The 57,671-nt window shown below is 40.2% G+C and carries 46 protein-coding genes, 8 tRNA genes and 3 rRNA genes (2 of these 57 running past the window's edge); 18 read left to right on the top strand and 39 right to left on the bottom strand.

Features of this window, described 5'->3' with window-relative positions:
- The 3 genes from D172_RS06470 to D172_RS06460 form a co-directional block, all read right to left on the bottom strand.
- Positions 1 to 1,380, bottom strand: the 5' portion of a protein-coding gene (locus D172_RS06470) for an alanine/glycine:cation symporter family protein (protein ID WP_007378331.1). 123 nt of this gene lie to the left of the window's left edge; only the first 1,380 of its 1,503 coding nucleotides appear in the window; its start codon is at positions 1,378 to 1,380; its stop codon lies beyond the left edge, outside the window.
- Between the two features lie 376 nt (positions 1,381 to 1,756).
- Entirely contained in the window at positions 1,757 to 2,884 is a 1,128-nt protein-coding gene (locus tag D172_RS06465; RefSeq protein WP_007378330.1) for a M14 family metallopeptidase, read from the bottom strand.
- A 217-nt stretch (positions 2,885 to 3,101) separates the two neighbouring features.
- Positions 3,102 to 4,544: a glyceraldehyde-3-phosphate dehydrogenase gene (locus D172_RS06460; RefSeq protein WP_007378329.1), complete on the bottom strand. Its 1,443-nt coding sequence runs from the start codon at positions 4,542 to 4,544 to the stop codon at positions 3,102 to 3,104.
- A gap of 142 nt (positions 4,545 to 4,686) precedes the next feature.
- Here D172_RS06460 and D172_RS06455 point away from each other — a divergent pair, with 142 nt between their 5' ends.
- Positions 4,687 to 5,487, top strand: coding sequence for a DUF2989 domain-containing protein (locus D172_RS06455; protein ID WP_007378328.1), 801 nt, complete (start codon positions 4,687 to 4,689; stop codon positions 5,485 to 5,487).
- 78 nt (positions 5,488 to 5,565) lie between these two features.
- Here D172_RS06455 and ihfA read toward each other — a convergent pair whose 3' ends face one another.
- From ihfA to D172_RS06415, 8 genes are all read right to left on the bottom strand, one after another.
- Positions 5,566 to 5,865, bottom strand: coding sequence for an integration host factor subunit alpha (ihfA, locus tag D172_RS06450; RefSeq protein WP_002960690.1), 300 nt, complete (start codon positions 5,863 to 5,865; stop codon positions 5,566 to 5,568).
- A gap of 2 nt (positions 5,866 to 5,867) precedes the next feature.
- Positions 5,868 to 8,255, bottom strand: coding sequence for a phenylalanine--tRNA ligase subunit beta (pheT, locus tag D172_RS06445; RefSeq protein WP_007378327.1), 2,388 nt, complete (start codon positions 8,253 to 8,255; stop codon positions 5,868 to 5,870).
- A gap of 15 nt (positions 8,256 to 8,270) precedes the next feature.
- Entirely contained in the window at positions 8,271 to 9,251 is a 981-nt protein-coding gene (pheS, locus tag D172_RS06440) for a phenylalanine--tRNA ligase subunit alpha (protein WP_007378326.1), read from the bottom strand.
- An 84-nt stretch (positions 9,252 to 9,335) separates the two neighbouring features.
- A complete protein-coding gene (hda, locus tag D172_RS06435) occupies positions 9,336 to 10,046 on the bottom strand; it encodes a DnaA regulatory inactivator Hda (RefSeq protein WP_007378325.1) in 711 nt (236 codons plus the stop codon).
- Positions 10,046 to 11,101, bottom strand: coding sequence for a DUF2066 domain-containing protein (locus tag D172_RS06430; protein WP_007378324.1), 1,056 nt, complete (start codon positions 11,099 to 11,101; stop codon positions 10,046 to 10,048). Before D172_RS06430 ends, hda begins: the two co-directional genes overlap by 1 nt.
- A gap of 657 nt (positions 11,102 to 11,758) precedes the next feature.
- Positions 11,759 to 11,873: ribosomal RNA gene (gene rrf / locus D172_RS06425) — 5S ribosomal RNA — on the bottom strand.
- Positions 11,874 to 12,023: 150 nt separating this feature from the next.
- Positions 12,024 to 14,914 (bottom strand): 23S ribosomal RNA (locus tag D172_RS06420).
- Between the two features lie 299 nt (positions 14,915 to 15,213).
- Positions 15,214 to 16,749 (bottom strand): 16S ribosomal RNA (locus tag D172_RS06415).
- Together the 16S, 23S and 5S rRNA genes form the textbook arrangement of a ribosomal RNA operon.
- Before the next feature lie 600 nt (positions 16,750 to 17,349).
- On the opposite strand from D172_RS06415, the gene D172_RS06410 reads away from it, so the two are divergent.
- Entirely contained in the window at positions 17,350 to 18,765 is a 1,416-nt protein-coding gene (locus tag D172_RS06410) for an alanine/glycine:cation symporter family protein (RefSeq protein ID WP_058230544.1), read from the top strand.
- Between the two features lie 920 nt (positions 18,766 to 19,685).
- Here D172_RS06410 and D172_RS06405 read toward each other — a convergent pair.
- The 12 genes from D172_RS06405 to D172_RS06350 form a co-directional block, all read right to left on the bottom strand.
- Positions 19,686 to 19,772: transfer RNA gene (locus D172_RS06405), tRNA-Leu, on the bottom strand.
- A gap of 38 nt (positions 19,773 to 19,810) precedes the next feature.
- Positions 19,811 to 19,884 (bottom strand) — tRNA-Cys (locus D172_RS06400).
- 19 nt (positions 19,885 to 19,903) lie between these two features.
- Positions 19,904 to 19,979, bottom strand: a tRNA-Gly gene (locus D172_RS06395).
- A gap of 49 nt (positions 19,980 to 20,028) precedes the next feature.
- A tRNA-Leu gene (locus D172_RS06390) sits at positions 20,029 to 20,115 on the bottom strand.
- A 39-nt stretch (positions 20,116 to 20,154) separates the two neighbouring features.
- Positions 20,155 to 20,230 (bottom strand) — tRNA-Gly (locus tag D172_RS06385).
- Between the two features lie 64 nt (positions 20,231 to 20,294).
- Positions 20,295 to 20,381 (bottom strand) — tRNA-Leu (locus D172_RS06380).
- Positions 20,382 to 20,418: 37 nt separating this feature from the next.
- Positions 20,419 to 20,492, bottom strand: a tRNA-Cys gene (locus D172_RS06375).
- 31 nt (positions 20,493 to 20,523) lie between these two features.
- Positions 20,524 to 20,599 (bottom strand) — tRNA-Gly (locus D172_RS06370).
- Positions 20,600 to 20,812: 213 nt separating this feature from the next.
- A complete protein-coding gene (gene pgsA / locus D172_RS06365; protein WP_033016396.1) occupies positions 20,813 to 21,358 on the bottom strand; it encodes a CDP-diacylglycerol--glycerol-3-phosphate 3-phosphatidyltransferase in 546 nt (181 codons plus the stop codon).
- A 42-nt stretch (positions 21,359 to 21,400) separates the two neighbouring features.
- Complete coding sequence (uvrC, locus tag D172_RS06360) at positions 21,401 to 23,224, bottom strand: excinuclease ABC subunit UvrC (protein ID WP_007377971.1); 1,824 nt, start codon at positions 23,222 to 23,224, stop codon at positions 21,401 to 21,403.
- Between the two features lie 10 nt (positions 23,225 to 23,234).
- Positions 23,235 to 23,885, bottom strand: a complete 651-nt coding sequence (gene uvrY, locus D172_RS06355) for a UvrY/SirA/GacA family response regulator transcription factor (RefSeq protein WP_007377972.1) — start codon at positions 23,883 to 23,885, stop codon at positions 23,235 to 23,237.
- 107 nt (positions 23,886 to 23,992) lie between these two features.
- A complete protein-coding gene (locus tag D172_RS06350; protein WP_007377973.1) occupies positions 23,993 to 25,144 on the bottom strand; it encodes a dicarboxylate/amino acid:cation symporter in 1,152 nt (383 codons plus the stop codon).
- A gap of 361 nt (positions 25,145 to 25,505) precedes the next feature.
- Between D172_RS06350 and cysK the strand changes: the two genes are divergently transcribed.
- Positions 25,506 to 26,474, top strand: coding sequence for a cysteine synthase A (gene cysK, locus D172_RS06345; RefSeq protein WP_007377974.1), 969 nt, complete (start codon positions 25,506 to 25,508; stop codon positions 26,472 to 26,474).
- Positions 26,475 to 26,620: 146 nt separating this feature from the next.
- Complete coding sequence (locus D172_RS06340) at positions 26,621 to 27,055, top strand: hypothetical protein (RefSeq protein ID WP_033023777.1); 435 nt, start codon at positions 26,621 to 26,623, stop codon at positions 27,053 to 27,055.
- Positions 27,056 to 27,398: 343 nt separating this feature from the next.
- Here the strand turns inward: D172_RS06340 and D172_RS06335 are convergent, their stop codons facing one another.
- The 8 genes from D172_RS06335 to D172_RS06300 form a co-directional block, all read right to left on the bottom strand.
- Positions 27,399 to 29,675: an acyl-CoA dehydrogenase gene (locus tag D172_RS06335; protein ID WP_007377976.1), complete on the bottom strand. Its 2,277-nt coding sequence runs from the start codon at positions 29,673 to 29,675 to the stop codon at positions 27,399 to 27,401.
- 769 nt (positions 29,676 to 30,444) lie between these two features.
- Positions 30,445 to 31,248 carry a putative porin gene (locus D172_RS06330; protein WP_007377978.1) on the bottom strand — a complete coding sequence of 268 codons (804 nt, stop codon included), beginning with the start codon at positions 31,246 to 31,248 and terminating at the stop codon, positions 30,445 to 30,447.
- 241 nt (positions 31,249 to 31,489) lie between these two features.
- Entirely contained in the window at positions 31,490 to 31,864 is a 375-nt protein-coding gene (locus D172_RS06325; RefSeq protein ID WP_007377979.1) for a PH domain-containing protein, read from the bottom strand.
- The gene (locus tag D172_RS06320; RefSeq protein WP_007377980.1) at positions 31,864 to 32,772 is read right to left on the bottom strand and encodes an ABC transporter ATP-binding protein; all 909 of its coding nucleotides are present in this window, start codon (positions 32,770 to 32,772) and stop codon (positions 31,864 to 31,866) included. Before D172_RS06320 ends, D172_RS06325 begins: the two co-directional genes overlap by 1 nt.
- The gene (locus D172_RS06315; protein WP_007377981.1) at positions 32,769 to 33,596 is read right to left on the bottom strand and encodes an ABC transporter permease; all 828 of its coding nucleotides are present in this window, start codon (positions 33,594 to 33,596) and stop codon (positions 32,769 to 32,771) included. The genes D172_RS06320 and D172_RS06315 overlap by 4 nt, the downstream gene beginning before the upstream one ends.
- 143 nt (positions 33,597 to 33,739) lie before the next feature.
- Complete coding sequence (locus D172_RS06310; RefSeq protein WP_007377982.1) at positions 33,740 to 34,921, bottom strand: cystathionine beta-lyase; 1,182 nt, start codon at positions 34,919 to 34,921, stop codon at positions 33,740 to 33,742.
- A gap of 9 nt (positions 34,922 to 34,930) precedes the next feature.
- On the bottom strand, positions 34,931 to 35,851 hold the full coding sequence (nudC, locus tag D172_RS06305; protein WP_007377983.1) for an NAD(+) diphosphatase: 921 nt from the start codon (positions 35,849 to 35,851) through the stop codon (positions 34,931 to 34,933).
- A 173-nt stretch (positions 35,852 to 36,024) separates the two neighbouring features.
- Positions 36,025 to 36,513, bottom strand: coding sequence for an NYN domain-containing protein (locus D172_RS06300; RefSeq protein WP_007377984.1), 489 nt, complete (start codon positions 36,511 to 36,513; stop codon positions 36,025 to 36,027).
- Positions 36,514 to 36,598: 85 nt separating this feature from the next.
- Here D172_RS06300 and D172_RS06295 point away from each other — a divergent pair, with 85 nt between their 5' ends.
- Together D172_RS06295 and D172_RS06290 are read left to right on the top strand one after the other, a co-directional pair.
- Complete coding sequence (locus D172_RS06295; protein ID WP_007377985.1) at positions 36,599 to 37,216, top strand: hypothetical protein; 618 nt, start codon at positions 36,599 to 36,601, stop codon at positions 37,214 to 37,216.
- The gene (locus D172_RS06290; protein WP_007377986.1) at positions 37,213 to 37,968 is read left to right on the top strand and encodes a DUF3307 domain-containing protein; all 756 of its coding nucleotides are present in this window, start codon (positions 37,213 to 37,215) and stop codon (positions 37,966 to 37,968) included. The genes D172_RS06295 and D172_RS06290 overlap by 4 nt, the downstream gene beginning before the upstream one ends.
- A 71-nt stretch (positions 37,969 to 38,039) precedes the next feature.
- On the opposite strand, the gene D172_RS06285 is transcribed toward D172_RS06290, so the two are convergent.
- Together D172_RS06285 and D172_RS06280 are read right to left on the bottom strand one after the other, a co-directional pair.
- Positions 38,040 to 39,434 (bottom strand): DEAD/DEAH box helicase, encoded by a 1,395-nt coding sequence (locus tag D172_RS06285; protein WP_007377987.1) that lies wholly within the window; start codon positions 39,432 to 39,434, stop codon positions 38,040 to 38,042.
- A 200-nt stretch (positions 39,435 to 39,634) separates the two neighbouring features.
- Positions 39,635 to 40,474 (bottom strand): isopenicillin N synthase family dioxygenase, encoded by an 840-nt coding sequence (locus D172_RS06280; protein WP_007377988.1) that lies wholly within the window; start codon positions 40,472 to 40,474, stop codon positions 39,635 to 39,637.
- A 267-nt stretch (positions 40,475 to 40,741) separates the two neighbouring features.
- Here D172_RS06280 and D172_RS06275 point away from each other — a divergent pair, with 267 nt between their 5' ends.
- Complete coding sequence (locus tag D172_RS06275) at positions 40,742 to 41,944, top strand: bifunctional alpha/beta hydrolase/OsmC family protein (protein ID WP_007377989.1); 1,203 nt, start codon at positions 40,742 to 40,744, stop codon at positions 41,942 to 41,944.
- A gap of 58 nt (positions 41,945 to 42,002) precedes the next feature.
- On the opposite strand, the gene D172_RS06270 is transcribed toward D172_RS06275, so the two are convergent.
- A complete protein-coding gene (locus tag D172_RS06270; RefSeq protein ID WP_007377990.1) occupies positions 42,003 to 42,755 on the bottom strand; it encodes an alpha/beta hydrolase in 753 nt (250 codons plus the stop codon).
- 129 nt (positions 42,756 to 42,884) lie between these two features.
- On the opposite strand from D172_RS06270, the gene D172_RS06265 reads away from it, so the two are divergent.
- On the top strand, positions 42,885 to 43,208 hold the full coding sequence (locus D172_RS06265) for a hypothetical protein (protein ID WP_007377991.1): 324 nt from the start codon (positions 42,885 to 42,887) through the stop codon (positions 43,206 to 43,208).
- Between the two features lie 72 nt (positions 43,209 to 43,280).
- On the opposite strand, the gene D172_RS06260 is transcribed toward D172_RS06265, so the two are convergent.
- From D172_RS06260 to aspS, 3 genes are all read right to left on the bottom strand, one after another.
- Complete coding sequence (locus D172_RS06260) at positions 43,281 to 43,877, bottom strand: pentapeptide repeat-containing protein (RefSeq protein WP_007377992.1); 597 nt, start codon at positions 43,875 to 43,877, stop codon at positions 43,281 to 43,283.
- 16 nt (positions 43,878 to 43,893) lie between these two features.
- Positions 43,894 to 44,124 carry a hypothetical protein gene (locus tag D172_RS06255; RefSeq protein WP_007377993.1) on the bottom strand — a complete coding sequence of 77 codons (231 nt, stop codon included), beginning with the start codon at positions 44,122 to 44,124 and terminating at the stop codon, positions 43,894 to 43,896.
- Between the two features lie 119 nt (positions 44,125 to 44,243).
- Positions 44,244 to 46,022 (bottom strand): aspartate--tRNA ligase, encoded by a 1,779-nt coding sequence (gene aspS, locus D172_RS06250; RefSeq protein ID WP_007377994.1) that lies wholly within the window; start codon positions 46,020 to 46,022, stop codon positions 44,244 to 44,246.
- A gap of 247 nt (positions 46,023 to 46,269) precedes the next feature.
- On the opposite strand from aspS, the gene D172_RS06245 reads away from it, so the two are divergent.
- The 4 genes from D172_RS06245 (at position 46,270) to D172_RS21685 (ending at position 50,023) form a co-directional block, all read left to right on the top strand.
- Positions 46,270 to 47,118: a DUF72 domain-containing protein gene (locus D172_RS06245; RefSeq protein ID WP_007377995.1), complete on the top strand. Its 849-nt coding sequence runs from the start codon at positions 46,270 to 46,272 to the stop codon at positions 47,116 to 47,118.
- Between the two features lie 24 nt (positions 47,119 to 47,142).
- Positions 47,143 to 47,643 (top strand): M48 family metallopeptidase, encoded by a 501-nt coding sequence (locus D172_RS06240; RefSeq protein ID WP_007377996.1) that lies wholly within the window; start codon positions 47,143 to 47,145, stop codon positions 47,641 to 47,643.
- Positions 47,644 to 47,715: 72 nt separating this feature from the next.
- A complete protein-coding gene (locus D172_RS06235; protein WP_007377997.1) occupies positions 47,716 to 49,752 on the top strand; it encodes a PHP domain-containing protein in 2,037 nt (678 codons plus the stop codon).
- Complete coding sequence (locus D172_RS21685) at positions 49,733 to 50,023, top strand: hypothetical protein (protein WP_033023778.1); 291 nt, start codon at positions 49,733 to 49,735, stop codon at positions 50,021 to 50,023. The genes D172_RS06235 and D172_RS21685 overlap by 20 nt, the downstream gene beginning before the upstream one ends.
- Before the next feature lie 155 nt (positions 50,024 to 50,178).
- Here D172_RS21685 and D172_RS06225 read toward each other — a convergent pair whose 3' ends face one another.
- Positions 50,179 to 50,865 carry a DUF3334 family protein gene (locus tag D172_RS06225; protein ID WP_007377999.1) on the bottom strand — a complete coding sequence of 229 codons (687 nt, stop codon included), beginning with the start codon at positions 50,863 to 50,865 and terminating at the stop codon, positions 50,179 to 50,181.
- 117 nt (positions 50,866 to 50,982) lie between these two features.
- On the opposite strand from D172_RS06225, the gene cmoA reads away from it, so the two are divergent.
- The 5 genes from cmoA to D172_RS06200 all read left to right on the top strand — a co-directional run bounded on the left by cmoA (position 50,983) and on the right by D172_RS06200 (position 55,330).
- Entirely contained in the window at positions 50,983 to 51,708 is a 726-nt protein-coding gene (gene cmoA, locus D172_RS06220; protein WP_007378000.1) for a carboxy-S-adenosyl-L-methionine synthase CmoA, read from the top strand.
- Between the two features lie 12 nt (positions 51,709 to 51,720).
- On the top strand, positions 51,721 to 52,689 hold the full coding sequence (cmoB, locus tag D172_RS06215) for a tRNA 5-methoxyuridine(34)/uridine 5-oxyacetic acid(34) synthase CmoB (RefSeq protein WP_007378001.1): 969 nt from the start codon (positions 51,721 to 51,723) through the stop codon (positions 52,687 to 52,689).
- A gap of 190 nt (positions 52,690 to 52,879) precedes the next feature.
- Entirely contained in the window at positions 52,880 to 53,932 is a 1,053-nt protein-coding gene (gene purM, locus D172_RS06210) for a phosphoribosylformylglycinamidine cyclo-ligase (protein WP_007378002.1), read from the top strand.
- Complete coding sequence (purN, locus tag D172_RS06205) at positions 53,932 to 54,579, top strand: phosphoribosylglycinamide formyltransferase (RefSeq protein WP_007378003.1); 648 nt, start codon at positions 53,932 to 53,934, stop codon at positions 54,577 to 54,579. The genes purM and purN overlap by 1 nt, the downstream gene beginning before the upstream one ends.
- On the top strand, positions 54,533 to 55,330 hold the full coding sequence (locus D172_RS06200; protein WP_420713807.1) for a DUF3108 domain-containing protein: 798 nt from the start codon (positions 54,533 to 54,535) through the stop codon (positions 55,328 to 55,330). The genes purN and D172_RS06200 overlap by 47 nt, the downstream gene beginning before the upstream one ends.
- Positions 55,331 to 55,373: 43 nt before the next feature.
- Here D172_RS06200 and D172_RS06195 read toward each other — a convergent pair whose 3' ends face one another.
- Positions 55,374 to 56,138: a class II glutamine amidotransferase gene (locus D172_RS06195; protein WP_002959998.1), complete on the bottom strand. Its 765-nt coding sequence runs from the start codon at positions 56,136 to 56,138 to the stop codon at positions 55,374 to 55,376.
- Between the two features lie 324 nt (positions 56,139 to 56,462).
- On the opposite strand from D172_RS06195, the gene fadE reads away from it, so the two are divergent.
- Positions 56,463 to 57,671: the start of an acyl-CoA dehydrogenase FadE gene (gene fadE, locus D172_RS06190; RefSeq protein WP_007378005.1), read on the top strand. Its footprint extends 1,248 nt past the window's final position; the window shows 1,209 of its 2,457 coding nt (coding positions 1–1,209); it begins with the start codon at positions 56,463 to 56,465; the stop codon falls past the right edge of the window.

The following is a 57,671-nucleotide window of genomic DNA, read 5'->3' as shown; positions in this document are numbered from 1 at the left end:
CAAACATAGCAAAGCAGGCTTAGCGACAAAGAAAATGGCTAAAATACCGAGTATGTTAATCCAAGCCATTAAGCCAACGCCAATATCACCAATAGTCCAAATATAACCTGAATTATTTACCATGCCGTATGCAACCATAAACATAATTACAAACTTCACAAGAACAAGCGGAATACTGCCCTTAAAATAACGATTTAAGTAAGCAATATTAGTCTCTGCAATAAAGTAATAAGCAAGTATTGTGGTAAAGGCAAAGAAGAATAATGCAATACCGACAAATGCTTGTCCAAAGCTACCAAATACACTAAATAGAGCCATTTGAGTAAAGGCTGCTGATCCCACTTCAGTGGCTGCATCAACATTTTGTACAATAAATTGCCCTGCTGGTAGCTCACCCACAATGTTGTATTGCTGCGTTATTAAAATCATTAATGCAGTTGCAGTACACACAAAGAGGGTATCAACATAAACAGAAAAAGCTTGTACTAAGCCCTGTTGAGCAGGGTGATCAACTTCTGCTGCAGCTGCTGCATGAGGCCCAGTACCTTGGCCAGCTTCATTAGAATATATACCACGTTTAACACCCCAACCAATAGCAGCACCAAAACCTGCCTGCGCAGTAAATGCATCACTAATAATTAAATAAAATATATCGCCCACTTTATCTAAATTTAAAAATACCACGATTAGTGCCAGTACTATATAACCAAGCGCCATAAATGGCACTACAATTTGCGTAAAGTTCGCAATACGTTTTATACCGCCGAAAATAATAAATGCCAAAACAATAAGGATAATTGCTAAAGCGACTAATTTAAAGCTGCCTACATCACCAAAGCTAGTAGAAACCATGTTGCCATTGCCAAACACTTGGGTAAACGCATTACCTACCGCATTTGCTTGTACGCCAGGCAGAAAGACACCACATGCTATAATTGCCGAAACAGCGAATAAAATAGCCAACCATTTTTGTCCTAAACAACGGTCAAAATAATACGCTGGGCCACCACGGTATTGCCCGTCTTCTTCTGTTTTATAAATTTGACCTAAAGTAGATTCTGCATATGCGGTACTTGCGCCTAGAAAAGCAACAACCCACATCCAGAAAATAGCGCCTGGTCCGCCAAAACCAATAGCCGCTGCAACGCCAGCGATATTACCGACGCCTACTCGTCCAGACAACGAGACTGCAAGGGCTTGAAAAGATGAGATACCTTTATCTGACGTGTTAGGACTAAATAATAACTTACACATTTCTTTAAAATGTCTAACTTGAGCAAATCGAGTTAATACTGAATAAAACAAGCCTGCGCCTAGGCATAAATAAATGAGTGCATTACTCCAAACAACATCATTAACAGCGCTTACAATAGCTTCCATGGATATCCTCTATAGTTATATTTATTATTTTTAGTTACGAGACTCTGCTTTAGCTACTACGCAACATAAGCTTTACGAAATAAGGTTTTGCCTCTCCCGTCCCGACTCATGATTTAATTAATCTTAACTTAAGTAACCTAACTTTGTTAACACTTAATTTTCAAAATATCTAATTACGTAGCTATTGCAAGGCACTACATCAGCAGTATTTAAAGGAAAGTAGATTGATTTGTACCGATACGGTGATGATACGCAGCGAAGAAACGTTAAAAACGTTTTGGAATGAAGTTGCTATATGATTATTATTTTTTGTAAAAGGGGTTTTACTAAAAACAAAAAGGGCATCAAAACTATTGATACCCTTCAAATAAATGTTTTATCTTAAATTATCAACAACATTAACAATTGCCGCTAACGTATCTTGACCAAATTGATACGAACGACGGTCTGACCAGCCATAGTCTGGATCAGGTAAATCGTTATTATCTTTAAATGGCATTTCAATTGTGTACGTTAATGCTTTAAATTCTTCAGCGGTTGCTGCTGAACCTACCGTTAGGTTAGCTTGGCCTGGCTCATCTTTTGGATAGCCATGCTCATCTTGAAACTCTGGAGTAATCGTTAAAAGCGCGGCTTTAAAGCTATCTTCAAGGCCTTTTAGGCGTGCATCGTAACTTGGAATACCTTCACTGCCTGCCACAAAGTTATACGGAATCGCTTCATCGCCGTGTATGTCTAGGTGCATATCTAAGCCAGCTTCGCGCATTTTATTTAGCACTAGGTAAACCTCAGGGCTATTTTCCATGCTTGGTGTTTGCCATTCACGGTTTAAGTTAACGCCTTTAGCATTAGTACGAAGATGTCCGCGTGCGCTACCGTCTGGATTCATATTTGGGACAACGTAAAATACTGCTTTTGATAGAAGCGCAGCTGCATGTGGGTCTTCGTCATCAAGAAGTTTGTGCAATAGACCTTCTACATACCACTGCGCCATTGTTTCACCTGGATGTTGGCGTGCTGTGATCCAGATGTTTTTCTTGTCTTCACTTGGTTCACCAATTTTAAGCACACTCATATCACGGCCATCGAGTGTTTCACCAAGCGTTATTAATTGGCAAGCGCCTTGGGTTTGTGCCCAAGATAATAAATCTAAATGGCGGTCGTAACTATATGGTGCAAAGTAAGCAAAATACACACTGCCGCACTCTGGTTCAATTTCAAAGCTTAATGTGCCATTTTCATAGCTTGATGGTACACGAAACCATGTTTGGCGGTCATATGATGCAACGGCTTGATACCCTTCCCAACCATCGGGGTAAGCTGATTTATCAAGCTCATTAATATTTAACTTATGCAATTGGTAAGGTGTTGTTTCAAGACGAAAGTGAAACCACTGATAAAATTCAGACTGATGATCTTTATTAATTTCTAATTGAATATTTAAAGGATCGGTGGCTTCAATAACTTTAATATTACCACTGTCGAAATTGCTGCTGATTTTCATGGAAAAACCTTTAGGTTGAATAAGTTTATCTGCTTTTTACTCTGCAGAACTAACACTACTGGTATTAAATACACGTAGTAAAATATTGCAATACTAATAAAAACTGAGCATTGCTAACATTTGAATAATTAAAGCCTATCACAAGGCATACGCTTTAAAAATAATACACGACCAAAAAAGCCAGCAACATGCTGGCTTTTACGTCACTGCAAACAAATTAACGAGGTAAGCTTGGGAATGACACTTCGGCCATATCGCGCATACAACGTACTACTTGGCAGCTGTAACCAAACTCATTGTCATACCATACATATAAAACAATACGGTTATCTTCAACAATTGTTGCTTGTGAATCAACAACACCTGCGTAACGGCTACCGACTAAATCGGTAGATACAATTTCCGTTGATGCAGTGTAATCAATTTGATCACGTAAGTCTGAATGAAGTGCTGTATCGCGTAAAAATGCGTTTAGCTCTTCAACAGAAGTACTTGTTGCTAAATTAAGGTTTAAAATAGCTAACGATACGTTAGGCGTAGGTACGCGGATAGCATTACCTGTTAACTTACCTTCAAGCTCTGGTAATGCTTTTGAAACCGCTTTTGCAGCTCCCGTTTCAGTAATTACCATGTTAAGTGCTGCGGCGCGGCCTCGGCGCTCTGCTTTGTGGTAGTTATCAATAAGGTTTTGATCGTTCGTGTACGAGTGTACAGTTTCAACATGGCCATTATTAATACCAAACTTATCGTTTAGTGCTTTAAGCGTTGGTGTAATTGCGTTAGTTGTACAGCTTGCTGCACAAACAATTTTATCTTCAGGTAAAATATCTTTGTTATTCACACCATATACGATGTTTTTGATATTACCTTTTGCTGGTGCTGTTAATAATACTTTTGCAGCGCCCTGACACTCTAGGTGTTGGCCAAGGCCCGCTTCGTCTTTCCAAATACCGGTGTTATCAACGATTAATGCATTGTCGATACCGTATTGGGTGTAATCAATTTCGCTAGGAGAGTTAGCGTAAATAACTTGAATGTAGCTACCGTTAGCTTTAATTGCATTACGTTCTTTATCAATCGTGATTGAGCCATTGAATGGACCGTGAATTGAATCGCGACGCAATAAGCTTGCACGTTTTTCGAGATCACCATCTTTACCACCACGCACAACAATAGCGCGCAAACGTAAATCTGAATATGGACCTGATTTTTCAATTAATAAACGCGCGAGTAAACGACCAATACGACCAAAACCATACAACACAACATCGCGTGGTTCTTTCGCTGGTAAATCAGCTATTTCTGCAAGTTCGTCTTTAACAAACTCTTCGACTGAACGACCATTAGCGGCTTCAGTGAATAAATAACTATATGCAAGCTTACCAATATCAATACGTGCAGAGTTTAATTCCATTTTGCTGATAGCTTCTAAAAATGGGAAGCTTTCGCGCAAACGTAATTTAGTGCCTTCAAACTGAGCAACGGTTTTGTGAGATTTGATAATATCGATAGTACTGGCATTTACGAGAGGACGGCCATATACCGCAATTTCAATACCACGATTACGATAAAGCTTACCAATGATTGGTTGCATACTTTCTGCGTAATCTTGGCGCTCTTGCCAACTATTTGTGTATTCTAACTCGTGAGATGAGGTCATTTTATTTACCTAAGTTAAACATTTTGAACGGATAGCCCAAATGGGCACTGCCATTCTAATTTAATCTGACGTTATTCTCTACTGTTAGGAGTTAAATGATTGAGCTAGAATAGGAGGGTATATATTCATTTGGGGTTAAGGGATGTTTCTAAAAGCAAGTGTTTTACTAGGGTTGGTAGCCCTAACTGGGTGTGGAGATCAGTTGACACTCTCAAAGGTATGCAAAGAAACACCAGGGTTTTGTGCCGATCTAAATAAAGATAGCCACTGTAAGGAGCCTCGCGCAGAGGTTATTATAAAACGCTACACAGAATATAAAGACCCGACAGATGAAAATAAATACCAATTACTTAAAGGATTTGAAGATTACAATCAATGCATAACATTGGCTGCAAAAATCGAGCACGTAAAACTCAAAGAAAAAACAACCTCTCGTATTGATGGGCAACTAACTAGTATTAAAGAAATAACACGCTTATATCAAGATACTAAAAATACTAACCACCCAGGTTTACTTTATTACCATTGGTCGCGCAATAATAATCAAAGTGCACTAACTAAACTTCTTTCGCTAGAAAACGAAACGAGTGTGACACAAAGTGCTGAAATGCAATTTTTCTTAGCGTCGTATTACATTAAATTCGATGATGAAAAAACCATTGATTTACTCTACAAAACATTAGAGTTAAATAAAAAAGACACCGTACCTAACCCCGAAGTCCTTACCTCATTAATTAGCCTGTTTTATAAACATGATAAATTTAAGCATGCATATATATTTTCTAAAGTGGGCCAAATGTTCGGTATTGAAAATATTGAACTGCTGCCAATAGAACATCAACTAATTAGTAGCGGTAAAAGCTTAGACAGCTTAGATATACTTGCAGAGCAAACATATTTGCAAATACAAAACGGTGAGTTTGTATCACCTAGAGAGTTTTAATTTATTAGGATAAAAATAAGCTAACTTTTTAGTTAGCTTATTCATGTAAAATAAAAAGGCAGCTTACGCTGCCTTTTTTTATTTTGCTTTACTTGTGCCCACTTCTACGCGGGTTTTAAGCTTTTGACCTGGTCGAAAGGTCACCACACGACGCGCCGAAATAGGAATATCTTCGCCTGTTTTCGGGTTGCGGCCTGGTCTTTCTTTTTTGTCTCGAAGATCAAAGTTACCAAATCCAGAGAGCTTAACCTGCTCGCCTTTTTCTAGCGCTGAGCGGATTTCTTCAAAAAACGCTTCAACTAAATCTTTGGCATCTTTTTTATTGATCCCGAGCTTTTCAAATAGGTGTTCAGCTATGTCGGCTTTAGTAAGCGCCATATCTAGTCCCTCAACGATGCATTAAACTGTTCGGCCAATTCGGCCACCACGTTATCAACTACTAGATTGATATCTTTCTCTTCGAGTGTTCTATCAACCGCTTGCAGTGTTAGAGCAATCGCCAAACTCTTATAATTTGGCTCAATACCTTTGCCCTTATACACATCGAATAAGTTTAGGTCAACCAATTGATTTCCGCCAACTTTTTCGATCACGCTTAAAATGTCACCCGATTTAACGCTGTCTGCCACTAAAATCGCGATGTCGCGGCGATTTGAAGGGAATTTAGACACCCCTTCTGCTTGCGGTAAATTTCTTTTTTCTATTGCTGACATTTCAATTTCAAAAACAAAAGTTGCGTTGTTGATATCTAACAACTTTTGAGCTTGTGGATGTAAAGCACCAAAAAAACCAACCTTTTTACCATCAACATATATTACTGCTGATTGACCAGGGTGAAGTCCATCTGACTGCTCTGCTTTAATTTCAAAACGAGTAACGTCATTGGTAATTGCAAGTAAGGCTTCAACATCACCTTTTAGGTCATAAAAATCAACATTACGTTTCTCTTCAACCCAATGTTCACCATTTACAAGACCAGTAATAACACCACCAATAACCGGTACTTGGTAAACACCGTTTTCTGCACTTTCGTCGCTTATAAATTTAAGACCATGTTCGAATAAACGAATACGAGGTTGTTGGCGATTTTGGTTATACGCTACAGACGCTAATAAACCCGGCATTAAACTTACGCGCATTGCCGACATTTCAATTGAAATAGGGTGCGGTAATACCATTGCTTTACATTCTGGATGCAAAATAGCTTGTGCCTTAGGGTCTACAAAACTGTATGTAATTGCTTCTTGGTAACCACGAGTCACTAACGTATTGCGGAACTTGCTAAGCGCAATCGTTGCTTCGTTATGTGTCGTCATTTTAAGTTTTGCTGTTGGCGCAACATTAGGAATGCTGTTGTAACCGTAAACACGTGCTACTTCTTCAATTAAGTCTTCTTCAATGCGAATATCAAAACGGTAACTTGGTACATCAGCACTCCAGCTATCATTTTCTACTTTTACATCAAGTCCTAAACGCGTAAGAATATCGGTTACTTTAGCATCTTCAATATGATGGCCAATAACACGATCTAAACGTGCACGACGAAGACGTACTTCAGTCACTTTTGGTAGTTTGTCAGCTGCGACAGCTTCGACAACAGGACCTGCTTGACCGCCTACTATTTCAAGAAGAAGTGCTGTTGCACGTTCCATTGCATCGTGTTGCAGAGCAAAATCAACACCGCGTTCATAACGGTGTGAAGCATCAGTGTGCAAACCGTAGCTACGTGCTTGGCCTGCAATTGCAACAGGATTAAAAAATGCACTTTCGAGTAAAATATCAGATGTTTTATCTGTAACGCCTGATTGCTCACCACCAAAAACACCCGCAATTGCAAGTGCTTTGTTATGATCGGCTATCACAAGTGTTGTGTCGTTTAATTTAGCGATATTACCGTCTAATAAAACAAGTTCTTCACCTGCGTTTGCACTACGAACTTTAATACCACCTTCAATCGCATTTAAATCAAACGCGTGCATTGGATGACCAAGCTCAAGTAATACATAGTTAGTCACATCAACTACTGGATCAATTGAACGTACACCACTACGACGTAGCTTTTCAACCATCCAAAGTGGTGTTTCTGCATCAAGGTTAATGCCTTTGATCACACGGCCAAGGTAACGAGGACATGCATCTTCGTTAACTAGGTCAATTGATACTTTGTCATCAATTGTTGGCGTAACCGCAGGAATATCTAATACACTTACGTCAATGCTGTTTAAAACACCTACTTCACGTGCTAGACCTTTTATACCTAAGCAGTCACCACGGTTTGGCGTTAAATCAACATCTATAATGTTGTCATCAAGACCTAGGTAGTCACGTAAATCAGTCCCTACTGGTGCATCGCTTGGCAATTCCATAATGCCGTCGCCTTCTTCGCTAATACCTAGCTCAACAAAAGCACATAGCATTCCGTTTGAAGGTTGACCGCGTAGTTTGGCTTTTTTAATTTTAAAGTCACCAGGAAGTACAGCGCCCACAGTTGCAACAGCAACTTTAATACCTAAACGACAATTTGCTGCACCACATACGATATCAAGTAGCTCATCGCCACCTACGTTAATTTTGGTAACACGTAGTTTATCTGCATCAGGGTGTTGCCCACATTCAACAACTTCACCCACAACTACGCCATTAAATTTGGCCGCAGCAGGCTCAACGCCATCAACTTCTAGACCAGCCATTGAAAGCTGTTCCGAAAGAGCTTGCGTATCAATAGCAGGATTTACCCACTCTCTTAACCACTTTTCACTAAATTTCATTTTATTATTTCACTCTTAACGGAACTGGTTCAGGAATTTTAAGTCATTTTCGAAAAATGCACGTAAATCGTTTACGCCATAGCGCAACATAGTTAAACGCTCTACACCCATACCAAAAGCAAAGCCGGTGTATTTTTCTGGGTCAATGCCCACAGACTTAAGTACATTTGGATGTACCATGCCACAGCCTAGTACTTCTAACCACTTACCGTCTTTACCCATAACATCTACTTCAGCTGAAGGTTCTGTAAATGGGAAGAATGAAGGACGGAAACGAATTTCCATATCTTCTTCAAAAAAGTTACGTAAAAAATCATGCAAAATACCTTTTAGCTCAGTAAAGCTAACATCGGTATCAACCATTAAACCTTCAACCTGATGAAACATAGGTGTATGTGTTTGATCGTAATCGTTACGGTATACACGTCCAGGTGAAATGATACGCAGTGGTGGCTGCTCAGTTTCCATAGTACGAATTTGCACGCCACTTGTCTGTGTACGTAGTACTAATTTAGGATTGAAATAAAAGGTATCATGATCAGCACGTGCTGGATGGTGCTCTGGAATATTTAGCGCATCAAAGTTATGAAAATCGTCTTCGATTTCTGGACCAGATTTAACTTCAAAACCTAACTCACCGAAAAAGCTTTCTATGCGCTCAATAGTGCGCGTAACTGGGTGTAAACCGCCAGTAGGCATAGCACGCCCAGGTAGAGTTACATCTATAGTTTCAGCAGCTAGCTTTTCTTCAAGTGCTTTACTTGCTAGCAATTCACGCTTTTCGTTGATAGCAGCTTGTACATCTTGTTTAGCTTGGTTTATAACTTGGCCTGCTTCTTTACGTTCTTCAGGTGCTATTTTGCCTAGCGTTTTAAGCAAGCTTGTGATTTCGCCTTTTTTGCCAAGGTAATTAACCCTGATTTCTTCTAACTGCGCGATTTCACTGGCACTGGCTACCGCCTCAAGTGCTTGCGCTAATATGTTTTCTAAGTTCATTCGATACCTGATCTTTCACAGAAGGTGATTGCTGTTAAGTAATAGCTTATGATAACTGAAAGCAGGGTCTAGATTCTAGACCTACTACAGCTTTAACGTTGATTTTATAAAAGGAATTGTTAATTTTCTCTGTGCAGCCATTGACGCATGATCTAATTTGTCGAGTACATCGAGCAAAGCACGCATATCACGGCTTAAACGCGTTAATAAAAAACGTGCACATTCATCACTTAATTCAAGGCCGCGCATATGGGCGCGCTTAACAAGTGCTTGTGCTTTATCGTCATCACTCATAGAGCGAATTTGAAAGGTTGTTCCCCACGTTAAGCGAGACTCTAAATCTGGCAACGTAATATTAAGCATGCTAGGAAGTAAATCGGCAGTTACTACTAACATCTTACCGGGTTCGTTAAACCGGTTAAAAAAGTTAAATAGTGCTTTTTCCCATGCATCATTCCCTGCGACTAAATGCACGTCATCAATACATAAAACATCAAGCGCTTCTAAACCGTCTAGTACCATAGGTCCAAAATCAATCACTTCGCGCATAGACAGTAGCATATTAGACAGGCCACGCTCTTGTGCTTTAATGCAGGTCGCATACAAAAGGTGAGACTTACCCGAGTCACCTAATCCACATAAATAGGTATACTGAAACGTTTTTGCTAACTTCGAAAAACTATCTTTCAAATGGTTAACTTCTAACGAATCTTCTCCACCAAAGTACGATGCAAATGTTTCGTCATCCGGTAAAGTAACCGGTAATGCCATTTGCATCGGCTCAGAAGTTAGCATTATGGCGTTATCCATTGATACTCTAAGCTATTTTTATCAACAACATGATAAAAAGCGCGTGGATCCTCATAATCTTTAAATGAGGAGTCTAACCCTAATCCTTTTTTAAGATCGCTTAGGTTACCAGTATGGTTTAGCTTAAACTCTACAAACTCCGGTGTTTTACGCACAATTTTAACTTGAGTAACAACGCTTAAACTCAATAACCTTCGTTTTGCTAATTCAACATCAATAAAACTTTGCGTGCCCTTTAGCGTAAGCATAGCAGTAGCTTGTTCATAATAAGCATTTGGATCAATAGCGTACTCGCTTGCAAGACCTCGTGCTAGGGTATCGATCATTTGGCTTACTATTTGCTGCTTATCACCCGTTAATCTATTTGAATCAAATAAATCATCATTTGTAAAACGCCAATCTAAAATCCAATTTTCGCTGTCCACTTCTTTATACATTCTTGCCGTAATACTTCGCTCAGCACTGTAGCGTTTAGAAGCCTCTTCTACTGGTTCTGAAAAGTTACCCCATACTTCAGGGATACCTACTAAACGTCTATCTTGTAAATCAAGTAATGGCACTACAACGGGTAAACCACGGCGTCCTGCCTTGTCATAAATTAACTGCTCTAGCTGCGGGTAGCTTTCTTGTGTTACTAATTCTCTGCGCCAGTTGTCTTCAATACCTAACCATATTGCAACTAATGGGCGCTGCACTCCCCATAAAGGTAAGTTTAATTCTTTGATTAGCGCGTTGATCTTTCGAGCTTCAAATTTAACAACGAGTTTCAATTGTCCATTTGCTCTCTCGTCATATTCAAACTTAAGTATATAATCAGAAATATCTTTAGTGCGTTGCTGTGCTAATTTATTTTGATCCGCAGTTTCATCACCGCTTACTTTCACTAAGACATTGAGTAAAGCTTTGCGACTCGCCGCTAATCGAGTATCTCGTGTTTTATCATCCACTTTTAAAATATCTTGATATAGATCAGTTACTTCAACTGCCGTTACAGAAAAACAAAATAAAATGGATATGGCACTAATTAATAATCTATACACAGGCTATTAGTTCTTGGTTTTAAACTGATTTGATCCTAAATCAAAGACAGTAACAAAGCAAAATTAAATTTGTTATCTAAGGAAATGAAAGTAATTGGCTTTTGTAGAAAGTAAAAAAGATTAAATATAAATAAGTGCGTAGTACACTATTCACCTACCCTTAACTTTATTGCAGACGTAAAAAAGCCCGAATCGTTAGATTCGGGCTTTCTACAATTTGAGGTCGGTGCGCTACGCAGTAGGATGTCGTAGTGCCCACAGCGGTGGAGAGCCGCATAGCAAATGCTACACTATCTTTGCGTCGAGAGTCGCTGCGCTCACCCGACCTACCGTGATAGGTGTTGAATAAGTGCGCATTAATTATCCGCATTTCACTTTTCTGCAGACGTAAAAAAGCCCAACTATTTTTAGTCGGGCTCTCTACAATTTGAGGTCGGTGCGCTACGCAGTAGGATGTCGTAGTGCCCACAGCGGTAGAAAGTCACAGTGAAATGCTACACCATCTTTGTGTCGGGGCGGCCTTCCGTAGGGCTCGCCTTCGAGCTGTTTGGTTTCACTACTGAGTTCGGTATGGGCTCTGGCTACCGCTTTTATTTTCACTTTTCTGCAGACGTAAAAAAGCCCGACTATTTCTAGTCGGGCTCTCTACAATTTGAAGCCTGGTAATGTCCTACTTTCACATAGCAAATGCTACACTATCATCGGCGCTGTTTCGTTTCACTACTGAGTTCGGCATGGAGTCAGGTGGGTCCAAAACGCTATTGTCACCAAGCAAATTTGGGCGTTAATACGTATTTCTGCGCATTAACTGAATTTGGAAAATATCTGATAATATTTTTTAAGTCTTTCTAAGTAATATCTACTTTAGTCATATTAACTTCTTCGCGTGTTTCACTATCACATAAAACGCGTTTGGCGTTGTATGGTTAAGCCTCACGGGTAATTAGTACAAGTTAGCTTAATGGCTCACACCACTTCCACATCTTGCCTATCAACGTTGTAGTCTTCAACGGCCCTTCAGAGACTTTAAAAGTCTAGTGAGAACTCATCTCGAGGCCTGCTTCGCGCTTAGATGCTTTCAGCGCTTATCAGTTCCGAACGTAGCTACCGGGCAATGCCATTGGCATGACAACCCGAACACCAGCGGTTCGTTCACTCCGGTCCTCTCGTACTAGGAGCAACCCCTCTCAATTCTCAAACGCCCACGGCAGATAGGGACCGAACTGTCTCACGACGTTCTAAACCCAGCTCGCGTACCACTTTAAATGGCGAACAGCCATACCCTTGGGACCGACTTCAGCCCCAGGATGTGATGAGCCGACATCGAGGTGCCAAACACCGCCGTCGATATGAACTCTTGGGCGGTATCAGCCTGTTATCCCCGGAGTACCTTTTATCCGTTGAGCGATGGCCCTTCCATTCAGAACCACCGGATCACTATGACCTACTTTCGTACCTGCTCGACGTGTCTGTCTCGCAGTTAAGCTGGCTTCTACCATTACACTAACCGTACGATGTCCGACCGTACTTAGCCAACCTTCGTGCTCCTCCGTTACTCTTTAGGAGGAGACCGCCCCAGTCAAACTACCCACCAGGCACTGTCCGTAACCCCGATTCAGGGGCCAACGTTAGAACATCAAAACTACAAGGGTGGTATTTCAAGGTTGACTCCAACAAAACTAGCGTCTCATCTTCAAAGTCTCCCACCTATCCTACACATGTAGGTTCAATGTTCAGTGCCAAGCTGTAGTAAAGGTTCACGGGGTCTTTCCGTCTAGCCGCGGGTACACAGCATCTTCACTGCGATTTCAATTTCACTGAGTCTCGGGTGGAGACAGCGTGGCCATGGTTACACCATTCGTGCAGGTCGGAACTTACCCGACAAGGAATTTCGCTACCTTAGGACCGTTATAGTTACGGCCGCCGTTTACCGGGGCTTCGATCAAGAGCTTCTCCCTAAGGATAACCCCATCAATTAACCTTCCGGCACCGGGCAGGTGTCACACCGTATACGTCATCTTGCGATTTTGCACAGTGCTGTGTTTTTAATAAACAGTCCCAGCCACCTGGTCACTGCGGCTCCCGTCCGCTTAGAGAGCAAGTCTCATCACAGATAGGAGCGTACCTTCTCCCGAAGTTACGGTACGATTTTGCCTAGTTCCTTCACCCGAGTTCTCTCAAGCGCCTTAGTATTCTCTACCTGACCACCTGTGTCGGTTTGGGGTACGATTCCATATAATCTGAAGCTTAGAGGCTTTTCCTGGAAGTATGGCATCAGCAACTTCATCACCGTAGTGACTCGTCTCGTGTCTCAGGTTTAATGTTCGTCCGGATTTACCTAAACAAACGCCCTACTCACTTTCACATAGACTACCAACGCTATGCTTGCTTAGCCTGCTCCGTCCCCCCATCGCAATTATATCGAGTACAGAAATATTAATCTGTTTCCCATCGACTACGCCTTTCGGCCTCGCCTTAGGGGTCGACTTACCCTACCCTGATTAACATGGGATAGGAACCCTTGGTCTTCCGGCGTGGGAGTTTTTCACTCCCATTATCGTTACTCATGTCAGCATTCGCACTTCTGATACGTCCAGCATACCTCCCGGTACACCTTCAACCGCTTACAGAACGCTCCCCTACCACTCAGAATAAATTCTGAATCCGCAGCTTCGGTGCATAGTTTAGCCCCGTTACATCTTCCGCGCAGACCGACTCGACCAGTGAGCTATTACGCTTTCTTTAAAGGATGGCTGCTTCTAAGCCAACCTCCTGGCTGTCTGGGCCTTTCCACATCGTTTCCCACTTAACTATGACTTTGGGACCTTAGCTGGCGGTCTGGGTTGTTTCCCTCTTCACGACGGACGTTAGCACCCGCCGTGTGTCTCCCGGATATTACTTTACGGTATTCGGAGTTTGCAAAGGGTTGGTAAGTCGGGATGACCCCCTAGCCTTAACAGTGCTCTACCCCCGTAAGTATTCGTCCGAGGCTCTACCTAAATAGATTTCGGGGAGAACCAGCTATCTCCCGGTTTGATTAGCCTTTCACTCCTAGCCACAGGTCATCCCCTAACTTTTCAACGTTAGTGGGTTCGGTCCTCCAGTTGATGTTACTCAACCTTCAACCTGCCCATGGCTAGATCACCGGGTTTCGGGTCTATACCTTGCAACTATTCGCCCAGTTAAGACTCGGTTTCCCTACGGCTACCCTATTCGGTTAACCTCGCTACAAAATATAAGTCGCTGACCCATTATACAAAAGGTACGCAGTCACCCAACAAGTGGGCTCCTACTGCTTGTACGTACACGGTTTCAGGTTCTATTTCACTCCCCTCACAGGGGTTCTTTTCGCCTTTCCCTCACGGTACTGGTTCACTATCGGTCAGTTGGGAGTATTTAGCCTTAGATGATGGTCCACCTATATTCAGTCAAAGTTTCACGTGCTCCGACCTACTCGATTTCACTTAAAATGTCTTTTCATGTACGGGACTATCACCCTGTATCGTGGCGCTTTCCAGCAGCCTTCCATTAACACATAATAAGCTTAAGGGCTGTTCCGATTTCGCTCGCCGCTACTTTCGGAATCTCGGTTGATTTCTTTTCCTACGGGTACTTAGATGTTTCAGTTCTCCGCGTTCGCCTCGTTAACCTATGTATTCAGTTAACGATACCTGCAAGCAGGTGGGTTTCCCCATTCGGAAATCCTAGTCTCAAGCGCTTTTTACTAGCTTGACTAGGCTTATCGCAAGTTAATACGTCCTTCATCGCCTCCAACTGCCAAGGCATCCACCGTGTACGCTTAGTCACTTAACCATACAACCCAAACGGGTCTTTGTTTTGTGACAGTTTAACTTCGCCAGAAGTCAATATTGAATACTAAAGTAGATACCAATCAATTAACTCATAAGAGTTAACTAAATGGCACTCAATGGTACTGCTACCATTGTTTTTTTACTTTTGAAAACTCTTGATAAATACAATGTATTCATCAGAATTTTATTATCAGCTTTTCCAAATTTTTAAAGAGCATATTAATTAGTTATCCCAAAGGGACAAGCACTAATTAACAATCATCTGTGTGGACACTACGAACAAATAAGTTCTAAATCGTATAAGGAGGTGATCCAGCCCCAGGTTCCCCTAGGGCTACCTTGTTACGACTTCACCCCAGTCATGAATCACTCCGTGGTAAACGTCCTCCCGAGGGTTAGACTATCTACTTCTGGAGCAACCCACTCCCATGGTGTGACGGGCGGTGTGTACAAGGCCCGGGAACGTATTCACCGCGTCATTCTGATACGCGATTACTAGCGATTCCGACTTCATGGAGTCGAGTTGCAGACTCCAATCCGGACTACGACGCACTTTAAGTGATTCGCTTACCTTCGCAGGTTCGCAGCACTCTGTATGCGCCATTGTAGCACGTGTGTAGCCCTACACGTAAGGGCCATGATGACTTGACGTCGTCCCCACCTTCCTCCGGTTTATCACCGGCAGTCTCCTTAGAGTTCTCAGCATTACCTGCTAGCAACTAAGGATAGGGGTTGCGCTCGTTGCGGGACTTAACCCAACATCTCACAACACGAGCTGACGACAGCCATGCAGCACCTGTATCAGAGTTCCCGAAGGCACCAAACCATCTCTGGTAAGTTCTCTGTATGTCAAGTGTAGGTAAGGTTCTTCGCGTTGCATCGAATTAAACCACATGCTCCACCGCTTGTGCGGGCCCCCGTCAATTCATTTGAGTTTTAACCTTGCGGCCGTACTCCCCAGGCGGTCTACTTAATGCGTTAGCTTTGAAAAACAGAACCGAGGCTCCGAGCTTCTAGTAGACATCGTTTACGGCGTGGACTACCGGGGTATCTAATCCCGTTTGCTCCCCACGCTTTCGTACATGAGCGTCAGTGTTGACCCAGGTGGCTGCCTTCGCCATCGGTATTCCTTCAGATCTCTACGCATTTCACCGCTACACCTGAAATTCTACCACCCTCTATCACACTCTAGTTTGCCAGTTCGAAATGCAGTTCCCAGGTTGAGCCCGGGGCTTTCACATCTCGCTTAACAAACCGCCTGCGTACGCTTTACGCCCAGTAATTCCGATTAACGCTCGCACCCTCCGTATTACCGCGGCTGCTGGCACGGAGTTAGCCGGTGCTTCTTCTGTCAGTAACGTCACAGCTAGCAGGTATTAACTACTAACCTTTCCTCCTGACTGAAAGTGCTTTACAACCCGAAGGCCTTCTTCACACACGCGGCATGGCTGCATCAGGCTTGCGCCCATTGTGCAATATTCCCCACTGCTGCCTCCCGTAGGAGTCTGGGCCGTGTCTCAGTCCCAGTGTGGCTGATCATCCTCTCAAACCAGCTAGGGATCGTCGCCTTGGTGAGCCATTACCTCACCAACTAGCTAATCCCACTTGGGCCAATCTAAAGGCGAGAGCCGAAGCCCCCTTTGGTCCGTAGACATTATGCGGTATTAGCAGTCGTTTCCAACTGTTGTCCCCCACCTCAAGGCATGTTCCCAAGCATTACTCACCCGTCCGCCGCTCGTCAGCAAAGTAGCAAGCTACTCTCTGTTACCGCTCGACTTGCATGTGTTAGGCCTGCCGCCAGCGTTCAATCTGAGCCATGATCAAACTCTTCAATTAAAAAGTTTTATGTCTTTCGACAGCTCAATGAATTCTGAATTTTTTAATATCTTTCGATATTGAATTGACTGTGCCGAATAATTACCGAAATAACTATTCTGTTGGTCACTCAGTTTTCAATTGAGACTCTAATTTTTTTGCCTCGCTACCTAAGTAGGTTGGCTGTTAGAACTCAATCTGTACGAGTGCCCACACAGATGATTGCTTTATATTGTTAAAGAACGTTTTGAGTCGCTTTAGCGCCTCAAGGGATGCGAATAATACACCCTTTATTTTTCGAGTCAATACTTAGTTTTAAAATTTCTTTCGATAATTTAAAACCGAAGTTTTATTTAACTCTATGAGTAGTTCGTGCCTCGCTATGCGTCGGCGTTTCCCGTCTCAGTGGGGTCGCATTATAGGGAGCGGCGCATTTTACGCAAGCGTTATTTACATAAAATAGTAATTAAAATTAAGCCCCAAGCAAGCGCACATGATAAGCACAAGTTACCCACAAAACCCTGTTGATAACTCTGTTTTTGAACTTTAAAACTAAACACTTTTATCTTGATGTGATAAGTTGCGGTCACTTTTTTTAACTCATGTATTTAGGCAGTATCCATGACAGACATAATAAATAGTATAAGTGCCCTTCTATGGGGGCAAGTTCTCGTCTACTTATTAATAGCAGCGGGCCTCTTCTTTACTTTTCGACTAGGCTTTATTCAATTTGTGCAATTTCCACATATGTTCAAAGTTATGTTTGGCTCTCGTAAATGTGCCGACAACGAAATTTCATCTTTTCAGGCTTTTTGTACTTCATTAGCTGCACGTGTTGGCACGGGTAACATGGCTGGCGTTGCTGTTGCTTTATATTTGGGTGGCCCAGGTGCTATTTTTTGGATGTGGACTATAGCCTTAATTGGTATGGCTACAAGCTTTGCCGAGAGTACCTTAGCACAAGCTTATAAAACAAAAGACGCCGAAGGCAATTTTAGAGGTGGCCCTGCTTATTATATGCAAAATGGTTTAGGTAAACGCTGGATGGGCGTTTTATTCTCGTTATGTTTAATTTTAGCCTTTGGTTTAGTATTTAACGCCGTACAATCAAACTCTATTGCTGCAGCATTTGAAGTCGCGTTTGATGTACCTAAGTATATAGTAGGCATTTTGTTGGTTATTGGTTCTGGCATCATTATTTTTGGTGGCCTAAAAACCATTTCACGTTTTGCTGAAATGGTTGTGCCATTTATGGCATTAGCTTACCTGCTGGTTGCTCTTTATGTATGCGCCACTAACTTTACTGCACTACCAGATGTGCTAGTGCTTATTATAAAAAGTGCTTTTGGTATTGAACAAGCTGGTGCTGGTGCTATTGGATACGGTGTCACACAAGCGATGATCCAAGGTATAAAGCGTGGCTTATTCTCAAACGAAGCCGGTATGGGTAGTGCAGCTAACGCCGCAGCTACTGCGACGCCTTACCCTCCTCATCCTGCATCACAAGGTTATGTGCAAATGTTAGGTGTATTTATCGATACTATTGTTATTTGTACAGCGACTGCTTCTCTTATTTTACTATCGCAGCAATTAGTACCTGAATCTGGTGTTATGGGGATTGAACTTACACAAGCAGCATTACAAGAACACGTCGGCGACTGGGGTACTTACTTTATTGCTATTGCTATATTGTTTTTTGCTTTTACTTCTATTGTGGCTAATTACTCTTACGCTGAAACAAATTTAATGTTTTTAGAGCACAACTCTAATAAAGGTATGTTTATCTTTAGACTGGTGGTTTTAGGTATGGTGATGTTTGGTGCTGTTGGTGAGCTTGGTTTAATTTGGACGCTGGCAGATATATCAATGGGCTTAATGGCCATTGTCAACGTTATAGCGCTATTTATGCTTTCAGGTGTTGTTGTATGGCTTTCAAAAGACTATAACGAACAACACAAAAAGGGCTTAATACCCACCTTTGACAAAAGTAAGCATCCTAAACTTGCTAAAGAGGTCGATCCTGAGGCCTGGAAATAAACAACAACCAGCGAGCTACGGCTCGCTTTTTTAGTTCTAAAATAAAAAGCACTTACATTAAGTCACTCTACCCTTTATAAATGAAAAGCAGTTACGGACGATATGTACTATATAGATATTATCTAATTATTAGCTTAGATAAGACAACCTACAAAAAATAGGTATTCAATGCCAATAATTCTGCATAAGTGCTTTATTGATTGCCTATTTGGAGTTCTCACCATAACTCTAGACTTACTATTACCCGTGATTTTTAACTTCCAATGAACATGTATTACTAACCAATTCGATAATTATACCAACCTGCATAAATCTTTAAGCAATTTAACAAATTAAATTGCACTATAACGTCGTTAAAAATTTTTTGTTTAGAACAACCAGATACAAAAAATTTTGTCTAGTTCTAACGTAATTTTCTTAACCTTAAATAGACCCCATATATAAGCAGATTGGTATTACTTTATGCTACCAGTACATGAGTGTTTGAACTTTGCTTTCAAGGTTGTTTGCTCTCGAGGTGTAGATTGCTTTACTGTTTTGAATTTTTTAAAGCTAATGGCCTACTTTACTGGTTGGTATCATAAGTCTATGACGCTTAGTTCAGTTCAAAGTGTATTCATTAGCATTAGTACTGTGTGTCGCTAAGGATTGCATGGCTGGTTTATTTGAGGCGCTATAGGATTGGGTTTGGAAATATTACATTATGCTTACTCATATATATCTTTAATACAATAGATATACAAACTCTTAATGCACTATCACACAACGCTATTATTGGGTAGACTATGCATAAAATAGTGCATATCAAGATAATATAAATCATAGAAAACATAAAAATAGTAAATCAGGTTCTTGCTGGGTATTTTTATATATTAGAAGGTGTATTAAATGGTTTTTAAGCGGAGTACTTAATATCAAGATGGTGCCCGAGGCCGGACTTGAACCGGCACGACTTGTTAGTCGAGGGATTTTAAATCCCTTGTGTCTACCAATTCCACCACTCGGGCATCGAGTTTGCTAATTAAAGCGTGTGGAGTAAATTATATGGAGGCGGAACCCGGAGTCGAACCGAGGTAAACGGATTTGCAATCCGGTGCATGGCCACTCTGCCATTCCGCCTAAATGTGTCCAAATAATTTGGAGCGGTACACGAGGCTCGAACTCGTGACCTCGACCTTGGCAAGGTCGCGCTCTACCAACTGAGCTAGTACCGCAAAATACTGTTTTATCAACTTTAAATTATCTTGGTAAAATAATTTAATGTGGTGCCCGAGGCCGGACTTGAACCGGCACGACTTGTTAGTCGAGGGATTTTAAATCCCTTGTGTCTACCAATTCCACCACTCGGGCATCGAGTTTGCTATTAAAAGCAAGTGGATAAAACTAATATGGAGCGGTACACGAGGCTCGAACTCGTGACCTCGACCTTGGCAAGGTCGCGCTCTACCAACTGAGCTAGTACCGCATCATATTAATTCTAAATTAACCATTTTATAAATTACACTTGGTAATGCAATTAAACCACAAAGTGGTGCCCGAGGCCGGACTTGAACCGGCACGACTTGTTAGTCGAGGGATTTTAAATCCCTTGTGTCTACCAATTCCACCACTCGGGCATCGAGTTTGCTAATTAAAGCGTGTGGAGTGTTGAAATGGAGGCGGAACCCGGAGTCGAACCGAGGTAGACGGATTTGCAATCCGGTGCATGGCCACTCTGCCATTCCGCCCCTGTACGGGGTATTAACCTTAAGATAAACTTGGAGCGGTACACGAGGCTCGAACTCGTGACCTCGACCTTGGCAAGGTCGCGCTCTACCAACTGAGCTAGTACCGCATTTTATTTGTCAGTTATTTTAATTATCACATGATTACTTATGTGAGTCATTTAGGTAACTGATTAATTACCGTTTTGTTTATCTCGGGGGCTATGCCCTCTCAACACGGACGCATTCTACAGAGATTATTAAACGCGTCAATACAAAAAATGCTAGTTTTGAACTGTTTGCTTGTTTTTTATCTAAAACGGTGCGTTATTATACATTTAGAGTTAATTTTTAGTCAATTCGCCCCACGCTGCACGTAAATATTGCAGCATTGAACTCAAGGTTAAAAAGGTCGCAATGTACAGTAGTCCAAAACTTAAATAGTTCATCCACGTATCATATTGCCAAATCAAACCGATAATGGCTAACATTTGTGCAGCCGTCTTTATTTTACCCATATTTGATACGGCGACGTTACCACGCTTACCTTGCTCTGCCATCCATTCACGAAGTGCAGATATGATAATTTCACGACTTATTATAATAAGAGCGGGTATTGTCATATACATTGATTGGTACTGATCAGATAATGCGACTAGCGCAGCACATACCATTACTTTATCAGCAACGGGATCTAGAAAAGCACCAAAAGGAGTTGATTGCTCAAGCTTTCTTGCTAAATAACCGTCGAGTATATCGGTTATTGATGCAAGCCAAAAAATAAAAGCGGCAGCAAAAAAAGCCCAGCTATAAGGCAAATAAAATATCACCAAAAAAACGGGGATAAGAAAAAGTCTAAATGTTGTGAGTGTGTTTGGAATATTCCACATAACTACTTGGATATGTCTTTTTTTCTATATTCGCATGTAGGGCTAGCCCTTGTCATGCAAATGGTTAAATATCTTCTCAGCCATGTCAGGGCTGATCCCAGGAACTTTCTTTAACTGTTCTATATTAGCAGCTTTTACTCCCTGCATGCCCCCTAAATATTTTAATAATGTTTGGCGACGTTTAGAACCTACTCCATTTATTTCTTCTAATAGTGATTGTGTTCGTTGTTTTTGACGTTTATTACGATGCCCTGCAATAGCAAAGCGATGAGATTCGTCGCGTATATGCTGAATCAAATGCAGTGCAGGTGCATCAGAATCCATTGGGATAGTTTTTCGACCACCGTCAATCAATAGTGTTTCAAGACCTGGTTTACGGCTAGTACCTTTTGCAACACCGACCAATAATGGCATTTTAGTGTGCGGCCAATTAGAAAAGTACTGCTCCGCACGCCCCAGTTGCCCTTTACCACCGTCTATAAAGATAACGTCTGGAATTTTGTCTTCATCTACTAATTTGTTGTAACGCTTATTAAGCGCAAACTCCATTGCAGCGTAATCATCACCACCGGTAATACCCGTTACGTTATAGCGCCTGTACTCTTTAGTATTTGGTCCTTGAGAATCAAACACAACACAACTTGCAACAGTGTTCTCTCCCATGGTGTGGCTTATATCAAAACACTCCATTCGAGTAATATCGTCAAGTCGCAGTGTTGCTTTTAATTGTGCATAACGTTTATTAATAGAGTCTTGGGTACTTTGCTTAACTGCAATACTGTTTAATGCATTTTTGTTGGCCAGTTGTAAGTATTGAGCACGCTCACCACGGGTAACTACTTTAAGTATTACTTTGCGCTCACTTACTTGTGTGAGTGCTTCGCCGAGTGCATCGCTCTCTTCTATTTCAAACGGTAATATGATTTCTTTTGCAATACGCCCTGTTGCTCCAGGCGCTAAGTAGTATTGGCCTAAAAATGAGGTTAGGATTTCTTGCTCACTTGAATCTTTAGGTACTTTAGGAAAATACGTTTTACTGCCCAGTACTTTATGATCGCGGATCATTAATAAATGAATGCCATTTAATCCGTTTAAATGGGCAAAACCAACTACGTCCATTTCAGCAAAATTACCAGATATAGACTGTTGCTCCTGCATTTTACGAAGTAGCATTATTTGGTCGCGAACTTTTGCCGCCAGTTCAAAATTTAATTGTAGGCTGGCTGCTTCCATTTTTTTTATTAAATCAGCAATAACTTCGTGAGATTTACCCGTTAAAAACTTACGGACATAGTCAACTTGCTCGCTGTAATCATCATCCGTGACTTTATTTACACACGGAGCTGAGCAACGCTTAAGCTGATATTGCAGACATGGTCGGCTTCTTGCGCGGTAATAAGCATCTTCACATTGACGAACAGGAAATATTTTTTGCATTAAGCGCAAGCTTTCAGATACAGCTCCTGCACTAGGGAATGGCCCAAAGTATTCGCCTTTAATTTTACGACTACCACGATGAAACGCTAAACGAGGGTGTTTATGGCTCGTTAGTAAAATATAGGGATACGACTTATCGTCGCGTAATAATATGTTATAGCGAGGCTGATATTTTTTTATTAGATTATTTTCAAGCAGCAGCGCTTCGGTTTCAGTATTAGTAAGTGTGACGTCAATATCACAAATATTACTCACTAAAACGCGTGTTTTACTGTCGGTAATGTTACTTCTAAAGTAACTGCTGACACGCTTTTTTAAATGCTTGGCTTTACCAACATAAATAACTTGGCTATCACTATCAAGCATACGGTAAACACCAGGCTCGCTTGATAGCGTTTTGAGGAAATGTACGTGATCAAATTCAGACATAAATTATAGGTTAGTACGACACGTCTATATCAATCATTTTATGACGAATAGCTAAGTGGGTAAGCTCAACATCACCACCTACATTAAGCTTTTCAAACATACGGTAACGATAGCTATTTACTGTTTTTGAACTTAGGTTTAAACGCTCAGCTATATCTTGTGCTTTTTCACCTTTGGTGATCATAAGCATAATTTGCAGCTCACGTTCAGATAAGCTCTGAAAAGGGTTTTCATCTGTACGGCCGGTCACTTGCGCTAGCGCTATTTGCTGCGCAATTTCAGGAGCTATGTATCGCTGACCTGCATGAACACAGCGAATAGCACGCACCATTTCGTCAGAACCTGCACCTTTAGTTAAAAAGCCATGCGCGCCAATTTGCATTACTTTACTAGGAAATGGGTCTTCGCAATTAACAGTGAGCACAATAATTTTTACATCGGGACAGTAACGACAAATCTTTTTAGTCGCTTCTAATCCGCCCATACCTGGCATGTTCATATCCATTAATACGATGTTTGGCGCATGCTGACGGCAAAACTGTACAGCCTCTTCGCCGGTTTTAGCTTCGCCAATTACTTTAAACCCTCGTACGTCATCAAGAATGCGCTTGATGCCTGTTCGTACAAGTTCATGGTCATCAACTAAAAGTACATTAATCAATGGAACATCCTCATTTACCTAACAACATGCAATTTAATAAATTAATTTGCCACAGTAACATATATAAAGCGAGACAATAACTAATATTATTGTCTCAATCTAATAGTTTAAGATGATTTTTTATCGCTAAAACGATCAACCCATAATGCAATGATACCATCACCGGTTACATTACATGCAGTACCAAAGCTATCTTGTGCTAAATAAAGAGCAATCATTAATGCAACAGCTCCTTCATTAAACCCAAGCATGCTTGTTAATAAACCAAGCGCCGACATAACTGCACCACCTGGAGCACCCGGTGCTGCTATCATAACGACACCGAGCATCATAATAAATGGCAATATCCCCATTAATGAAGGTACTTCCATGTTTGGCGATAAAAACATAACAGCCATTGCACACGTTACAATAGTAATAGTTGAGCCAGATAAATGAATGGTTGCACACAGCGGTACGGTAAAGTTTGCTACATCTTCTTTTACGTTGTTTGCTTTACTTGATTGTAGCGAAACTGGAATTGTTGCCGCACTCGACATTGTCCCCAGTGCAGTAAAGTAGGCAGGTAGCATATTTTTAACTAATTCGATTGGATTACGTTTTAATAGTATACCTGTCGCTATATATAAAACGCTTAACCATAACCAGTGCATAACAAGCGCTGCAATTAGTACTACACCAAATGTTTGCAATGTATCTACCACTGTGCCTGCCACCGTCATTTCGGCAAATACACCTGCAATGTAAAATGGTAAAGCAGGAATAATTACCTTTGATAGAAGCCCATCAATAACATCACGCCCCTGATCAGACACTTTTTTCAGTGTACCTAGCTCTAATTGGCTCATGCCAATACCAAATACAAAAGCAGTTACCAACGCGGTCATTACCCCCATCAATGGTGGAATTTCTAAATCAATAAAGCTACCTATTTCAGTAGCAACTTCTGCTTCAAACGTAATGCTTCCACTTAAAAAAGGAATAACGGCACTCACTAATAAAAATGCAAGTGTACCGGCAATAATTGTAGAGCTATAAGCAAAGCCGACGGTTTTGCCAAGTAAGTGCCCTGACCCTTTTGGTAGGCCTGCAATACCCGATGCAATAAAAAATAAAATAATAAGTGGAATGGTAAAGGAGATAATTTGACCAATCAGCTCTTTTACTGTGAATAAAAGTTCAACACCCGTTATAGGTACGTAAAGTCCGACTAAAATACCGGCCACAATACCGGCAATTAATTTTAAGATTAACTTCATTGTGATTGCTTAATTGAATTTAGATACGTGTTTTTATCATGTTTTACCTAGCTTGTGTCATAAAACTGTTCAAGTGAAGTTCATTTGCACAAATAAACATCAATTGCACTTATTTTAAGTTAATTTTTAACTTAAATTGCTCAACTAATCATCTCTCACTTACTTTAAAAATTTAGTACACACCTTTAATAACTAAAGTATCAGCTATTGTGGATTTTAATTTCACTTAGTTATAAGCTCAATAGATATATGTTATAGCCAAACTTTACTTTAGTTTTTTTAAACTCTCAGTAAAGTGTGTCTATATAGTTAGTGGCAAAGGCTATTAACACGTTGATCAGATTGTATCCAAAGGAACATTATGTCTACTATTTTTGAAGATAACTCACTAAGTATTGGTAATACGCCGCTAGTAAAACTTAACCGTGTTACAGGTGGGAATGTATACGCTAAAGTTGAATCTCGTAATCCTAGCTTTAGCATCAAATGCCGTATTGGTGCATCAATGATTTGGGAAGCTGAAAAATCAGGTCAGCTTGTTGAAGGTAAGGAACTTATTGAACCAACATCGGGTAACACCGGTATTGCACTTGCATTTGTTGCAGCAGCACGCGGTTATAAGTTAACGCTTACTATGCCTAATACTATGAGCTTAGAACGTCGCAAGCTATTAAAAGCATTAGGTGCAAATCTAGTACTTACCGACGGTGCTAAAGGTATGAATGGCGCAATTGAAAAAGCAAAAGAAATTCAAGCAACGGCACCTGATAAATATATTTTATTACAGCAATTCGAAAACCCTGCAAACCCTAAAATTCACTTTGAAACAACAGGTCCTGAGATTTATGATGCGCTTGACGGCAAAGTAGACTTTTTTGTAGCGGGTGTAGGCACTGGAGGCACTATTACAGGTGTTAGTCGCTTCCTTAAAACAGAAAAAGGTGTAAACGTTAAGTCTATTGCGGTTGAGCCAACTAACTCTCCTGTTATTAGCCAAACGCTTGCCGGTGAAGAAATCAAACCAGGCCCTCATAAAATCCAAGGTATTGGTGCAGGCTTTATTCCTGGTAACTTAGATATGGACTTAATTGATGGCGCAGAGCTTGTATCTAACGAAGACGCAATTGCAATGGCGCATCAGTTAATGAAAAAAGAAGGTATTTTGGTGGGTATTTCCTCAGGTGCAGCGGTTGTTGCAGCTAAGCGAATTGCTGAAAAGCCTGAAAACGCAGATAAAAATATTGTTGTTATCCTACCTAGTGCAACTGAGCGTTACTTATCAAGCCCAATGTTTGATGAAGAATTTAGTGAACAAGAGCTAGTACAGTAATCTACACATGTGTAAAAAAGGATGCTTATGGCATCCTTTTTTATTATTTATCGAAAGATCAGCCCTTAAATATTACCTCCCTCTTTACATATTCATAATTTAGCCACACACTTTAAAAAGCTTAATCAACAACAATAATGATAACAATGAAAAAACTACTAACTATTCTAAGTGTCATAACTTGCCTATTTATTGTAGGTTGCGGCGACGATGCCAAAATATCTAGCGATAGTCCAGGTGATACAGCAACCGCTTATTTTGATGCACTTTATAACCAAAAAGACCTTCAAAAAGCCAGCAAAATGGCAACACCTAACCTAACTCGCATAATGAAATCTTACGGAACAGCTAAACAATTCTCTCGTAACTTGATAAACATGCAATATGATGAGGTAGTTATTGAAGTCGACATGTCAAATATGAGTTTACGAGAACAATATGGTGATAAAGCTAAAATAAATTTGATTTTTACTGGCACCCTAAATGGCGGAAAAATTGATGAAATGCGCAGTGTTAAAATGCTTCGTAAAAAAGGAAAATGGTACGTAGATAAAATAGTTGCCGACCCTTACGCTCGTTAAAATAAATGTATTACACATAAAAAAGGCCTTACATTTGTAAGGCCTTTTTCGCTTTAGCTAGGGCGTGTTGATCTTTGTGGATTGAAGTTTGTTCAATCTAGGGGCGATTTAATCGCGGCGCGAGGTTTGTAACCTAGTGGGCTAAGTAAAAACCGAGCAACAAAGAGTTAATCGTCCCTAGAAAGAACCCAAAGGGCAGCGCATGTTTGGCATTTATGCTGCGTTATCGCCTATTTATGGGGAATAATCACACTACATAGGCTCTGCCTTGCCTAAAAACCAAACAGCCTGCTGCAAATTCAACCACGAAGGGTCAACACGCCCTAGTATTTAAAGTACTGCGCTACAGCTCACCTGGTTGAAAGTTATCAACTGCAATGGCTTTCATTCGTAACTTATTAGCATGATGCATAGCATCAGCATCCGTTTGCTCTAACAACTTATTTTCAAGTGCATAATTTATAGCACCTTCAATATCAAGCGTTGCAGGTACACTGCCCTTACGCTGCCATTGTTTTAGGTCTTTAAACTGCGCTTGCATATCATGCATAGCTAAAAATGCACTTTCCATTACCCCTGTACCTGCATTTTCATCTACATAACATAAATGCGTTAAGCGGTTTCTAAATACTCCAGGTTGAGTCATACGCTCGCAAATACTTTGCGCTATTTCATCACTTGGTCTGTGGTAATGATTTCCAAGCGGGAACACGATACGTTTAAGGGTAAAATTAACAACCGGATTTGAAAAGTTTTTAAAGAAGCCATTAAACGCTTGGCCAATTTCAAATAATGAGTTCTCAATTGCATATTTTACAAATGGTAAATCAGCTTGTTGGCGCCCTTCGTCTTCATAACGTTTTAAAACAGTTGATGCTAAGTACAAATGACTTAATACATCACCCAAACGTGCCGATATCATTTCTTTTCGTTTAAGCTCACCGCCAAGCATTAACATAGCCACGTCTGTGCAAATAGCTAAGCCTCGGCTCATTCTGCTCAGTTGCTTATAATAAACAGCCGTTTCACCACCTACAGGCGCTTTAGCAAAATAACTACGTGTTAAGCCATGCACAAATGCCATACCTGCATTACTTGCTGCAAATATTATATGGTTCATTAATAAACCATCAAATTGTTCAAGTGCTGCGTCGTCATCTTCCATTGCAGCGGCTTCCATTTCTTTTAAAACAAATGGATGACAGCGTGTTGCACCTTGGCCAAATATCATTAAATTACGCGTTAAAATATTCGCGCCTTCTACCGTAATTGATACCGGAATCCCCATATAACCATGCGCCAAATAGTTATTAGGCCCTACTTGAATTCCTTTACCTGAATGAATATCCATTGCATCGTTCATTACCGTACGACCCATTTCAGTCATATGGTATTTAGCAATCGCTGTTACAACCGACGGACTTAATTTTAAATCAATCGCACCTGCGGTCATTAATCTGCACGACTCCAGTGTGTAAGTTAAACCACCAATACGCGCAAGTGCCTCTTGCACACCTTCAAATTGCCCTATAGATACACCAAACTGCTGGCGTACCATGGCGTATGCCGATGTCATTTTTGAAGCTAAGTGCCCGGTTGCTGCACTTAATGCTGGTAGCGATATACCACGCCCTGCACTTAAACACTCAACAAGCATTCTCCAACCACGTCCTGCGCACTCTTGTCCACCAATAATCCAATCGAGTGGTATAAATACATCTTTACCGTACGTTGTGCCATTCATAAAGGCGATATTAAGCGGATAATGACGCTCACCCGTTTCAACACCCGGATGATCGGTTGGTATAAGCGCACACGTAATACCCAGCTCTTTTTTATCACCTAATAAAGCATCTGGATCATACATTTTAAACGCTAAGCCTAGTACAGTAGCCACTGGTGCAAGTGTAATGTAGCGCTTTGACCAATTTAAACGCAGGCCTATTACTTGCTCGCCATTGTGCTCCCCCATACACACCACGCCTGAATCAGGAATGCTGCCAGCATCAGAACCCGCCTCTGGGCCCGTTAATGCAAAACAAGGCACATCTGTGCCATTAGCTAAACTTGGCAGCCAACGATCTTGCTGCTCTTTAGTACCATAATGAAGAAGCAATTCGCCTGGACCTAAGCTATTAGGCACCATAACAGTGACGGCGGCAGTTAGACTTTTAGTCGAAATTTTTGACACTATCGTTGAATTAGCAATTGCGGAGAACTCACGCCCCCCAAATTTTTCAGGAATGATCAGTGCAAAAAAACCTTCTGTTTTTAGGTAATCCCACACTTCTTTTGGTAAGTCTTTGTCTTTTTGTACAATTTGATAATCATCAAGCATCGCCAATAAGGTTTCTACTTGGTTAGCCATAAATGCGTTTTCTTTATCGCTAAGCTCTGGTTTAGGAAAGCGGTGCAGTTTTTGCCAGTCTGGGTTACCACTAAATAACTCACCATCCCACCAAACATCACCTGCTTCCATCGCCTCTCGCTCTGTTTGCGATAGCGGCGGAAGTACCTTTTTGAACATTTTAAACGTGGGTCTACTGATCAGATTAAGGCGTATATCTTTAACTGCAAAAATAACCACCACCACAACCAGTAAAATAATAAATACTGACATGCGCACATTCCTTACACATTGAATTAAATAGTAGCTCAATTATGACCCATCTTAGTTTAAATACAATCCTTGCGCAGTGACTCTATTGCCTCAACGCATTCATTCTATTATTTAAAAATTCACTACTATTATCTTTGATCTAAATAAGCTGGGTTATGGATAATAAATCTATCTCAAGCAGCTATTTTCAGCGCTAACTGTGTTGAATTTACTTGCAATAGGCCCGCTGTTGACGCGTAAATTCGCCTTGTTTTCACTGAAAACCTCTGGCTAGAGAAAATAAATTTAAATATCACCATGATTCAATACGTTACTAAATCTCTTAACCAGAGTTCAGGTTAAATAATAAATTAAGGAATATCATAGATACGAGAGATTCAACACAAATTAAAAAGCCGTAACTGCTTAAGATGCAAATGCATTTATAATAAAAAACAGAAAAAGAACTGAACCGTGCAGTGCGATACCAATTCCATTAAGTATGTGATCTAAATTTTACGCCGAAAAATAATTCAGTTCTAGGCGTAAATTGATGTAAATGGTTGTTCCCTTTGCGAAATTTACAACAAAGAAATGGGTTGTTTTTAGCAAGTAAAATAGATCAGCTATTTATTGGAATTGGTATGAATATACGCAAACTTGAAAAACTCAAAAGAAGTACACGCGAAGCAAAATGAAGGCCGTAACTGCCGCTGATAAATAGTGCTAAACGCAAAAGCCCGCTCAATTGAGCGGGCTTTTAGTATTATATTACTAATTTACAGCTGAATTAGAACTGTAAGCTTACATTTGCAAAGTAAGCATCATAATCAGAATCATCCCAGTTATTGCCATAACCTACTTCTAAACCAACATTGTTGTTGAAAAAGTGTTGAGCACCAAGAGTGTAATCATCATTTTTATTAACTGTAACAAAAACCGATGTTGCTTTGCTGAAATAGTAGTTAGATGCTAATTCCCAGTTACTTGAACCGCCATCAACATCTTCAAATTTACCTTCAACAGTTAAGTAGTTACCTTGTTGTAAATCAACAAAGTACTTTGCTGCTACTGCACGGTAATCAAACTCATCATCTGATGTTACTGTAAAGCCGATGTAATCAGTGCTGTTTAATTCGTGGTTATATGCTAAGTCAAACATAAAATGATTGTCAGCATCTTCGAAATCTACAAACGTTGCTTTTAGTACAAGGTTTGGATTAAAGAAGTAACCAGCAGAAAGTTCAATTACATCCGTGCTTGAGCCAAAATCACTATCGATATTATTGTACTGTGCACCTAATACAAAATCTTCTACAAAATACTCACCGCCAACGCGAGTAACATCTCCAAAGTCATTATCACTGTATGCACCATAAACATTTGTTTGCTTATTGATGTACTCAAATTGATCGTAAGGACCTAAAGTCGCTTTTGGAGAAAAATAATAAGTTGAGTCAACGCTCACCGTGTCATTACCATCAGTGTCCATGTATCCTACATGGCTGATTGATTGGTAAGTATCTGCGGCCATTGCAGTGGTTGCAGCGCTTGATAATAAAATGCTCGAAATAATAACGGCTAACTTTTTCATTTTTAATTTCCCTATGTATATTACTTTTTACGCTCTAGCTGTGTTGCTAAAGTCGGGGCACATCCTAGCGCCTAAAAACTGAATCAAAACTGAACGGCAGCTCAACTAACCACCTGTATTTATTAGATAAATTATAAATTATTGTTACTAAATGTTAACTTAGAGTAGTTGCTACATTTAGTCAACAACTACTTAAAATATGCATCAATGAAAAAGCCAATAAATACAATGCAATTTGTACCTAAAGTGCATGTTGACTAATAATTCGATAAACATCATTAATGTTATCGCCAGACTTAAATTCTTTACTAATTGGTGTAGGATCAGAGCCAACCCATATTTTTAGCTCGGCATCTAAGTCAAAATGGCCTGCACTTTCTTTACTAAACTTCGTTATTTTAGAGTAAGCAATGCTCACCATTTCCATTTTAGAGCCGGTCATACCTTGCTTATCAATTAAAATTAAGCGCTTATTAGTAAAAATAAACATATCACGTACTACTTTATATGCTTTTTCTACTTGCTCGCCGTCAATTAATGTATTGGCGAGGATTTTTTCTAAATCAGAATCGTCAACTTCACTTGCATTACCCATAAGTCCGCTAAGTAAACCCATTATACTTTCTCCTGTTTAAATATTTGATTCTCTAATGTATGACCATTAACTAACTGCCTGTACTGCCAGTGTTGTTGATGACAAAAATTCAGTAGTGCAATATCAAGTGGATCGCTCGTTGGCTGATACTCAACTACATATTCTTTATGTTGGCTCATATACACACGACTCACACCTGCAATTGCTTGAAGCTGTTGCTCAACATTTTGATAAGCCTCGCTTAGCATTAATGTATAAAAGTGTTTATCTGTATTATTAGTTTTTGTTTGATGTTCGCTTAGTACGCCTTTATCTAAATGAAGTACCTGTGAGCATAGTCGCTCAAGCTCTGTTAAATCGTGAGAGCTTAAAATAAATGTAGCCTGCTCACTTAATTCAGATACAAGCTCACGTACTTCTCTGGCATGAATCGGATCAAGCCCTGCGGTTGCTTCATCAAGCATTACAATTTGTGGCGCGCCAATAAGTGCTTGCGCTATCGTAACGCGCTTGCGCATACCGTGCGATAAGTCCCCTGCACGCTGCTTTGCAATTTCTTTTAAGCCAACCAAATCAAGTACACGTAGCGCCTCAGTTTGGCTTTGCTTTGCCCCCATACCTTGTAGCTTTGCATAAAAGGCGAGTTGCTTGTCTATGTTAAAGCGGGGGTCAAGTTGTGCGTCTTGCGGTAATGCACTTACTTTATTAAATAAAGCAGCACTACCAGGTTTATGCCCTAATATTTCAAGGCTGCCTTTACTTGGTGCTATATAGCCGCACAACAAACTAAATAAGGTAGTTTTACCCGCACCATTTGGCCCAACAAGCGCCACTGGCGCGCCTTTGTTAATTTCAAAGTCCACATTATTAAGCGCAAGTTTTGCACCATACGATTTACTCAAACCGCTAGCTGTAATTAATGGTCTCATAGTGAGCTCCTTGCAAAAATACGTTGAGCAACGCTTAGTAGCACTGCAGTTTGCACAAGGGGAATAGCCACAGCGCTCAATAATGGTAAATTTTGCCCCGCTAATAGCTCTAATTGCACACCCGGAAATAAATAATCAAGCAAGCCTAATGCGGGTATTTGCCATTGTAGTATTCCCACAACAATACCGCCTGCTGCAAAATATAAAATTGCCAATACAATAGATAAACGCGATGAGCGAGCAAAGGTATTTATTAACGTCATAAGTGCTACAAATGGGCACAGAGTAATCACTAATATTAAAAATATAGAAAGCGCACGAGCAAAACCACCAGCCAGTAAACTTGGATCTCTAAACCCTAGTACCGCGAGCGTAGCCACAAGCGTTATACCCACCAAGCAGGCTAATACTCCTAGCTGCCCTAAAAAACGGCCAAACAGTATTTCAAAGCGAGTGGAGCGCAGTGATAAAAACCTTAGTGTGCCGCGCTCTCTGTCGCCTACCGTTTGGTCGCTACAAATAAATAAACCAAAAACAGGAAAGCTATACAGGGCTATTAACCAGTACATAGCAAATTCGGCCTCAGGCCAATCCAATAATTTACTTAAACCAATAGAACCTGATATATCACGGGCTATTTGCTCAAAATCGGGCGCACTTACAATGCCTACTGCCTGCCCTATTGGGTAGCGCAGTATTATTAGCCACACCAATGCAAAGGCAGCTAATGCAATAAGTCCACGTTTAGTTAAAAACATACGTACAAGCTCAAATCCCGCTATTTGCGTTAATCGCCCTACGTTTATCGGTAATGGTGTTGCCATTGACTATCCTTAATGACTTTTTATTTTCTGTGTATTTATCCACACTAAGTGTAAACACCTTGAATTACCAGCAAAAAAAAGCTCACCTGTGGTGAGCTTTGTAACAATACATTTAAATGTAACAACATAAATTGCGATATAAATTATAAATACTGCTTATAAACCTCAAGTGCTTGGCTTAAATCGCTAATTAAATCTTCTACATCTTCAAGGCCTATGTGCAGGCGAATAACCGGCCCTAAATCCCAGCCTGTATTTGAGCGCAACCCTTTCATGGTTAAATTAGCCGTAACCAAACTTTCAAAACCGCCCCACGAAAAGCCCATTTTAATATGCTCAAGGCTATCTAAAAATGCATCAATCGCTTTTTGATTGCCGGTTTTCATAACAAATGAAAACAACCCATTACTGCCATCAAAGTCACGTTTAAAGAACTCATACCCTGGGCAGCTTTCAAATGCAGGGTGTCGAATATGATCAACAAGCTCATGTTGCTCAAGCCATTTAGCTACTTCTATTGCTGCTTTTTCATGTTGATTTAAACGCACACCCATTGTACGCAGCCCTCTAAGTGCTAAATACGCATCATCGGCACTGGTACATTGCCCTAATAAGTATGAGTTTTCGCGCAAGGTTGGCCAATACTTTTTATTAGCAACAGCCACCCCCATCATCACGTCTGAATGGCCAACAATATACTTTGTTGCAGCTTGAATACTAATATCAACACCGTGCTCTAACGGGCGATAATGCAAGCCGTTACCGTAGGTATTATCAAGCATGGTCATTACGTTGTGCTCATTGGCTACTTTTACCATAGCGGGCACATCTTGCACTTCCATCGTAATAGAACCTGGAGATTCTAAAAACAACACTTTAGTATTTGGCTGAATGTAATCTTTAATACCTGCGCCAATGGTTGGCGGGTAGTAGGTTGTTGTAATGCCCAGCCCCACTAAAATTTTATCGCAAAAATCGCGAGTTGGTTCGTACACGTTATCAACCATTAAAATATGATCACCGGTTTTTAAAAACGATAAAAATACTTGGCTAATCGCCGCTGCGCCACAAGGGTATAGTGCACAGCCTTCGCCGCCTTCAAGTTCTGTAATCGCTTCTTGTAGTGCAAAGTGTGTTGTTGTTCCTCGGCGCCCATAAAATAACGTTTTATCGCCACGGGTTTTAGCTGCTTCTTTTAAATCGGCTACAGTATCAAATACAATGGTAGATGCACGCTGTACAACGGGATTTACTACGCCATGTGTATAGGCTTTTTTTCGCCCTGATGATACCAGCTGAGTGTTTTTATTACTTTTACTCGACATTGTTAATCCTTAAGGGTTTGTGCGCCAATGCTCAATTAAATAACGAGAGATAGAATCGGTTCTAGGCAGCTTTAAATGCTCCCCTTCTTCGTGCCAATTACCAAATTGCGCTAAGTCTTCACGGCTAAACCATTTTGCATCGTCTAGCTCTTCTTTATCTACGTTAATTTGCTCAGATGTCGCCTGTGCAAAAAAGCCAAGCATAATTGACGATGGGAACGGCCATGGCTGAGATGCAACATAACGTACGTTATCAACCTCTATGCCTGCCTCTTCTTTAACTTCACGCGCAACAGCTTGTTCCAGTGTCTCCCCTGGGTCTACAAATCCAGCAAGCGACGAATACATACCAGTGGGCCACGCAGCTTGGCGACCTAATAAACAGCGTTCTACTCCGTCAGCAAAGACTTTAGTAACGACCATAATTACCGCAGGATCGGTACGCGGGAATGTAGGATGCTTACAGTTTTCGTTTTCACATATACGAGAATGCCCTGCTTCCACTGAACGGTTTTTACTACCGCAGCGCCCACAAAAACGGTGCGTGGCGTGCCAATAACATAACCCTCTCGCAAGGGCGGCTATTGAGGCATATTTAATGGTTACTTGAGGCCCATATTGGCGAATATCAAAAAACTGAGCGCCCTCTATTAAAGGCGAAAGTACGCTTTCATCCAGATCAGAAACATCCAATGCAAACACACCATGTTTAGCATTGTTTAAACCAACAAAAATAGCACTCGTTAAATCTAAATGTGCCACTTGCTGATACGTTAAATAGCTTACTTTAGGGGTACCTTTAATAAATAGGGTTTGATTATTTTTAACTAAAACCCATTTACTTTGCGCCGACATTTGCGCTTTAAGCCACGATGGGTCTTTACGAAAATTTGAGCCTCTATCTAGTGGCATGTTGCTGTAATGAAGCATGTAAGTCCTTGGTAACTCGTTATGCTTTAAAATTACCATAATCATTTAGCAAACCCAATTGATTACAGTAATAAAAAAGCCTATATAAGGCTTAATTCATCTATTACGGCTTTGTATTAAAATCTCTCATGTTGCAGGCACTTAGCTTGCACTTTTTTAACTATTTTTTACTGTTAAAGTAGCAAGGTATTATCAATTAAATGAAATTGCTCAGCGCTTTGTTTTAATACCTCTGCAGTTAATCGGTCAGCACCGTATACATCGCACGGTACATTATATTGATTTTTTAAATGCCCAAGTAACAAAGCAAAGTCACCATCGCCAGAGAGCAAAATAACTTTATCAAGATTTTTACCCTGCTCTAACATGTCTATTGTTATGCCTACATCCCAATCGCCTTTAGCACTTCCATCACGGCGTTGAATAAATGGCTTTAGCTTTACCTCAAAACCAATCGCACGCAAAATATTTTGAAACTGATTTTGCTTTTCATCTCCTCGATAAATTGCATACGCAAAAGCACACTCAATATTGTATTGCGCCCGCATTACCCGCCAAAACGCATTGTAATCAAAATTTTTTCCGTAGCTTTCGCGGCACGTGTAATAAATATTTTGTACATCGACAAAAATACCTACTTTTGGCTTATCTAATGCTGCCATAATTTACTTTATATTCGTTTTGCTATAATTTAGCATAAAAAAGAATACAAAGTTTAATAGTTCAAAAATATAAAGGATTTAAGTTGTGAGAATTGCGGTCATCACTGGAGACTTAATTAAATCACAAAATATTCCACAACAAGAATACGATGCAATGCTTTATCAGCTTGATCAAAGCTTGCGCTTTATCGCCAAACGTTTTAATGCAAGCTTTAGCATTTACCGTGGTGATGCGTTACAACTACAGCTACAAGAGCCTGAGCAAGTGTGTCAAGCCGCAATCTTATTGTATTTACAATTGAAAGCAGCAAATTACGAACTGCGGCAAAGCCTTGCTATAGGCTCACTCGACAATCCTCGCGCTGATATAAAAACAGCCACAGGCAGTGCTTATACATTATCTGGCCGTGGTTTAGATGCCATGGGCCAGCAACGCTTAGTCCTAAACCTTGAAAACAAAGCCATCGAGGAAGGCTTTACACTTAATATCGCTTTGATCGACATATTGCTTCAAAAAATGAGCCAAAAGCAAGCTAATGCACTGTTTTATTATCTAACCGCAGAAAATAACAACCATGCAGAGCTTGCCATAGAGCTCATCACTAGCAGAGAGAATGTCACTAAGTTACTAAACCTAGCCCATTATCGTCTCATTGATCGCTTTGTAAACTACAGCCAAACAACACTCAAAGGATTGCTATGAGCAGTTTTACTTTATTACTCACCGCTTTAATACTAGGCCATTTGCTTGCTGACTTTTATTGGCAACCAATGAGCTGGGTACACGACAGAAACAAACACCATTTTCGTGCGAAAAAACTCTACGTCCACGCAGTAATACACGGCCTGACATCATTAACGGTGCTTACAATGTGGGAATATACTTACGGCTGGCAAGAATTTGCAAGAGTGTTTTTGGCAACCCTCACTATTATGTTGACCCATTATTTTATTGATCTAGCCAAGTCATATTCAAATAAAGGCGTGGTACCTTTTTTAGTCGACCAGATAACACACCTTATTGTAATATTAGTACTTGTCGTGTGGCTTGCAGATAAAAATGAGTTTTATGTCTTAATGTGGCAAGAACTCGTTGCTATCGATACATTAATTTTTATCTGCTCATACCTATTAGTTTTAAAACCAAGTTCTTTATTAATTGGTCTCATCCTAGATAAAATAACAGGAAACTTTAAAGCCTCAAGAAAAAGTATTGCAAAGTCTGGTCATTACTTAGGACTACTTGAAAGAGTGCTAATTCTTAGTTTTATCCTCATTGGAGAATACTCTGGCATTGGCTTTCTGATAGCTGCAAAGTCTATTTTTAGATTCGGGGACTTAAAACATAATGAAGGTAAAGGGCAAAGCGAATACGTCATGCTAGGTACTTTATTAAGCGTCATCGTCACACTCTTTATTGGTGTTACCACCTTATACTTTATTAAGCTAATTTAATCGCTAAAAACGCGCTACCTGTAAAAGTAAGCGCGTTTTTTGCAATTGCGTTTTACTAAACGCAATTGCAATTAATCATTATTTGTGCGACGACGGCGTTGGCCACTACCGCCAACAGATTCACGCTTTGCCCATGGGTTTTGCGCGCTGTCATCTGTTTTAGCAGCTGGCTTTTTAGAACCACCACGGCGTGGGCCGGTACCATTACCACCATTATTTGGCTTTTTACTGTTAGGCTTGCTGCTATCAGATTTAGGCTTATTAAAAGGCTGCTTTTTCTTAGGCTTTTTAGACGGCAGTGGGCGAGCATCTAATGCGCGCTCTGCTACTGGGTTAATAGGCTCAAAACCGTCTTCTTCAGCACGTGGAATAAGCTCACCAATAAAGCGTTCAATACCGTATAAATCAACAGCATCCTCTGTTGTTACAAACGAAATCGCATGACCCGATGCACCAGCACGGCCTGTACGGCCAATACGGTGAACGTAATCTTCATATACGTTTGGTAAGTCGTAGTTAACAACATGCGGTAATTCAACAATGTCTAAACCACGTGCAACAATGTCTGTTGCTACTAGTACGCGTACTTCACCACTTTTAAAACCATCAAGTGCTTTAACACGTGCGCCTTGTGACTTATTACCATGGATAGCCGCGCCTACAATGTCATCGCGCTCTAGTTGTTTAACTAAGCGGTTAGCACCGTGCTTTGTGCGGCTAAACACTAATACTTGTTGCCAATCGTTAGTGCGAATCAAGTGGCTTAGCAATGCTGTTTTACGTGTTTTATCTACCGCGTAAACGCACTGAGTAACACTTTTCGCTGTGGTATTTTTTGCTGCAACTGAAATTTCAACTGGGTCATTAATTAACCCTTTTGCTAATGCACGAATTTCGTCAGAAAATGTAGCCGAAAACATCAAGTTTTGACGTTTAGCAGGCATTTTAGCAATTAAGCGTTTAATGTCGTGAATAAAGCCCATGTCTAACATGCGGTCAGCTTCATCGAGTACAAGCACTTCAACGCTATCAAATTTAACTGCATTTTGATTATGTAAGTCGATTAAACGACCCGGCGTAGCTACTAAAATATCAACACCTTTACGAAGACGCTGCATTTGTGGGTTAATTTTAACGCCACCGTAAACTACAAACGAGCTCACATCAGAATGCTTAGCGTACTCTTCAACGTTTTCGCTTACTTGCAAAGCAAGTTCACGTGTAGGCGTTAAAATAAGCGCACGTACGTGATTACTTTTAGCTTTAGGGCCCGACGACAAGCGCTCAATAAGTGGTAATGTAAAACCTGCTGTTTTACCTGTACCTGTTTGCGCTGCTGCCATAACATCACGGCGTTCAATAATTGCAGGAATTGCTTGAGCCTGAATCGGCGTTGGCGTTTCATAGCCCTTTTCTAAAACCGCATTAACCAAAGACTGTGATAAACCTAAACCTTCAAAACTCATATAAACTCTCTTTTAAATAAGGCTACATTAGCCAGTTGCGCGCATTATACCTGTAGTAGCTAAGAATGCATGCCATTATTTACGTTGCAGGCAATTAAGCATAGTTTATTGAAATTAAACCTGTGATCAAGTTGCTCAAAAATGCAAAAAACGGCCATAGGCCGTTTTTTGTTTATACTTAATTACTCTAAGCATTAGAGTTACTTAACACCTAACTCACGCAAACGTTCTTGCAAGTAGCTATCGGCCGTGTAGCGCTCTGAAAGCACAACATCTGGATGCGGGTGTAAAAATAACGGTAATGAAATACGCGATTTAGTAGATGCTTTACCCGTTGGGTTAATTACACGGTGAATCGTCGATGGAAAATATCCGCCCGACGCTTCTTGTAGCATGTCGCCGATATTAATAATTAAGCTGCCAAAATCACATGGCACGTCTAACCAACCGCCATCTGTTTTTTGAACTTGTAAACCAGGCTCATTAGAAGCAGGTAATACAGTTAATAAGTTAATATCGCCATGGGCTGCTGCGCGAATAGCACCAGGCTCTTCATCACCCGTCATTGGAGGGTAATGTAGGATACGTAACAATGTTTGCTCAGAGCCTGCAATCATGTCTTTTAAATCAATTGAAAACTTAGCACGCACATCAGCTGGTGCTTCAGCCTGAACCCAGCTTAATAATGTGCCAGCAAATTCACTTGCTAAACGGTAGTATTCACGTACATCAGCTTCAAGCTCTGCAGGAACGCGACCTTTAGGGTACACATGGAAGTACTCTTTAATGTCTTTTATTGTAAAGCCTTTCGCTACTTCTGATACTGAAGGCGGAAAGTAACCGTCTTGAGTTTCTTTAGAGAATAAAAAGTCGTGCTTTTGCTCTGAGTTAAAAAAGTCTTGCCAATTTTTGTAAATAGACTCAACTAAAGACTGTGGGATTGGGTGGTTTTTTAAAACGCCAAATCCAGTATTTCTTAACGATTCAACAAATTGTGCAGCCGCATCGGGAGCTTTATAATCAACAGTAGGTAATTGCATTGTACGTTCCAGTGAATAGGTTGTGTGAAGTGAGTTGCTTTTAATAGTGCTAAATTACTTATATAAAGTAGCAAAGCCTTCATTATAGCGCTATGCGAGGATAGACAAATGACCTCAAAAACATAAGGACATATGTCCTCAAGACATGGTCACCGACACTTTGCTTGATCAAGATCAACTTATAAAAAAACGTTGAATTTGCAAGGTTTAGTAACTATCTCTGGTCTACTATTAGAATATATTTTATTTGTGTAAATAAGGCTCCCCATGCGACAAAAAGTATCTTTTAAAAGCGGCGATTTAGAACTTGCCGGCCAACTTGAACTTCCCTCTGGTGACGTTAAGTTTTACGCGCTATTTGCACACTGCTTTACATGCGGTAAAGACATTGCAGCAGCTACACGGATTAGCCGTGCACTCACACAACAAGGTATCGCCGTACTGCGTTTCGACTTTACCGGTTTAGGTAATAGTGATGGTGATTTTGCTAACAGTAACTTTTCATCAAACATTCAAGATTTAGTATCTGCGGCAAATCATTTACGTGAACATTTTGCTCCGCCGCAACTACTCATTGGCCACAGTTTAGGCGGGGCAGCCGTTCTTGCTGCTGCTGAGCATATTCCTGAAGTATCGGCTATTACAACCATTGGCGCACCGTCAGATGCGCAGCACGTAGCGCATAACTTTGAAGCACACCTTGATGAAATTAACGCAGCAGGGGAAGCTAAAGTTAACTTAGCTGGTCGTGAATTTACCATTAAAAAGCAATTTATTGACGATATAGCCAAGTACGATAAAAGCCACATAAGTAAACTTAAGCGCGCATTATTAGTAATGCACTCCCCTATTGATGCAACAGTAAATATTAGTGAAGCTGAAAAAATTTATGCATCAGCTAAGCATCCTAAAAGCTTTATTAGCCTAGATAACGCCGATCACCTTTTAACAAATAAAAACGATGCCGACTACGCAGCACAAATAATTGCAACGTGGGCAAACCGTTATGTTAAGTACGACAAAACTAAATACACGGCAAGTATAACGGGTGGCAATGTACTTGTTGAAGAAAAAGACCATGTATTTACTCAGCACGTAAGTACAAAAGATCATACTTGGCTTGCAGATGAGCCAATAAAAGTAGGCGGTAAAAACTTAGGTCCCGATCCGTATCATCACTTATTAGCGGGGCTTGGTGCCTGTACGGCCATGACACTGCGTATGTACGCTACACGTAAAAACTTACCACTGGAGCATGTAAAAGTAGAGCTTGATCACACTCGCGATTACAACAAAGATTGCGACGATTGTGAGCAAACAGGTAACCTTGAAGCCATTACCCGTAAAATCACCTTACGTGGCGACTTAACAGAGCCAGAGCGTCAGCGTTTACTCGAAATAGCCGACAAATGCCCAGTGCATAAAACACTACATAACAACCCTGTAATTGTAAGTGAACTGGTAGAGTAACTGCCGTAAAATTAATATAGCGCAGGTAACACTGCGCTATGATTTAACTTTTATAAAGCTAACTTTTACTATCTAAAAATCTCTCTACTTCTTTACTCATTCTATCCACCAGCCATTTTGGCCCGCCATCGTACATATCGTTATGACGCGATTTTTCTATTATTATTTGCGTAACAGGAAACTTATTCAGCTCTGAATCGTTTAACAGCACATCCGCATCAGCTGGGTAATCACTACCGCGTAGAGTAAGTACGCGAATGTTTTTATTGCGCGGGATCAACATGCGGCGATGATCGAGCGTAATAATAGTGCTAACTTCGTTTGGATAAATAGAGCCATATAATGCGGAAATATCCCCGCCGTTTGAGTGCCCAAATAAGGTGAGTTTTGTAAAGTCGTACGCTGGGTATTTACTCGATAGCTCATCAACTAAAAACTTAAGCGTTACTACGCCACGATGCCAGTTTTCCATGCGAGTTGTTAAGTAAGGCTGCTCACGGTTTAAGTAAGGGTCGCTTTTTAGTTTATGTGCAACGGCTATTGTTAAATATCCACGCTGATTAAACACATTACTGGCAAACGTATACTCGTTATGGCTAATCCCATAACCTGCGTTAATGAACGCTACAGGGCATTTTACTTGTTCAGTGCACTCAGCATTGTTACTTGGTAGTGTGATATTGGTAGGAATAGTGCGCTTGCGGCTTTCATCAGTTATAACGCCATCGTTTGCATAGCTTGTTGCGCCTATTACTGATGTACTTAGAGCTAGTGCGCTTAATATAAAAAGCTTTTTAAGTGTTTTTTGCATATTTAAATTTATATAAATTATTGTTTTTAATTAAAAATAACTTTTACTTTATAGGTTTGCATTCTCTATTGTCAAACTATGCGATAATAGCCGCCATTGTTTAAATATATTTAGTAAAAGATCCAATAAATGAAATCATACAATAGCATTCAAGAACGTATAGAAATTTTAGAAGACAAACTAACGGCAATACATGACGAAATCGAAACACTAAAAACCCCTGCTAAAAACAACAATGAACGTATTATTTTTAAGTTTATTGAAACAGGCAGCACAGGTAAAACGAAGGATTTTGTTCGTGAGTTAGGTATTAAATCACCACGTGACGGTTTGTTTTCATCAGGTGACGTTACAAAACTAATTAAAGATGGCGCTGAAGATATTTCACCAGCGTTATTAGCAATCGCAAGACAGCTTGCCAGTGCACGTAATAAAAATGGCCCTAGCCGTTAATTACGAAGTCACGCAGTATCTAGAAGCCCAGCCAAGCTGTCGCTTCTAGATATGTAATCATATTAAACTAAATTAATCACATAGCTCTATATTAAGGCTGGTAAGTAAATTAAGTGCTTCGAAGCGATCAAACTTAGCATTCGCTAAAAAATTATTATTCAAATCTATATTAAACGCTGTCGCACCTACAAAATCACATTTTGTTAAGTTAGTTTGGAAAAACTCACTATCGCGAAAATCTGTTCCTGTAAATTCACTATCGCTTAAGTCAGCATGTCTAAAATCAACATTTTTGGCAAAGCAGTGTGTTAGTTTGAGGGCTTTGAGGGTTAATTCAAAAAAAGAACTATTACTGAGTTCGCAATAATTAAAACTCACCGGTGCGTTAATACTAAGCGCTGGCCAATCTACATCAGCCCATTGCAAACTATTTAATTTGCAGTGGCTAAAACTTACATTTTCAAGTGAACTGTAGTTCCATTTAAGTGACGATAAATTACAGTTTTTAAAACTGCACTGTATAAATCGGCAATGTTTAAACTGCCCGCCTGAAAAATCGCAATCGGTAAATGTGCACTCTTCAAACTCAGAATTTTCAGTTAGTTGTTCTGCGTACTGCAAAGCATTAAATTGCTCATCAAAATACTGGTTATTGTTACTTAGCAACACAATTCACCTATTAAATTTAACCGGTGTAGCCATTAGTTTTAGGTAAATCTTTTTTAAGCGCAAGCACTGCAATAAAAATCAAAGCAAATAGTGGAAATAGCGCTAAACAGCCACCCACAAAAGCTAAAACACCCGGCATAGTACTTTTACGCTTACCTATTTTGTAGCTAATTACAGCAAAAATAGGAATACACAGCACAATAAGAAAAACTAAGAACTCACCAAATAAGGTTGCATTGATCGACATAATAATTCCTTTTTCTTCTGTTCGTTTAAAATACACTCTGCTGTAAATTTAACCACAAAAAAACCCTTAAGCATATAACTTAAGGGTTTTTAAATTTAGCTCAATAAGCTAAACAAAAATTAATCTTCGCTAGGTATCGCTTTTTCTACAACACTAATTGCAAGCTCAGCTAACGAATCCATATTAGGTTTACTTGGCGCATCAGTTAATAAACATGACGCTTGTGTTGTTTTAGGGAATGCAATAACGTCACGAATGTTATCGGTACCACATAAAAGCATTGCTAAACGGTCAAGACCAAATGCTAAACCAGCATGTGGTGGCGTGCCGTATTTAAGTGCATCAAGTAAAAAGCCAAACTTGTCTTGTTGCTCTTGCTCGTTAATACCTAAAATTCTAAAGGCAGTTTCTTGCATATCTGCATTATGAATACGTACCGAACCGCCACCCACTTCGTAGCCGTTCAATACCATGTCGTAGGCATCTGAAATAGCCGCAGCAGGGTTTGCTTCAAGCTCACTTGCAGTAATATCTTTTGGTGCAGTGAATGGATGATGCACAGCATGTAATGTGCCTTCGTCATCTTCTTCAAACATTGGGAAGTCTACAACCCAAAGTGGTGCCCAGCTATTAAGGTTAGTGATTTCTAAGTCAACACCAATCTTAACGCGCAGTGCGCCCATTGCTTCATTTACTGTGTTGCGCTTATCGGCACCAAATAAAATGATATCACCAGACTGTGCATTAGTACGCTCAAGTAATTTAGTAATTACGTCTTCGCTTAAAAACTTAGCCACTGGTGATTGAACACCTTCAGCGCCTGCAGTGTGGTCATTTACTTTCATCCACGCCATGCCTTTAGCGCCGTAAATACCAATAAACTTAGTGTAATCGTCAAGCTGTTTACGAGAAAGCTTAGCGCCACCCGGTACAGTTAATACAGCAACGCGACCTTTTTCGTCGTTAGCCGGACCTGAGAAAACATTAAACTCTACGTCTTTAACTAAATCTGCAACATCAACTAACTTCATTGGGTTACGTAAATCTGGCTTATCAGAACCGTAAAGGCTCATTGCCTCGCTGTAAGGCATGATTGGGAAATCGCCTAAATCAACGTTTAGTAATGACTGCCACATCTCACGGATCATTTTTTCAGTCATACCACGTACTTGATCAGAGCTCATGAACGAGGTCTCTATATCTATTTGGGTAAATTCTGGTTGGCGATCGGCACGTAAATCTTCATCACGGAAACATTTAACAATTTGGTAGTAACGGTCAAAACCCGACATCATCAACAATTGCTTAAATAACTGTGGAGACTGTGGTAAAGCGTAAAAACTACCTTTATGAACGCGGCTTGGCACTAAGTAATCGCGTGCGCCTTCTGGCGTTGCTTTAGTAAGTACAGGTGTTTCGATGTCTAAAAAGCCGTTTTCATCTAAAAAGCGACGAACAAAGCTGCTTGCTTTAGCACGTAATTTAATACGGTCACTCATTTCTAGACGACGTAGGTCTAAGTAGCGGTATTTTAAACGACGCTCTTCTGAGTTTACTTGGTTAAAATCAAGTGGAAGCGGTTCAGAGCGGTTAATAATTGTAAGCTCAGTACCTAAAACTTCAATTTCACCTGTTGCCATATCTTTATTTACTTGGCTATCAGGGCGTGCACGTACAGTACCTTTTAGCTGAACACAAAATTCTTGGCGAAGTGTGTTAGCTGAACTCATTAACTCTTCAATGTCAGAGTCGAATACAACTTGTACTAAACCTTCTCTATCGCGTAAATCGACAAAGATAAGTCCACCAAGGTCACGTCGTTTGTTGATCCAGCCACATAGTTCAACTTCTTGATCTACGTGAGTTTTATTTAGCTGTCCGCAATATATAGAGCGCATAGTTTTCCTGTCAGATAAAAGGCTTAAACGGTTATATTTATTTGTTTTAAGGCGTGTGATTTAAAAAACAGGTCACCACAATACAAATAAAGCCGCTAGCAATCTAAAAATAATCAAATTAAGCCCTGCATTATACCCAAGTAGTATCAAGATGCTAGGGCGTGTGCCGCTTTTGCCCCTGAATTTACAGCAGCTCGTTTTGTTATTTGCTACACTATCGCCACTTTATAATAAGGCGCTAGTTTGTATGTTATATATTGGATGCCCTCAGTGGTCGAGCAACGCATGGAAAGGCAATTTATTTTCAAGCCAATGTAAAAACGCCGATATGCTTAGCCAATACGCCCAGCATTTTAACTCAGTTGAAGGCAATACCAGCTTTTACGCCGATCCTTCGCCAAGCACCGTATTGCGCTGGGCAAACAGCGTACCCGACGATTTTAAATTTACGTTTAAGTTTAATCGTCGCTTTAGCCACGAGCTACATCTTACTAATGTTCAAACCGAGCTTACTGATTGGCTTAACTTGTTCTCCCCTATTTTAGAAAAAACCGGGCAAATCATGCTGCAATTACCTAAAGCATTTGGCCCTAGTGACTTACCCAAACTCGCCCAATTTATTAGCCTATTACCAAAAGAGGTTAATTACGGTGTAGAGGTACGTCATACTGCGTTTTTTCAAAAGGGTGAAGCCGAAATAGCGCTTAACCAATTATTAATGGCAAACAACATAAATCGTATATCGATGGATACTCGCGCCCTATTTGCGGTAAAACCAACAACCGAAGCGCTAATAGATGCACAGCAAAAAAAGCCCCACTTACCGGTACATGCCATTGCAACAAGCACTCAACCCATGGCGCGCTTTGTTATCGCCGATTTACAAAACGACTATAAACCCTTTTATAAACCGTGGCTAAGTAAAGTAAAGCAATGGCTTGATGAAGGAAAAGCGCCCTATGTGTTTTTTCATACGGCAGATAACCGAGAAGCGCCATTATTAGCAAGGCAGTTTTGTAAAGACCTTGGTTATGATCACAAAGCATTAAACCCATTTACTGGCGAAAAAGAAGCCCACCAGCCAGCACTTTTTTAAAAGTAAAACGACAGAGAAGCAATAATGAGTGAATACGCACGTTACTTTACCGGCTACCCAGCTAACATTGTTGAGCAAGTATTAAGCCTTATAGATAACAACAAGGTATGTGACTACTTACTTAAAAAGTATCCGCAAGCACATACCATTACTAGCGATAAATTACTTTATAACTACGCAACCGAGCTTAAAAAACAGTATTTAAAAAATGCACCACCGTTTGGTCGCGCTGCTTTTAAAAAGCAAGGCGACATGGTCACCAATGCACTCGGTACACATACGTATCGAATGCAAGGTAAAACCCGTAAGCACGATTTAGCGATAAACAGCGACTTGCTCCGCGCTCCCGAGCCATTATTAAAAGCGTTAGTGGTACATGAGCTCGCCCACTTTAAAGAAAAAGACCACAACAAAGGTTTTTATCAACTTTGCTGCCATATGGAGCCGAGTTACCACCAGCTAGAGTTAGATTTAAGAATTTTTTGTGTGGTAGTCGCAATGGGGGCAAACCCGTATGACTATTAAATATACTTGTAGGAAAACTTAACAGGACCATGGTAATGTTTTTAAACTACAGTAATTAGCAATGGATAGCATATGAAAAAAATAGACCTTCATTTACATACAGTTTCAACACCAAGCGATCGTAATTTCTCTTTTTCTATTGAACGTTTAAAATGGTACGTCGAAGAAGGTAATTTAGACGCTATTGCAATCACAAACCACAATATGTTTGACCTCAATCAGTTCTATGAAATCCAAGAAAAACTCAGTATTAAAGTTTTCCCAGGTATAGAAATAGATGTTGAAGGAACTCATATTTTATTGATTGCAGAAGATGATCAGCTATTAGATTTCTCAGAAAAATGTCAACTAGTGAAGGAACAAATACCCGACAGAAACACCTCTATAAATGTTGAAAAATTAAAAGAAATTTTTCCGCGAATTTCTGATTACTTATTAATCCCACATTATAAAAAGTCTCCCGAAATACATACAGATACCCTAAGTAAACTACAGCATTTAATTAGTGCGGGGGAAGTATCTAGCGCTAGAAAGTTTATTTATTGTATTAAAGATCCTGATGCTTTAGTACCTGTATGTTTTAGTGACTTAAGAATAGAAGAAAGACTTCATAAAATACCTGCAAGACAAACGTATATAAACGTTGGCGAAATTAGTCTTAAGTCAGTTAAACGAGCTTTAACAGACAAACAAAAGGTACATTTATCAAAAGAAGAGGGGCACAAGTTTTTCAATGCTCTCAATAATGGGCTTAAGTTGTCCACTGGATTAAATGTGATATTAGGAGAACGATCAAGTGGAAAGTCACATACACTGAATTCAATAGAAGAAGAAAATACCACTGACGATATTCGTGTTAAGTATGTAAGGCAATTTTCTTTATTACAAAAAGATTTGGATGATGAAAAAGACTTTTCAAATCGCCTGACTACTAGCCAGTCGCAAATAACTCAAAACTATTTAAAAGAGTTCCAAGAGGTCGTTGATAAGATTAAAGATATTGATTTGGATAACTCAAGTCGAACCTTGGATAATTTTGTTAACTCATTACTAAAACATGCCTCGGAGGCGGATAAGCTAGACTCATTCGCAAAAGTAAAGTTATTTACTGAGTCCAAATTCCAAATAAATAATTTGTTATCCTTAAAAGAGCTTATCAAAGCAAGTATTACTTTAGCCGACAATTCTGAATATCAACACATAATCAACAAGCACATCTCTAGCGACAACTTAAATTTATTAACTGTTGATTTAATTGAAAAATACAATAAAACCAAGGAATCGGAGCTTCAAAAAGCTTACGTTAACGATATTGTAGACAATATAAAAAGCGAACTTCAAATGCGAACTGCGGCCTCACCTGTCACCGAAATAAATTTGTATGAACATGTCTTGGATATTGAAAAAGTAAGTAAATTTAATGATGTTGTTGAAAACTTAAAAATCAGTAAAGAATTTATAAGACAAGACATTCAAGGCTTTTTAAAGGTTGCTAAAAGGGGAACATTTAACTTCGCCAGAGAGCTTGGAGCTGTTCTCAATAAGCAAATATCTTTTGCTAATGCATTTAAAAGTTACGACATTAGCGGATACGAATATTTATCCGAATTAAAAAAAATATCGGGATTATCTGAGACTAATTACTACAAACATTTCGCTAAAATTAGTTACGATATTTTAAATTCATCAGGTTATACAGTTTCTGGTGGGGAACGCTCTGAATATAGGCTACTACAAGAAATTAGCGATGCTAGCCAATATGACTTATTACTGATAGATGAACCAGAATCATCATTTGACAATGTTTTTTTATACAACAAAGTAAATAAGTTAATCAAAGAAATGTCAAAGTTCATGCCCGTAATAATTGTTACTCACAATAGTACTGTAGGGGCGTCAATTAAGCCTGATTATTTGATTTACACAAGTAAAAAAAATGGAACCACCGGTGTTCAATATGAAATATACACTGGCTATCCTAACGACAAATACCTTGTAAACTTGGATGGTGATAAAACTCACAACCATAAGGTATTACTTGATTGCTTAGAGGCGGGTAAAACACCTTATTTAACAAGGAGAGATGAATATGAAATGCTTGCAGATTGAAAGTGGTAAGGGCTACTTTTCGGTGGACGGAAATAATTGGGCACTACTTGATCAAATAACCAAAGAAGATATTTTAAAGATAATAACAAGTGGTTTACAGCATGGCTTTGAACTAGATAGCCCTATCGACAACGAAGTTAAAAATAAAGCGCATGAGATAATATATAAAAATCTTCAAGCTAAATTTATAGAACTGAACGAACAAAAATCTCGCTTCAAAGACGAGAGTGAAAATTTATTTAAAGAAGCCTTAGTGAAATATAGCGAATAAAAACAAGTGTAACTATTGGTATCGTCTTTATAATTTATATAAAAAACGCGATATAAATCGCGTTTTTTGGTAATTAACTAAGCTTCGGTGGCAAAAATTGATAGAGCAGTAGTCGTTGGGTTTCGTTTCACTCAACCCAACCTACATAAATAGACTTAAAGCCCTAAGCCTGCCATGAAGTCGTCATCGTCGTCATCTTGTCCAGAAGACGCAGCTACTTTAGATTTTTCAGCTTGTTGTTTGGCTTCATTTTCGATAATGTCATCAGGGTCTATAGCTTCTACAATGTCAAAATCATGCAGTTTAATAAACTCAGTTTTATCCATAGCAAGTTCTAGGTAAAAGATATTTTGCTTACTGGTAGTAAATGTTACGCGACGTGCTTGTGGGCGATCCATCGTGGTATCTACCGATATTTGCACTTGTTTGTTAATTGCCATCATTTTTGGCTGATTTTGCGTAATAGAAGTGTGTAATTGTTCGCGTACTTTAGATGTAAAGTCGCCAACAATTTGGTTCATTAACTCACCTAATACGTTAGACACATCGTCTGATAAATGGCTATGCGCTATTTCTTCTTCTGGCATCCCCATATTACGCATATAATCGCCATAAATTTCCATTGCTGCTTGCGAGGTGAAGTTAGTAATTACCAATCCGGTAAAGCCACCATCAAACAAAACAAAGCAACCAATATCTGGGCGCATACATGTTCGCGTTATTTTTTGTACCATTGCAGAATAGCTAATGCTGTTGCCGCTGGCTGAGGTAAGTACGCCTGTTACAGAATGACACAGGGTTGCTAAAATATCGTCGGTACTAATCACCTTACTTTTACTCATTTAATAATCTCTTTTTGTGCTTATTATTCATAATTCTAGTCAAGCTACTGAATTTATCACTGACTATCCAGTATAAAATGTTAAAATAACACTATTATTTTAAAAGAGACTGCTTTCGTGACCATAAAAGACAGTATTTATGCCTCTGAGCAACAAGTAAAAGATTTTAGCTTTGACCAAAATGTAGTCGAAGTATTTCCCGATATGATTCAACGCTCAGTACCGGGCTACGCAACTATTGTCAGTACAATGGGTAAACTCGCCGGTGAATACGCGCAAAGTAACTCAAATCTTTATGATTTAGGCTGCTCACTGGGCGCCGTAACACTTAGTATGCGCCGTAATATTCGTACCGATAACTGCCATATAATAGCGGTAGATAACTCTCAAGCAATGGTTGAACGTTGTAAGGTACATTTACAAGGTTTTAAATCAGATGTGCCTGTTACTGTTACCTTAGGCGATATTAACGAGCTTGAAATTCAAAACGCCTCGGTAGTAGCAATGAATTTTACGTTGCAGTTTATTCCACACGCGCAACGCCAAGCTGTGCTTGAAAAAATATATGCTAATTTAAAACCTGGTGGTGTATTGCTGCTAAGCGAAAAAATTAAAGCTGAAAATGAGCAATGCGACAATTTATTGATTGATTTGCACCACGACTTTAAACGACACAATGGTTACTCTGAGCTTGAAATAAGCCAAAAGCGTACCGCCATCGAAAACGTTATGCGCCCAGATACACTAAGCGCTCACTTTACTCGCTTACAAGATATTGGTTTTAGCCAAACTCAAGTGTGGTATCAATGTTTTAATTTTTGCTCAATGGTAGCAATTAAATAAAGAGAGTCATCCATGTCTCAATGGTTTAACCAATTTTACGCATCTATTGCACAAAGCCCACTTAGTCACTGGCTAGAAACACTGCCTGCACAATTAAAACATTGGCAAAACGAGGCTAGCCACGGTGATTTACCTAAATGGCAAAAAGTACTTAAAAACTTGCCTGAGGTTTCAACAAGCCATGTTGATATTTCTACTAAGGTAGAAATTGGCGCACCAGGGGAGATGAGTGATGGCGAGCAAAAGCAAGCCATGCATTTATTAAAACGCATGATGCCATGGCGCAAAGGCCCGTTTAATGTGCACGGTATTGAAATAGATACAGAGTGGCGCAGTGATTGGAAGTGGGACAGACTCCTGCCTCATATTGAGCCATTAAAAGGCCGCACTGTTTTAGATATTGGTTGTGGCTCAGGTTATCATTTATGGCGTATGCGCGGTGAAGGCGCAGAGTTTGTCGTGGGTATTGATCCATCTGATTTATTTTTATGTCAGTTTCAGGCAATTAAACACTACAACCCAGATGAAAACGTACATTTACTGCCACTAGGTGTTGAAGCATTACCCGAGCTTAAAGCGTTTGATACGGTTTTTTCGATGGGCGTACTTTATCATCGTCGCTCACCTATCGACTTTTTAGCGCAATTAAAAGCGCAGCTACGCCCAGGCGGCGAACTTGTGCTTGAAACGCTAGTAATTGAAGGTGACGAAAACACAGTATTAGTCCCAACTGATCGCTACGCTAAAATGCGCAACGTTTGGTTTATTCCAAGTACTGCAGCATTAAAACTGTGGATGGAACGCGTTGGCTTTAAAGATGTGCAAATAAAAGATTGCGCTATTACCACGCTTGAAGAACAACGCAAAACCGATTGGATGGAAAACGAATCGTTAATCGACTTTTTAGATCCAAACGACACAAGTAAAACAATTGAAGGTTACCCTGCTCCACTTAGAGCAATATTAACTGCAAAAGCATAGCGGTTAATTTAACGCCTTAAATACTAAAAAAACGCCTGCGGGCGTTTTTTTGTTTATTTAAACAACAAGCAGCGGACAAGTGTCCTTGTTTATTATTTCAAAATTACATTTGCGCTAGCCGCGACCTTGCAATTGTTGTAAAATACGCGCGTTTCTAAGCAACCCAAAACAACTATTTTGAGGAAAACCTGTGAGCGAACAAAAACAGTCTCTAAGCTATAAAGACGCGGGCGTAGATATCGACGCTGGTAATGCACTTGTTGAGCGTATTAAAGGCGTAGTTAAAAAAACTCGTCGTCCTGAAGTAATGGGCGGAATTGGTGGTTTTGGCGCACTTTGTGAAATTCCTGAAGGTTACAAGCAACCAGTATTAGTTGCAGGCACAGATGGCGTTGGTACTAAACTACGTTTAGCAATCGACTTAAAAAAACACGATACGGTTGGTATTGATTTAGTTGCAATGTGTGTAAACGACTTAATTGTTCAAGGTGCTGAACCCCTGTTTTTTCTAGATTACTATGCAACGGGTAAACTAGATGTAGACACAGCAGCTGACGTAGTGACAGGCATTGGCAAAGGTTGTGAAATTTCAGGTTGTGCCCTAATTGGTGGCGAAACAGCTGAAATGCCAGGTATGTATGATGGTGAAGACTACGACATGGCAGGCTTTTGTACAGGCGTTGTAGAAAAATCAAAAATTATTGATGGCACAAAAGTAGCAGCAGGCGATCAGCTTATTGCACTTGCTTCAAGCGGTCCTCATTCAAACGGCTTCTCTTTAATTCGTAAAGTACTTGAAGTGTCAAACGCTGATACCAGCGCTGACTTTGAAGGTAAAACATTAGGCGAAACTCTACTTGAGCCTACGCGTATTTACGTAAAACCTTTACTTGAGTTATTCAAAAACGTTGACGTACATGCGCTTTCGCATATTACTGGCGGCGGTTTTTGGGAAAACATTCCACGCGTATTACCCACTTCAGCAAAAGCTGTAGTTAAAGGTGATAGCTGGCAGTGGCCACCAATTTTTAATTGGTTACAAGAAAACGGCAACATTACTACACACGAAATGTACCGTACATTTAACTGTGGTGTAGGCATGGTTTTAGTAGTCCCTGCAGACAAACTTGAGCAAAGCTTAACAATGCTAAAAGACTTGGGCGAAAATGCATGGCACCTTGGTGAAATTCAAGATGCAGCAGCTGGCGAAGAGCAAGTTGAAATTGTAGGTGGTGCTAAGTAATGGCACCGACTCGTCTGGTAGTTTTAATCTCAGGTAGTGGCTCTAATTTACAAGCCATCATAGATGCCTGCGAACGTGGCGAGATAAACGGGCATATAGCGGCTGTTATTAGTAATAAAGCAGACGCTTATGGCCTAGAGCGTGCAAAACAAGCAGGTATTGCTACAAAAGTGCTCAGTCATAAAGATTTTGACTCGCGCGAAGCATACGATGCGCAATTAATGAACGTTATCGACTCTTTTATGCCAAATCTAGTTGTATTAGCTGGGTTTATGCGTATTCTTACTCCTGGCTTAGTGCAAAAATATGTTGGAAAAATGTTGAACATTCATCCATCTTTGTTGCCTAAGTATCAGGGGCTGAATACCCACCAAAGAGCAATTGATGCAAAAGATAATGTTCATGGCGTAAGTGTTCACTTTGTTACTGAAGAGTTAGACGGCGGTCCCGTTATTCTTCAGGCGCAAATACCTGTACTCAAGGATGATACAGCAGAAACATTAGCAAAACGCGTGCATGAGCAAGAGCATGTAATTTATCCTTTGGTGGTCAAGTGGTTCAGTGAACACAGACTTACTATGGAAGCAGATTATGCAGTTCTTGACAAAAAACAACTTCCTGCACACGGCGCGCACTACTCACAATAAAAAAATAAGTGCCCTGTTATTATGTGCGGGCGCTTTACTTCCAACTAGCCTAGTTGCAGGTGAATTGACTCAGTATCAAGCTAACTACGATATTTTACGCAAAGGTAAAAATCATGGCGAGGCTGTTCGTGAGCTCAAAAAAATAAGTGACGACACTTATCAACTCACATACCACAGTAATATTGAGTGGATGATTTTCTCTGATTCTCGTGAAGAAACATCAAAGTTTACCTTTAAAGATGGCAAGGTTACCCCGCATCATTACAATATGATCCGTACCGGTACAGGCCCAGATAAAGATTATAAAATTGATTTTGATACAACAAACAAAGTAGTGACTAGCAGCGCTAGCGAATACCCACTTAAGTGCGAATGGACTGATGAATTTCAGGATGCTATTTCATACCAAGTGCAAGTGCGCGAAGGGTTGAAAAAAGGCGAAACGAGCTTTTCATTCCCGCTTATAGACAAAAAAGGTAGCCGCCGCGACTACAACTTTGAAGTTGTTGAAAAAGAGATGATCTCTCTACCTATCGGTAATATAGAAGCCATTAAAGTGAAGCGTTTATACGATAACGATAAACGCCAAGCAATTGCATGGTTTGCGCCAGAAATGGATTACATGCTGGTACGTATGTGGAAAGGCGAAAAGGGTATGGAGCAGTTTGAAGTTCAAATGAATTCATTTACTGTTACATCACCTACAGCTGTTGCGCCTGCAACAGCACAACAACCTCAAGAAGCTAACTAAATTTAATTAAACCAAAGTTAAGCTAATATTTAAAATAGGTGGGCTAAATTAGCTCACCCATTTTAAATAATGCAAATTCCCCCGGCTCCATTTTTTGCCAGCGCTCATCATTCGTCAAAGGCCTTGTAGCTATAACTGTTACTACATCGTTTGGTGTGGTCTCTTGTTGAAAATCAACCACCATGTCGGCATCAATCAATGTTGCTTTACCAAATGGCGCACGGCGCGTTATGTAATGTAAGTTATTAGTGCAATACGCTAAAACAAACACCCCGTCGGTCAATAACATATTAAACACCCCTTTTTCACGCAGAGTTTGCGAAAGCTTGGCCGCGTATCTAAAAACCGACGCCATATTACTTGGACGCTTTGGGTATTTTTCGCGAATTTTATCAAGCAACCAACAAAAAGCGAGTTCGCTATCGGTGTTACCTACTGGGCGATAGTACTGTGGTTTTAAATCGTGATAATTAGATAGCTGCCCGTTATGAGCGTAAGTGATTTCACGCCCCCATAACTCTCGCGTAAAAGGATGAGTATTTTCAAGGCACACTCTCCCGCGGTTACCTTGGCGAATATGGCTAATAACCGAGACACTTTTAATGGGGTATGCTTTAACGAGCTTTGCAATTTCAGATTGATAACTCGGCTCAGGATCTTTAAAGGTTCTACAGCCTTTACCTTCGTAAAATGTAATACCCCAACCATCTTTATGTGGTCCCGTGTTTCCGCCACGCTCTAAAAGGCCTGAAAAACTAAAACAAATATCGGTAGGCACATTGGCTGACATGCCAAGTAATTCACACATTAATAAAATAACCCTTAAAAACCATACATTAAAATAAATAGCGTTATATTTGTGTATTAAGCGTACACTAATTTGCAGCCCGCTATAACGGCTATATTTACTTAAAAAGTGTCATTTTGCTATTAGATTTATTTATTTTTACGTTAACACTGCTTACGGCTAATGCTTTGACTATACGATAGTTATTAAGCCTCCCTCTATCGGGTAAGTAAATATCGTATTTAAGTTACTTTCTACTACAATTTAACATCGTTATGTACTTGAAAATTACTGTGACTAGCGCTACTCTAAGTGAGGTGGTCTGACCTCTATTAAGGAATAAAAATGACACTCATATTTACACTCGGTTTAATCGTGCTGCTTTGCACAGCGATTTACCACAGAGCGAGTTGGAACACAGCACTTGGTGTTTCTGCTGCAACCCTACTTATAGGCACCTTCGCCGGTGCTTTTGGTTTAATTAGCTGGTTGATCTTTTTGATCATCGCGGTTCCTCTTTCTGTTACTGGCCTTCGTCAGCAATATATTATCAAACCTATTTTTGCTGTGTTCAAAAAAGTAACACCAAGCATGTCTGATACTGAAAAATCAGCTATTGATGCCGGTACTACTTGGTGGGAAGCTGACTTATTTTGCGGTAATCCAGATTGGAAAAAACTTCACCAATACCCAGTTCCTAAACTTACTATTGAAGAGCAAGCCTTTGTTGATGGCCCTGTTGAAGTAGTATGTGGCATGTTGGACGATTGGGAAGCAACGCACGAACTAACCGACCTTCCTCAAGATGTATGGCAATATCTAAAAGATAATAAATTCTTTGCCATGATCATCAAAAAAGAATACGGCGGTTTAGAGTTTTCTGCATTTGCACAGTCATGTGTACTTCAAAAACTAACAAGTAAATCAACATTACTTTCGTCAATTGTTGGTGTACCGAACTCTTTAGGCCCAGGTGAATTATTACAACACTATGGTACAAAAGAGCAAAAAGATCATTACTTACCGCGCTTAGCGAGCGGTCAAGAAATTCCATGTTTTGCGTTAACTTCGCCAGAAGCGGGCTCTGATGCAAGCTCAATTCCAGACTACGGTGTGGTATGTAAAGGGCAATGGAATGGTGAAGAGGTTGTGGGTGTTAGTTTAACGTGGAATAAGCGTTACATTACACTTGCCCCAGTTGCTACCGTACTTGGTCTTGCGTTTAAGTTACAAGATCCAGATGGCCTAATTGGCGACAATAAAGAGCCAGGCATCACCTGTGCACTTATCCCAACGGACACTCCTGGAGTTGAAATTGGTCGTCGACATTTCCCGCTAAACGTACCATTTCAAAATGGTCCTACTCGCGGTAAAGACATTTTCGTACCACTTGATTATATTATTGGTGGTCCAGATATGGCTGGTCAAGGCTGGCGCATGCTGGTTGAGTGTTTATCGGTTGGTCGTGCAATTACATTGCCGTCAAATTCTGCTGGCGGCATTAAAATGATTGCCGTTGCAACGGGTGCGTATAGCCGCATTCGTCGTCAGTTC

The organism is Pseudoalteromonas sp. Bsw20308, assembly GCF_000310105.2.
GTDB lineage: Bacteria > Pseudomonadota > Gammaproteobacteria > Enterobacterales > Alteromonadaceae > Pseudoalteromonas > Pseudoalteromonas fuliginea.
Note: the sequence above shows the minus strand (reverse complement) of the source record. Positions and strands in the feature narration are given on the sequence as shown.

Coding starts and splice junctions, on each gene's coding strand:
- D172_RS06335 (WP_007377976.1), bottom strand. CDS start 29,675: ATGTCAGTATTTATTATTTTACTGGTTGTGGTGGTGGTTATTTTTGCA.
- D172_RS06315 (WP_007377981.1), bottom strand. CDS start 33,596: ATGGCAACACCATTACCGATAAACGTAGGGCGATTAACGCAAATAGCG.
- D172_RS06225 (WP_007377999.1), bottom strand. CDS start 50,865: ATGAGTAAAAGTAAGGTGATTAGTACCGACGATATTTTAGCAACCCTG.
- D172_RS06330 (WP_007377978.1), bottom strand. CDS start 31,248: ATGAAAAAGTTAGCCGTTATTATTTCGAGCATTTTATTATCAAGCGCT.
- cysK (WP_007377974.1), top strand. CDS start 25,506: ATGTCTACTATTTTTGAAGATAACTCACTAAGTATTGGTAATACGCCG.
- D172_RS06235 (WP_007377997.1), top strand. CDS start 47,716: ATGAAAAAAATAGACCTTCATTTACATACAGTTTCAACACCAAGCGAT.
- D172_RS06285 (WP_007377987.1), bottom strand. CDS start 39,434: ATGAGTTTTGAAGGTTTAGGTTTATCACAGTCTTTGGTTAATGCGGTT.
- D172_RS06460 (WP_007378329.1), bottom strand. CDS start 4,544: ATGACCTCATCTCACGAGTTAGAATACACAAATAGTTGGCAAGAGCGC.
- ihfA (WP_002960690.1), bottom strand. CDS start 5,865: ATGGCGCTTACTAAAGCCGACATAGCTGAACACCTATTTGAAAAGCTC.
- D172_RS06340 (WP_033023777.1), top strand. CDS start 26,621: ATGAAAAAACTACTAACTATTCTAAGTGTCATAACTTGCCTATTTATT.
- pheT (WP_007378327.1), bottom strand. CDS start 8,255: ATGAAATTTAGTGAAAAGTGGTTAAGAGAGTGGGTAAATCCTGCTATT.
- D172_RS06270 (WP_007377990.1), bottom strand. CDS start 42,755: ATGCAAAAAACACTTAAAAAGCTTTTTATATTAAGCGCACTAGCTCTA.
- D172_RS06465 (WP_007378330.1), bottom strand. CDS start 2,884: ATGAAAATCAGCAGCAATTTCGACAGTGGTAATATTAAAGTTATTGAA.
- D172_RS06280 (WP_007377988.1), bottom strand. CDS start 40,474: ATGCAATTACCTACTGTTGATTATAAAGCTCCCGATGCGGCTGCACAA.
- D172_RS06265 (WP_007377991.1), top strand. CDS start 42,885: ATGAAATCATACAATAGCATTCAAGAACGTATAGAAATTTTAGAAGAC.
- aspS (WP_007377994.1), bottom strand. CDS start 46,022: ATGCGCTCTATATATTGCGGACAGCTAAATAAAACTCACGTAGATCAA.
- nudC (WP_007377983.1), bottom strand. CDS start 35,851: ATGCTTCATTACAGCAACATGCCACTAGATAGAGGCTCAAATTTTCGT.
- D172_RS06320 (WP_007377980.1), bottom strand. CDS start 32,772: ATGAGACCATTAATTACAGCTAGCGGTTTGAGTAAATCGTATGGTGCA.
- D172_RS06245 (WP_007377995.1), top strand. CDS start 46,270: ATGTTATATATTGGATGCCCTCAGTGGTCGAGCAACGCATGGAAAGGC.
- D172_RS06350 (WP_007377973.1), bottom strand. CDS start 25,144: ATGAAGTTAATCTTAAAATTAATTGCCGGTATTGTGGCCGGTATTTTA.
- D172_RS06300 (WP_007377984.1), bottom strand. CDS start 36,513: ATGGCAGCATTAGATAAGCCAAAAGTAGGTATTTTTGTCGATGTACAA.
- D172_RS06290 (WP_007377986.1), top strand. CDS start 37,213: ATGAGCAGTTTTACTTTATTACTCACCGCTTTAATACTAGGCCATTTG.
- cmoB (WP_007378001.1), top strand. CDS start 51,721: ATGTCTCAATGGTTTAACCAATTTTACGCATCTATTGCACAAAGCCCA.
- pheS (WP_007378326.1), bottom strand. CDS start 9,251: ATGAACTTAGAAAACATATTAGCGCAAGCACTTGAGGCGGTAGCCAGT.
- D172_RS06410 (WP_058230544.1), top strand. CDS start 17,350: ATGACAGACATAATAAATAGTATAAGTGCCCTTCTATGGGGGCAAGTT.
- D172_RS06275 (WP_007377989.1), top strand. CDS start 40,742: ATGCGACAAAAAGTATCTTTTAAAAGCGGCGATTTAGAACTTGCCGGC.
- D172_RS06240 (WP_007377996.1), top strand. CDS start 47,143: ATGAGTGAATACGCACGTTACTTTACCGGCTACCCAGCTAACATTGTT.
- D172_RS06455 (WP_007378328.1), top strand. CDS start 4,687: ATGTTTCTAAAAGCAAGTGTTTTACTAGGGTTGGTAGCCCTAACTGGG.
- purN (WP_007378003.1), top strand. CDS start 53,932: ATGGCACCGACTCGTCTGGTAGTTTTAATCTCAGGTAGTGGCTCTAAT.
- D172_RS06310 (WP_007377982.1), bottom strand. CDS start 34,921: ATGTCGAGTAAAAGTAATAAAAACACTCAGCTGGTATCATCAGGGCGA.
- uvrC (WP_007377971.1), bottom strand. CDS start 23,224: ATGTCTGAATTTGATCACGTACATTTCCTCAAAACGCTATCAAGCGAG.
- D172_RS21685 (WP_033023778.1), top strand. CDS start 49,733: ATGAAATGCTTGCAGATTGAAAGTGGTAAGGGCTACTTTTCGGTGGAC.
- hda (WP_007378325.1), bottom strand. CDS start 10,046: ATGCTAACTTCTGAGCCGATGCAAATGGCATTACCGGTTACTTTACCG.
- D172_RS06325 (WP_007377979.1), bottom strand. CDS start 31,864: ATGGGTTTACTTAGCGGACTTATGGGTAATGCAAGTGAAGTTGACGAT.
- D172_RS06195 (WP_002959998.1), bottom strand. CDS start 56,138: ATGTGTGAATTACTTGGCATGTCAGCCAATGTGCCTACCGATATTTGT.
- D172_RS06255 (WP_007377993.1), bottom strand. CDS start 44,124: ATGTCGATCAATGCAACCTTATTTGGTGAGTTCTTAGTTTTTCTTATT.
- pgsA (WP_033016396.1), bottom strand. CDS start 21,358: ATGTGGAATATTCCAAACACACTCACAACATTTAGACTTTTTCTTATC.